At 37.8% G+C, this 57671-nt stretch carries 48 protein-coding genes and 1 tRNA gene (1 of these 49 running past the window's edge); 11 read left to right on the top strand and 38 right to left on the bottom strand.

Annotated features, from left to right (window positions below; genetic code table 11):
• Positions 1-801 precede the first annotated feature (801 nt).
• The 22 genes from EV194_RS12325 to EV194_RS12430 form a co-directional block, all read right to left on the bottom strand.
• Positions 802-2001 (bottom strand): RloB family protein, encoded by a 1200-nt coding sequence (locus EV194_RS12325; protein WP_132434349.1) that lies wholly within the window; start codon positions 1999-2001, stop codon positions 802-804.
• Complete coding sequence (locus EV194_RS12330) at positions 1961-3301, bottom strand: AAA family ATPase (protein WP_132434350.1); 1341 nt, start codon at positions 3299-3301, stop codon at positions 1961-1963. Before EV194_RS12330 ends, EV194_RS12325 begins: the two co-directional genes overlap by 41 nt.
• Before the next feature lie 173 nt (positions 3302-3474).
• Positions 3475-6987 carry an ATP-dependent DNA helicase gene (locus EV194_RS12335; protein WP_132434351.1) on the bottom strand — a complete coding sequence of 1171 codons (3513 nt, stop codon included), beginning with the start codon at positions 6985-6987 and terminating at the stop codon, positions 3475-3477.
• A 10-nt stretch (positions 6988-6997) separates the two neighbouring features.
• Complete coding sequence (locus EV194_RS12340; protein ID WP_132434352.1) at positions 6998-9190, bottom strand: Piwi domain-containing protein; 2193 nt, start codon at positions 9188-9190, stop codon at positions 6998-7000.
• Positions 9191-9200: 10 nt separating this feature from the next.
• Positions 9201-12263, bottom strand: coding sequence for a type I restriction endonuclease subunit R (locus EV194_RS12345; RefSeq protein WP_132434353.1), 3063 nt, complete (start codon positions 12261-12263; stop codon positions 9201-9203).
• A 3-nt stretch (positions 12264-12266) separates the two neighbouring features.
• Positions 12267-13496: a restriction endonuclease subunit S gene (locus EV194_RS12350; protein ID WP_132434354.1), complete on the bottom strand. Its 1230-nt coding sequence runs from the start codon at positions 13494-13496 to the stop codon at positions 12267-12269.
• A complete protein-coding gene (locus EV194_RS12355) occupies positions 13489-15054 on the bottom strand; it encodes a type I restriction-modification system subunit M (protein ID WP_132434355.1) in 1566 nt (521 codons plus the stop codon). Before EV194_RS12355 ends, EV194_RS12350 begins: the two co-directional genes overlap by 8 nt.
• Before the next feature lie 38 nt (positions 15055-15092).
• Positions 15093-17672 (bottom strand): S8 family peptidase, encoded by a 2580-nt coding sequence (locus EV194_RS12360; protein WP_132434356.1) that lies wholly within the window; start codon positions 17670-17672, stop codon positions 15093-15095.
• Between the two features lie 4 nt (positions 17673-17676).
• Complete coding sequence (locus EV194_RS12365) at positions 17677-18681, bottom strand: AAA family ATPase (RefSeq protein ID WP_132434357.1); 1005 nt, start codon at positions 18679-18681, stop codon at positions 17677-17679.
• A gap of 5 nt (positions 18682-18686) precedes the next feature.
• Positions 18687-18890 carry a helix-turn-helix transcriptional regulator gene (locus EV194_RS12370; RefSeq protein WP_132434358.1) on the bottom strand — a complete coding sequence of 68 codons (204 nt, stop codon included), beginning with the start codon at positions 18888-18890 and terminating at the stop codon, positions 18687-18689.
• A gap of 90 nt (positions 18891-18980) precedes the next feature.
• Positions 18981-20765 (bottom strand): DUF3987 domain-containing protein, encoded by a 1785-nt coding sequence (locus EV194_RS12375; protein ID WP_132434359.1) that lies wholly within the window; start codon positions 20763-20765, stop codon positions 18981-18983.
• A complete protein-coding gene (locus tag EV194_RS12380; RefSeq protein WP_132434360.1) occupies positions 20746-21732 on the bottom strand; it encodes a BT4734/BF3469 family protein in 987 nt (328 codons plus the stop codon). The genes EV194_RS12375 and EV194_RS12380 overlap by 20 nt, the downstream gene beginning before the upstream one ends.
• Positions 21716-22090, bottom strand: a complete 375-nt coding sequence (locus EV194_RS12385; protein ID WP_132434361.1) for a helix-turn-helix domain-containing protein — start codon at positions 22088-22090, stop codon at positions 21716-21718. The genes EV194_RS12380 and EV194_RS12385 overlap by 17 nt, the downstream gene beginning before the upstream one ends.
• Positions 22087-22452, bottom strand: a complete 366-nt coding sequence (locus EV194_RS12390; RefSeq protein ID WP_207916036.1) for a helix-turn-helix domain-containing protein — start codon at positions 22450-22452, stop codon at positions 22087-22089. Before EV194_RS12390 ends, EV194_RS12385 begins: the two co-directional genes overlap by 4 nt.
• Positions 22453-22690: 238 nt before the next feature.
• Positions 22691-23686, bottom strand: a complete 996-nt coding sequence (locus tag EV194_RS12395) for a hypothetical protein (protein WP_132434362.1) — start codon at positions 23684-23686, stop codon at positions 22691-22693.
• Positions 23687-23693: 7 nt separating this feature from the next.
• The gene (locus EV194_RS12400) at positions 23694-24947 is read right to left on the bottom strand and encodes a site-specific integrase (protein ID WP_132434363.1); all 1254 of its coding nucleotides are present in this window, start codon (positions 24945-24947) and stop codon (positions 23694-23696) included.
• An 11-nt stretch (positions 24948-24958) separates the two neighbouring features.
• On the bottom strand, positions 24959-25516 hold the full coding sequence (locus EV194_RS12405; RefSeq protein WP_132434364.1) for a helix-turn-helix domain-containing protein: 558 nt from the start codon (positions 25514-25516) through the stop codon (positions 24959-24961).
• Positions 25517-25724: 208 nt separating this feature from the next.
• Positions 25725-27641 (bottom strand): molecular chaperone DnaK, encoded by a 1917-nt coding sequence (gene dnaK / locus EV194_RS12410; protein WP_132434365.1) that lies wholly within the window; start codon positions 27639-27641, stop codon positions 25725-25727.
• A gap of 189 nt (positions 27642-27830) precedes the next feature.
• Entirely contained in the window at positions 27831-28817 is a 987-nt protein-coding gene (locus EV194_RS12415; protein WP_132434366.1) for a dihydroorotate dehydrogenase-like protein, read from the bottom strand.
• A 311-nt stretch (positions 28818-29128) separates the two neighbouring features.
• Positions 29129-30367 carry a bifunctional 3,4-dihydroxy-2-butanone-4-phosphate synthase/GTP cyclohydrolase II gene (locus EV194_RS12420; RefSeq protein WP_132434367.1) on the bottom strand — a complete coding sequence of 413 codons (1239 nt, stop codon included), beginning with the start codon at positions 30365-30367 and terminating at the stop codon, positions 29129-29131.
• Between the two features lie 604 nt (positions 30368-30971).
• Positions 30972-32450: an LptF/LptG family permease gene (locus EV194_RS12425; RefSeq protein ID WP_132434368.1), complete on the bottom strand. Its 1479-nt coding sequence runs from the start codon at positions 32448-32450 to the stop codon at positions 30972-30974.
• A 104-nt stretch (positions 32451-32554) separates the two neighbouring features.
• Positions 32555-32944: an START-like domain-containing protein gene (locus EV194_RS12430; RefSeq protein WP_079558043.1), complete on the bottom strand. Its 390-nt coding sequence runs from the start codon at positions 32942-32944 to the stop codon at positions 32555-32557.
• 206 nt (positions 32945-33150) lie between these two features.
• Here EV194_RS12430 and EV194_RS12435 point away from each other — a divergent pair.
• Both EV194_RS12435 and EV194_RS12440 read left to right on the top strand, forming a co-directional pair.
• A tRNA-Met gene (locus EV194_RS12435) sits at positions 33151-33224 on the top strand.
• Positions 33225-33603: 379 nt separating this feature from the next.
• Positions 33604-33999: a hypothetical protein gene (locus EV194_RS12440; protein WP_132434369.1), complete on the top strand. Its 396-nt coding sequence runs from the start codon at positions 33604-33606 to the stop codon at positions 33997-33999.
• 63 nt (positions 34000-34062) lie between these two features.
• Here EV194_RS12440 and EV194_RS12445 read toward each other — a convergent pair whose 3' ends face one another.
• From EV194_RS12445 to EV194_RS12480, 8 genes are all read right to left on the bottom strand, one after another.
• Complete coding sequence (locus tag EV194_RS12445; protein WP_132434370.1) at positions 34063-34650, bottom strand: hypothetical protein; 588 nt, start codon at positions 34648-34650, stop codon at positions 34063-34065.
• A gap of 43 nt (positions 34651-34693) precedes the next feature.
• Positions 34694-34897, bottom strand: a complete 204-nt coding sequence (locus EV194_RS12450; protein WP_132434371.1) for a hypothetical protein — start codon at positions 34895-34897, stop codon at positions 34694-34696.
• Positions 34898-34902: 5 nt separating this feature from the next.
• Positions 34903-36306 (bottom strand): DUF6371 domain-containing protein, encoded by a 1404-nt coding sequence (locus EV194_RS12455; RefSeq protein ID WP_207916037.1) that lies wholly within the window; start codon positions 36304-36306, stop codon positions 34903-34905.
• Between the two features lie 101 nt (positions 36307-36407).
• Positions 36408-37820: a YfjI family protein gene (locus EV194_RS12460; RefSeq protein ID WP_132434372.1), complete on the bottom strand. Its 1413-nt coding sequence runs from the start codon at positions 37818-37820 to the stop codon at positions 36408-36410.
• Positions 37820-38218 carry a hypothetical protein gene (locus EV194_RS12465; protein ID WP_132434373.1) on the bottom strand — a complete coding sequence of 133 codons (399 nt, stop codon included), beginning with the start codon at positions 38216-38218 and terminating at the stop codon, positions 37820-37822. Before EV194_RS12465 ends, EV194_RS12460 begins: the two co-directional genes overlap by 1 nt.
• Positions 38208-38570, bottom strand: a complete 363-nt coding sequence (locus EV194_RS12470) for a helix-turn-helix transcriptional regulator (RefSeq protein ID WP_132434374.1) — start codon at positions 38568-38570, stop codon at positions 38208-38210. The genes EV194_RS12465 and EV194_RS12470 overlap by 11 nt, the downstream gene beginning before the upstream one ends.
• Before the next feature lie 102 nt (positions 38571-38672).
• Positions 38673-40715, bottom strand: coding sequence for a hypothetical protein (locus EV194_RS12475; protein ID WP_132434375.1), 2043 nt, complete (start codon positions 40713-40715; stop codon positions 38673-38675).
• 30 nt (positions 40716-40745) lie between these two features.
• On the bottom strand, positions 40746-41984 hold the full coding sequence (locus tag EV194_RS12480; protein WP_132434376.1) for a site-specific integrase: 1239 nt from the start codon (positions 41982-41984) through the stop codon (positions 40746-40748).
• 564 nt (positions 41985-42548) lie between these two features.
• Here EV194_RS12480 and EV194_RS12485 point away from each other — a divergent pair.
• The 7 genes from EV194_RS12485 (at position 42549) to cobA (ending at position 49820) form a co-directional block, all read left to right on the top strand.
• A complete protein-coding gene (locus EV194_RS12485) occupies positions 42549-42977 on the top strand; it encodes an RrF2 family transcriptional regulator (protein ID WP_132434377.1) in 429 nt (142 codons plus the stop codon).
• Positions 42978-42991: 14 nt separating this feature from the next.
• Positions 42992-43918, top strand: a complete 927-nt coding sequence (gene cysK, locus EV194_RS12490) for a cysteine synthase A (protein ID WP_132434378.1) — start codon at positions 42992-42994, stop codon at positions 43916-43918.
• A gap of 126 nt (positions 43919-44044) precedes the next feature.
• Positions 44045-45853: an assimilatory sulfite reductase (NADPH) flavoprotein subunit gene (locus EV194_RS12495; RefSeq protein WP_132434379.1), complete on the top strand. Its 1809-nt coding sequence runs from the start codon at positions 44045-44047 to the stop codon at positions 45851-45853.
• A 116-nt stretch (positions 45854-45969) separates the two neighbouring features.
• On the top strand, positions 45970-47673 hold the full coding sequence (locus tag EV194_RS12500) for an NADPH-dependent assimilatory sulfite reductase hemoprotein subunit (protein WP_132434380.1): 1704 nt from the start codon (positions 45970-45972) through the stop codon (positions 47671-47673).
• Between the two features lie 3 nt (positions 47674-47676).
• Positions 47677-47907, top strand: coding sequence for a DUF2061 domain-containing protein (locus tag EV194_RS12505; RefSeq protein WP_079558048.1), 231 nt, complete (start codon positions 47677-47679; stop codon positions 47905-47907).
• 30 nt (positions 47908-47937) lie between these two features.
• Positions 47938-48420 carry a precorrin-2 dehydrogenase/sirohydrochlorin ferrochelatase family protein gene (locus EV194_RS12510; RefSeq protein WP_132434381.1) on the top strand — a complete coding sequence of 161 codons (483 nt, stop codon included), beginning with the start codon at positions 47938-47940 and terminating at the stop codon, positions 48418-48420.
• Entirely contained in the window at positions 48417-49820 is a 1404-nt protein-coding gene (gene cobA, locus EV194_RS12515; protein WP_132434382.1) for a uroporphyrinogen-III C-methyltransferase, read from the top strand. The genes EV194_RS12510 and cobA overlap by 4 nt, the downstream gene beginning before the upstream one ends.
• Positions 49821-49894: 74 nt before the next feature.
• On the opposite strand, the gene EV194_RS12520 is transcribed toward cobA, so the two are convergent.
• The 7 genes from EV194_RS12520 to EV194_RS12550 all read right to left on the bottom strand — a co-directional run bounded on the left by EV194_RS12520 (position 49895) and on the right by EV194_RS12550 (position 55348).
• Positions 49895-50242: a HepT-like ribonuclease domain-containing protein gene (locus tag EV194_RS12520; RefSeq protein WP_207916038.1), complete on the bottom strand. Its 348-nt coding sequence runs from the start codon at positions 50240-50242 to the stop codon at positions 49895-49897.
• A complete protein-coding gene (locus EV194_RS12525) occupies positions 50239-50529 on the bottom strand; it encodes a nucleotidyltransferase family protein (RefSeq protein WP_132434383.1) in 291 nt (96 codons plus the stop codon). Before EV194_RS12525 ends, EV194_RS12520 begins: the two co-directional genes overlap by 4 nt.
• A 150-nt stretch (positions 50530-50679) precedes the next feature.
• Complete coding sequence (locus EV194_RS12530) at positions 50680-52002, bottom strand: cysteate synthase (RefSeq protein ID WP_132434384.1); 1323 nt, start codon at positions 52000-52002, stop codon at positions 50680-50682.
• Positions 52003-52089: 87 nt separating this feature from the next.
• Positions 52090-53289 carry a homoserine dehydrogenase gene (locus EV194_RS12535; RefSeq protein WP_132434385.1) on the bottom strand — a complete coding sequence of 400 codons (1200 nt, stop codon included), beginning with the start codon at positions 53287-53289 and terminating at the stop codon, positions 52090-52092.
• 128 nt (positions 53290-53417) lie between these two features.
• Positions 53418-54311 carry a DUF4382 domain-containing protein gene (locus EV194_RS12540; protein ID WP_132434386.1) on the bottom strand — a complete coding sequence of 298 codons (894 nt, stop codon included), beginning with the start codon at positions 54309-54311 and terminating at the stop codon, positions 53418-53420.
• Between the two features lie 25 nt (positions 54312-54336).
• Positions 54337-54768: a hypothetical protein gene (locus EV194_RS12545; protein WP_132434387.1), complete on the bottom strand. Its 432-nt coding sequence runs from the start codon at positions 54766-54768 to the stop codon at positions 54337-54339.
• A gap of 61 nt (positions 54769-54829) precedes the next feature.
• Positions 54830-55348: a hypothetical protein gene (locus EV194_RS12550; protein ID WP_132434388.1), complete on the bottom strand. Its 519-nt coding sequence runs from the start codon at positions 55346-55348 to the stop codon at positions 54830-54832.
• A gap of 196 nt (positions 55349-55544) precedes the next feature.
• On the opposite strand from EV194_RS12550, the gene EV194_RS12555 reads away from it, so the two are divergent.
• Together EV194_RS12555 and EV194_RS12560 are read left to right on the top strand one after the other, a co-directional pair.
• Positions 55545-56960: a GAF domain-containing sensor histidine kinase gene (locus EV194_RS12555; RefSeq protein WP_132434389.1), complete on the top strand. Its 1416-nt coding sequence runs from the start codon at positions 55545-55547 to the stop codon at positions 56958-56960.
• Between the two features lie 6 nt (positions 56961-56966).
• Positions 56967-57332 (top strand): response regulator, encoded by a 366-nt coding sequence (locus tag EV194_RS12560; RefSeq protein WP_132434390.1) that lies wholly within the window; start codon positions 56967-56969, stop codon positions 57330-57332.
• Here the strand turns inward: EV194_RS12560 and EV194_RS12565 are convergent.
• A protein-coding gene (locus EV194_RS12565; RefSeq protein ID WP_132434391.1) for a sensor histidine kinase crosses the window boundary here: on the bottom strand, positions 57329-57671 show its 3' portion. The gene runs 977 nt beyond the window's last position; the window shows 343 of its 1320 coding nt (coding positions 978-1320); the start codon falls outside the window, past its right edge — the gene reads right to left on this strand; the stop codon is at positions 57329-57331. The genes EV194_RS12560 and EV194_RS12565 overlap by 4 nt on opposite strands.

Here is a 57671-nt window from a genome sequence, read left to right on the forward strand (position 1 = left end):
TCGTAAAAAATTAATTCCTATTTTTGAAAAAAATGCAGACCTAAAAAGTGTCCGGATAAATCCGGAATGGGTGTCCGAATAAAACAGAATGTGCAGCAAGGAATGGAACAATATCGGGAGCAATTGAGGTGGCTTTTAAAAATTGACTTTATGACGTAGGAAGGATAGAGCAGGTCTATTGAAATTGAGGGTTGGATGCTGCCGGATTGTGGAATGACGAAGTTCGAAGCTAAGTGAAGTAGATTGAGACCGTTACTCTTGCGTGGGGTGACGAAGTGGTTGAATGCAGCGAGGGAGTGATGAGTAAGGAACGAACGAAGAACAACCGAACGTAATGAAACGACTGCAGGCACATGGGTAAATTGCAAAAAGCATGACAGCCCCGTAGCCGGTGGCGACCAGCAGGCGAGCCTAACACTGGCAGCGGATGGACTGAAAGCGGCTGAAACGAATGTAGCCGGAATGAAACGAAAGGTGTTGAGCTTGCGAAGCCCTGAAGTGAAATGCAGGCGAAATGAGTAAAGCGGCTTGAAGAACATTGAGAGCTGCCGTGACGATGACGATTGAGCGCAAGGATTGTGACAGCCTTGCGATAGCAACCCGAAGGGCGTTGTAGCTTTTGCCTTAACCTTATAATTGAACACATAAGGCAAATGCTATAACGGGCTGGCGTAATACTTGCCGAATGAGGAAGAGGAACACCTTATAACCTGTTCGGTATAACTGCGCGGGCAGGTTTATAATTAAAACATACCGCTTAAGTAAAAATAGGATATTGGGGAATTGGAGTAAATGGAGAACTTACTTCAATTGTGATTTAAGGATATTATATAATTCAGAAAGTTCCTTATGTGATAATGAAAACAATTTATTTATAATTGATGAAATTTTAGCATAATCATTGAAACTAAACATGAGATTATAATTTTCATGTTGAAATAGATACCATTCTGCAGGAAACGCAGATATATCTATAAATTCGGTTGTTTGGGGTGACATTAAGGATTGATTACCAAATGCTCTACGAGTATTATCAGAAGAAATTTTTATAATTGAATTTCTTTTTAGAAGCAATGACTTTGAATGATGCAAATTTGTTATAGCTAATCTTTTATTGGAATCGATAAGGATTCCTAAATCTTCAAATTTATATTCAAAATCAAGAGATAACCATTGCCATGACCTATGGTCGTTGCCCGTTAATCTTTTTACTATTCTATCAGTTGTTAAATAAGGATTACGGTCATATTCTTGAAGTTCTGATTCTTTCAAAGAACTAATATACCTTAACCATGCTGCAATTTCAAAGCCTATTTCTAATTTATCTTTAACTAAAAGGTATTTAGAAATTTTATCTTTTGAGTCTGTCCAATAGTTATTAATACGAGCATGACCGCCAATGCAATGTTCGCCATGACAATCATCTATATGCTTATTAGTTCCACAAAGAATTGACTTTTTGCGTTTCGATTTTTTTGGATTGTTTTTATCCCTGCATTCAGAAGTTTTAAAAGGTTTGTATAAACGTTCAAAATGCAGTAAAAGATAATACTCAAATGAAATACTTGTAAATGCAATATTAACTTTAGAACCATTGATTTCTATAGCTGCTGCTTCAAATGCCTCTTTACGCGCTGGGTGATTATCATGGTCGAAAACAGTCCAAACTTCATTATATGTCCCGTCTCTCAACTCTTGTTGCCCTTCTAAAACCCATTTCAAAGGAAGCGGTATCTTCTCTTGTTCAGGTTCCACCCCTACGGATGCTATTTTTACTTGTCTCTTTGGTCTAACAGCTTTATGCTCCGTAATTACTTCAACCTCCTCAACTCCTTCTTCTTCTGATTCATCAACTTTGGGTTCAGGACTAATCTTTATTTCAACATCACCAATATTATATACTCCATTAAGAATTTCATCTCTAATGGAATCAAAAAAACGAGGTTCTGTACTTTCACCCTCACAGATTATCAGAATTGTTTGCTTTATCGATTTGGCCATCTATAAAAAGTGATTCAAGTGATTTAATGTTGGGAATACCTCCGAATTTACCTGCTAAATACCATTTGTCAAAAGGAGTATCTTCTCTAACATCTGGAAAATCTTGCAAAGAGTATAAATCTGAAATACCGTATTCATCTTTATCAGTAAACCAAACCTGGTCTTTTCGAAATAGTGTTCTGTCCAACAATATTGGGTTATGGCTTGTAAATATTAATTGAGAATTATGCTTGTTTATCCTTTCGCTTTGAAATAGGCAAACAAGTAACTTTGAAAGGTAAGGATGTAGGTTTGTGTCAATTTCATCTATAAATAAAATTTCACCAGATTCAAGGGCTTGAATAATACGACCACCTAAAGCAAAAATAGTATTAGTACCTTTAGATTCTTCTTGAAAAGGCAGAGGTTCATCATTTCTAATTAACTTTGATTCTTCAAAAAGAGAATGGTGACCGGTCATAAAATGCTTATTATCCTTAATAAATTGAGCTTTTATGGTATTTGGAATATCTGTAGGAAAATTAAATTTATCCTCACTTAACTCTTTTATGTTTATACTATTTAAACCTGTATCGGCAAAGCCCAACAATTCATTCATTTTGGTTAAAAGATTAGAATCGTTAGCTATTTTTATTCTCATTTCGTTAAATAATTGAATTATTTGACGCGAGTTACCTGCATTGATAATATCGATTTTTGTTAGAAATATATAAACAGGTGTTATTATTTCATGTGGGATTTCCTCGCCAAACTTTGATAATATTGCCTGATTATGAAAGACTTCAATATCTTTGCCACTTTTAAGAGAAGCACCGAACTTACCAAAATGAGTCAATGAATTATTAGTATCAGGAATAACTCTTGTAAAAAGATTAGCTTCTTTTTTATTTGGGTAATAATTTAATATTTCTGTTAACACGCTTTTTCTATCAAATACAATTTGATATGTGTATTTAATATCATCTTTCCCCGCAAATTCTATTTTAAAATCAACCGGAGAATCCTTTGTTTCGGTAGCAAATTTAAAAGGGTCATAGATAGATATTGCCTCACCAGCTTTGGGTTTTAATTCACCAATAAACTTGGTTATTTCAAACATCGCTCTCAATAGGTTTGATTTACCAGAAGCATTAGCCCCAAATAACATAGCTGTTTTTAATAATCTTACCTCATCCTCACCTTTTGCCAATGGCTTAACAAAAACATTCTGCTCTTTTGATTTCGAGGATTCTGCAACCAAAGAAAATGTCTTTCCATTTTTAAAGGAACGATAGTTCTTAAGTTCGATATTGAGTATCATGATGTGTTTTTTGTAATATTCATGCAAATAAATGCATTTAATTTGGAATAATCATCATTTAAATCAAAAATAATGCAAATATCATCAGAAGTAAAAGTGATAATTTAGCATAGATAAAATGGAATATTTACCCTATTTCAGATAAATCCTCTATTTCCCCAATTAATTAAAAATTAGATTTCTTTACGTTTGATTTTCTGTATTAATTCTTTGGCTTGAATTGTTAAATCATTACCCTCCAATGTTGTTATAAGTTGATTAGGGAAAAATTTGTTATACCATTGTTCTTTTTTCTCCCAACGCTTTTTATAAACGCTTTGTTCCATTAAACCTAAATGTTCCCAATAGTATGTTTTACCTTTCCATTGGATAGTAAAATCAGGCAGATAAAATGTTCCATCAGATGCAAAAAGTGGTTCTTCATACTTTATAGATTCGATTCCACTTTCAAATAACATATTGGCGATAATAACTTCTGATTTAGACCTGACAAAGTAATTTATTAAGGTTGAATGTATTTTACCTTCTTCATACCAACCGCCAATATTTAGTAATTCCTCATTTAAAGGATTAAAATCAAATACTGAAGAGTTTATTAATCGTAGACGGGATTTCTCCGGTCTCATCATTGACATTAAATTAGTAAAATCACCTTCAATAAGAACTGTTAAATGCTTTTGAGCCCTTGTGATTCCGGTATATAATAATTCTGTTGAAAGTAAAGTCTGCTTAGATTTCGGAAGAATGAAATAAATTCTTGAAAACTCGCTACCCTGTGCTTTATGCACAGAAATTGCATAACCTAATTCAATATTGTTTTCGACTTGACTTTCGCTGGAAAACTCGATAAAATGATTTGGCTTCTGTTCAAATACAACCTGGAACTTTTTTAATTTATAGTTTCGTTTTTTGTAATGTTCCTTGTCAAAGGTGTGTATTCTAACTGTACCTAACTCCCCATTGAAAACATCTACACGAGATTTACACCCAGCTTGCATATCATAGGAATAATACGCATCGGATTTCGCCCTATTTCTAAATTGAATTATTTTATCAAACACAGTAATACCCGAAAGATTACCCTTGTGTTTTATATTGTTTTCATTGAAAAGGTTCTGTATAATAAGATTGATGTTATCTGTACCGTATAATTCACCTCGATATGGAGAAATAATCTGATGCTGCTTTAAATCATTTACCTTGTCAGCTTCATAATCAGACTTAATAACATTTGATAGTTTCTTTTCCAGGTCTTCATCATCCTGCCAAGTAATTACCCGCAAGTCAGGTAATACATCTTCTTCTGATTCCTGAATTAATTTTAATAAATCTTCTCGTTTATGCTTTTCATTTATTTCTGAATTTTCCTGAATATATAGTGAAGCCAAATCTAAAATACCAGTACCTTTTCCCAAGGCTTTATTCTCCATTTGCCTAATATTGATGTGGAGTTTGCCGTAATTCTCAGGGAAAGTCTTTATGATATAATTTATAATGTCAGAAAATACTTTACCCCTGCCTATTGGAGGTAATTGATTTGGGTCGCCGACGAATATAATTCGACGAACCACATCCCAATCTATTGCTCTAAGAAGGCCAGCCATTAAATGTAAATCAATCATTGAGGACTCATCAATAATATAAGTCGTATAATCATCACACTTTTCACCACCTGATTGCTTTAATGTCCAGTTATTAAAATTTAACCAATTATTACTTGTGAGAAAAGAATGTATTGTTGTAGCAACTTCACCAGTTTTATGTCTAATACGGTCAGCAGCCTTACCTGTAGGAGCAAGTAAACAGATTGATTCAGTTTGACCGGAGGTGAATTTTATTGCCTTAATAATCGCTCTTATAACTGTTGTTTTACCCGTACCTGCTGAACCGGCAATTACACTGCAAGTTTTAGTGAAGATTTGAGAGCATGTTTCAATTTGACCTGTAATTGCTTTTTCGTAATCAGTTAAGGCATTTTTAGCTAAATCACTGCTTGTTACAAATAGTTCATTTTTCCACTTCTCATCAGAAAATGGTTTAATTAGTTTCACATCTCCTCTGCCAATTATTTCCTTAATATTTTCCTCGATAAAACGCTCATCGTGGTACACAGCATTTAAAAACAAGTATGTATCATTGTCTTTGGTTTTAAATGTTATGGCTTCCGCTATATTATCTTTATCAAAATCAATAAAACCTTCGTTAAAAACTTCCTTTTTCCATTCCGGAAAGTGTTCTAATTTTTTATTTAAACGTTGTAAAACTGTGGCCTGATTAACAAAGGAATGAATTGTTTCGTGTTTAAGTTCGTTAACAATTAAGGCTCTTAATCTTCGCCAATCATTTTTTTGATAAAGCATATCCACACCTAAATCGGGAGAGGGCAAAACGGCATGGTCTATTTTAGTAAATGAGATTTCGTCTCCAATATCATCACCAATGTATTGTTCTGAAATTATGTATAGATTATCATTTATTTCTGATGTGCCAGAAACAATACCATTTGAAGCCCTATTATCATCAATTATTTTGGAAATTTGGTCTTTTGTAATCGCTATTCTTGATACTAATTTAGCTAGCTTGCGTATGTTATCATCTTTAAGTTTTGTATACCAATTTCTTTGGTAAACACGCAAAACTGGTTCTTGTACGCCACTATCTTTTAAAGAAGATAAATCTTTGTTTTCAAAGAAAGTAAAGATTTTATCGGCTGTTTCTTTTGATTTATTGTTGTTAGACTGCTTATAATAATAGGATATTAATTCGTTGCAATCTAAATAATCAAGAAGAGCCGCTATTCCGGGATATGCACCTCTATTTATCCATAATTCAGATAAAAGAGATTGCAACCATTTTTTTCTTACTGCCCAATTCTCAGACTCTTCCTTTATGTCAATCAAATACTGAGTAAGTTCAATAAGTCTCTCGATATAAATTAAGGCATCATCATCGTTGATGTGCTTGGCTGCATATTTAAAATTATTGCTCTGCTCTGGTATGTATAGTAGTTTATTGAGAACATCTTCATTGTCACTGTATTTGTCAAAAGGAATTTTAAAACCCTCATCAGGATAATGAGAAGTTATTGGCATCTGCCAAATAAAACCACCTGCATAACGTTGTCTGTTTTTTTCACTGACATTATCGTAATACATTATCTCACCAACTTTCTTTAAGCGAGCAACACCAACTAAAACATATACTTTATTGTCATCCTCGCTAAATGGATTGCTCTTATTTGCATAGTAAAAAACTAATGATTTATCATTTGTCAATCCTTCAAAGAATGTTTTGGCATTGGCAAGTTTTTTATTGTAGTCGTAGTCTTTATCCTTGTACATCTCTTCGTAAGGCCATGTACAGGCTGTGGCAGGAGGCATATCATAGAAATAAGGTACTGAATCATCATAGAAAAATTCAGGAGGTGTAGAAACGTTTTTTATTGTTTCAAGGCCAAAAGCATTGATGCTGTTGGAACATGGCACAATCTTATCTGTTATTTTTGCACATGAACAGCCTGCAATTTCTCTCTGTGATTCCCAGTTAATATCTCTATTTTCAGCTATGTGAGCACCAGGATACGATTGTTGTCCTACACAATAGGTGTTATTTTTAGGATTGGTACAAATATGACCGTTCCATCCGTCATTATGCCATGCCAATCTAAGGGATAAATGTTTTGCCATTGCTTATATGTTATAAAAACCACAAATTATCTTTTCCAATATTAGTTGGAATTGTGCCTGTTGTGAAATGGGGGGCGATTTGAGCCACCATTTCTGGGTATTTGATTGTAACAGGTAAATTCTGCTGTTTTACGGACTTCCAATATATACGGCTAAATTGATATACCTGGTCTATTAAACCGTTTATTGTGGATGTTGTCAATAATGAGCTATCGGAATGACATTTTATTTTCAGCTTTACCGGAAACGGATAACTTTCAATCCTTCGAGTATTATTGTCGGAATAGCGTGTATTGTTGCAAAGCAAATAGGTACTATTGCCTAAATTTATGTAACGACCGCTGTAAGGCATCTTTTCTTTAAAATCATCATCGAATACAACGATGTCTTCTGATTCTGTTTTATTGATTGTTACCACAAATACAGGAACATCTACGCCAATATTATAAAGCATGTTTTCAATGATTTCGACCTCATCTTCCCTCATATCTTTATAATAGTGAATTACGAGTCTTTCGAGATTTGCAATCGTATTGCGATAAGCAATGATTGCAGATTCTATGGAACCAACCAACTCTTTTAATTCGTCTTTGTGGAAATATTCAAATGAGTTAAAAGCTCCTGTATTATCGAATGAAAACGCAGAGCCTATATATTGAATGTTTGTGTCGGTATGTTTGAAAGCTCCTACACCAATAATGAGTTCGCGATATTCAGGAACAGCAATGCGCCAGGGAGTTCCTCCAAGTTTGGCGTTTACTGCAATGGCAATGTTTTGTAAAGTGTAGGCAAATGCATCTTTGTTTTTTTCAGCATCGGATTGTAGTACCGCTAACATTTTATCTGTTTCGATACATTGAGATGCAATATTCCTTTTTAACAATGCCTCTTTTACTTTGTAATACACATTGCGCTGCTCCTTGACTTTAGCGTATTTACCAATTGGCGTAAGGTAGATAGCTAAAAATTTTCCTGAACTAAAATCCTCGGCATCGAGTTTTCCCTCTATTTCTTTTAACGGATTTTCGGTATTCTCGAAAGCAAGGTTATAATTTTTGGGAGCTAATGATATTGGTACATTCGTGTACTTATATAATCCACCAAATGCTTTATATCCTTTACGCAAGTGAATTGTCAAATCGTTTGTGCTACTAATATGTTCCTGGGGAACAATAAAAAACATTTGAATATTGTTGTGACGAGGTTGTTTAAACGGCCCATTGTTTACACCCCTTTGTGGAATTATGTCAGTTTTGTTTTTACCGAAAATCAACTGTTTACTGTCCGGGCTAGTTTTACCCGGTTGAACTATTGTAAAATTATCTGAAACCGGGATAATAGCTTTAAATTCTTTTGGTGACAGGAATTGTTTCTTAAAGCCGAAAATTTTCTTCAAATACTTGGTGTAACGATTTTTCTTTTGGAAGGGATTTTCGTTTTCTTCTTCCTCATCATCATCGTAGCCCAAAAATGCCCCTATGCGGTTATTAATTATTGGATATACATTATTGTAATCAACCTGTTCGCCTTTTTCTATCCATTCTTTTAAACGTTCCATTTTAGTCACCTGCATTTTCTGGTGTTCGTTTTCATCGCCATAATAGGTAATGTAAACAACCCTAATCAATAAGTCTGATGGATTTACGGTTAAGGGGGAAGTATTTTCAAATGGATTATTGTTTTTATCATCATTTTCGGATAGAAAAGCTGCTACCGATTTTTTGTAAACTTTTGCCTGCCGGTCGTAAGAAAGAACTATTTCGGGTTTGTTGAGAAAGTGATTGTAATTTACTTTGATAGTAAACCTATCATAAACAACACAGTCTTTTATATTTTTAGCAGTTGCATCTTTTGACCTTAACCATACTTGATTGTCTTTTATGAATGTAGGTTCAACCAGAATTTTCCTTGAAGTGAAATAGTACTTTATTGCTCTGTTGTAATATCGCTTAATAAATGAGAAGTTTTCTTTGCTAAATTCAATTGATAAAGGTAGAAAACCCTCCAATTCCCAATCAAACGAAGTGTAGATTGTATCTGCATTGGTAATCTCCGGGAATATCTCTTTAATGTTACTCGGGAATAACTGGTGGCTCAACTTAGTAAGTGAAACGCCTTCTTTGTCTTCATTGGAGAAATAGAAGATTTTGGGTTCTTTAGAGAACTCAAAGGCTAAAGTGTTAATAAAGAGAGATTCTGACATAAGCAATAATTTAATTCTTTAATAATCTGCCTCCCGAAATATCCCAGAACTTGTTGAAAAATGCACTTAGCTTTTCAATTACAGTTTCACGTTTTTTAGTGCGGTCGCCAGTTGCTGTAAACCTTGAAACAGGAGGTAGAACTTTAGTGATTGCCGTACCTGTTGTTTGCACATAACCATCGCGGAAAGCGTTATTTATAAAATTGTATGTTTCTTCTTTATTCAGATTTTCTTCTTCAATAATTTTGTCAATTTCTTCAACCTTTTTAGCGTCAACAAATGAATGCCAATCGTCATCAATATTTGAAGAAGGATTTAACGAATCAATAAAGCGTTCGATAAGGTCTTTTTTGTTACGAAGTTCAATACTTGAATCGATTGCTTTTTTGATGCTTATTACAATTTCTTTGTCTTTTAAGTGGCCTTCATGATACTTTTTAATCAGGGCTAAAATGTAGTCAATATTGATTTCAACCTGCTTTATCAGTTCCATTTCAAAGACAATATCATCGTTTACATTTTCGCTATCGCCTTTGTTTTTACCTCGAAATTCGTTGTACAGGTTGATGTACATGCTGTGATAATCCTGCACATCTCTTTCCGAAAGTATTTCATTACCTGCAAATTCATCAAATGTGGCAAGGATATTCTTAACCTTCAGAATGGCACTGTATAGCTTGATAAAATCCTTTTGGTTTTGTTCGCCAATAATCTGTTCCCCAACAGGGAATTTATCCTGTAAATCACTTACCAAATAAATATATCCCGGAACATCCTTTTTGCCATCTTTGTAGCCATTGTAGTATTCACTGTAAGTTTTAAGCAATACAATGCCTCCGGCTTCTTTATCGCCAAACAGGGCAATACTTTCGTTGGTTGCTTTTTCGAGGTTTCGGAAGCAAATAATATTACCGAATGTTTTAACGGAGTTAAGAATACGGTTTGTGCGAGAATAGGCTTGTAAAAGCCCATGCAAGCGCAGGTTTTTATCAACCCAAAGGGTGTTTAAGGTTGTGGCATCGAACCCGGTAAGAAACATATTCACTACAATAAGTAAATCAATTTTGCGGTCTTTCACCCGTTGAGAAACATCTTTATAATAGTTTTGAAATTTATCACTCGAAGTATCATAATTGGTTTTAAATATCTTGTTGTAGTCTTGTATGGCGGCTTCCAGAAAGTCTCTTGAACTTTGGTCTAAACGGCTGGTATCTTCAAGGTTCTCGTCCTGGATGATTCCGTTATCTTCATCATCAGCCTCGTTTACGCCAAAGCTATAAATGGTAGCAATTTTCAGTTGTTTATCGCTGGGTAAGTCCGCCATTTGGCTCTGAAACTCGGTGTAATATTTTTTAGCCACATCAATAGAAGCTACGGCAAATATGGCATTAAACCCGGCTAAACGGCGGTCTTTTAACTGGTAAAAGCTATTCCGTTTTGTTTTTTGGTCGAAATGTTCCCGAATGTACTTTACAATATTACTTATGCGCACGGGAGCTGCCAATGCCCTTTCCCTGTCAATGTCCCATACTTTTGCATCGGCAATATTTTCCTGCTCTTTCATGGTACTGATATAATCAATACGGAACGGGAGCACATTTTTATCGGTAATGGCATCAACTATAGTATAAGTATGCAGTTTGGTTCCAAATGCCTGTTCGGTAGTCCGTAAGTTGGGTTTGCTGCTACTGCTTGAGTTTACAGCAAAAATTGGCGTTCCGGTAAATCCAAACAGATGATATTTTTTGAATGCTTTTGTAATGGCTGTGTGCATATCGCCAAACTGCGAGCGGTGGCATTCATCGAAAATAATTACGATACGTTGATTGTATGAAGAATGGTTTTTGTGTTTCTTGATTAATACCGATAGCTTTTGGATTGTTGTTATAATGATTTTTGAATTTGGAGTTTCGAGCTGCTTTTTAAGAATAGCCGTATTGGTATTGCTATTGGCTGCCCCTTTTTCAAACTTATCATATTCTTTCATGGTTTGATAGTCGAGGTCTTTTCTATCAACCACAAATAACACCTTGTTTATAAACGGTAATTTGCTTGCTAATTGAGCCGTTTTAAAAGATGTTAGCGTTTTCCCGCTTCCGGTTGTGTGCCAGATGTAACCGCCTCCATCAATAGTTCCGTAAGTTTTGTAATTATTGGAAACAGTAATTTTATTCAAAATACGCTCGGTAGCTACAATCTGGTAAGGGCGCATCGCCAATAAAAGTTTCTCGGAGGTAAAAACACAATATTTTGTAAGCAGATTGAGTAATGTGTGTTTGGCAAAGAAAGTACGGCCAAAGTCCATTAAATCGGTAATAGGCCGGTTGTTGGCATCGGCCCACCATGAAGTAAATTCAAAGCTGTTGCTTGTACGTTTTCCTTTTTTTACTGCGCCATCACCCAATTCCCTGATATGCGTAAAGCGTGTGGTATTGCTGTAATATTTGCTGTAAGTGCCATTAGAAATTACAAACAGTTGCACATATTCAAACAAGCCGCAACCAGCCCAAAACGATTCACGGTTGTAGCGGTTTATTTGGTTGAAAGCTTCTTTTATATCTACTCCCCGTTTTTTGAGTTCAATATGAACCAATGGCAAACCGTTTACCAATATAGTAATATCGTAACGATTGGAACGCTGACCTTTGTCGATTACATATTGATTAATAACCTGCAAGCGGTTGTTGTGAATGTTGGTTTTATCAATGAGATAGATATTTTTTACTGTGCCATCATCGCGGGTAAGCAGTTGGATATGGTCTTCCTGAACAATAGTTGTTTTTTCCTCGATGCCATTATTTTGGTTGGCTATTTTGCTTTTGAAGAATTGCTCCCATTCCGAATTGGAAAATTTGTAATCGTTCAATAACTCTAATTGACAACGCAAGTTGTCAATCAATTCATCTTCGGAAGTAATTATCAAATATTCGTAAGCCTGTATTTGAAGCTGCTCAATAAACTCCTTTTCAAGGTCTGCCTCATTCTGAAAAGTTGTGTCTTTACGGTATAGCGGTTGATATTCGGCAACTACTGTACTTTCAGGGTTTTCGGCAACAAGAGCGTATTTATCCATTGTTTAATTCTTGAAATTCAATAATTTTTCTCTGTAATATTCATACTGCTTTCTGCGTGCCTCAATCTCGGCAGGCAGCCCAATTGATATATCATTTACCAAAGCATCGAACTTGTCTAATATGCCTACAATGCGTTCCTGTTCTGCCATGGGTGGAATAGGAATTTTGGCTTTGCTCAAACCAGGTGCATTAATTGACGAAATTTTACCTGATGATATAAAACTTTTTATCTGAGAACGAAAAAGATTCGTTTGTAAATAATAGGACACATACTTTGGATTCATTTTATGAGAATATGCAAAACAAGCATCGTGAATAACGACATCTGAATCTCCCAACCAAGCAACACCATTTCCAATATCTTCAATGGTTTCACCTGCCGAAACAATTACAACATCACCAGGGTGTGCAACTCTAAGTTTTGCAGCCAAATCAGGTTTTAAATAAGATTTAGCCTCCTTTGCCCATATTTTGTAATGTGTGTACAATTCTCCATAATGAATGCATGGAACACCTTCAGATACTATATCGTCTTTCACAAATCGTTTACCCCTGACAAACTCACCAACTTCTCCAAGCATTTTCCATTCTACCTCTTTCTCTATAAAATACAAAAGTTGATTGCGGTAAAAATTGTATTGGGCGCGACGCGCCTCCAGCTCCGCCTCCAGCTCCGCCTCCAGCTCCGCCTCCAGCGTGGTAAATTTGTCGAGAATTGAGACTATTTCTTGTTGGATGGGAAGTGGGGGGACAGGGATTTCTGTCGCTCTGACAATATCTGCATTAAGGTTCTGAACTGTACCAGAAGATGCTTTTTGTTTCCAGTAATTTTGAATATTTTCTGAACGTAATAAATGATATAAAAAGTTTGGATTTAAAGAATTTTCAAAATCTTGCATAGAAATCCATCCATCATGTATACAACCATCTATTGCTAATATATATGGTCTACCAAAACTCATTGAGTTTGAAAGAATAAAATCACCTCTTTTTAAAAACCTTGATTTATTAGCACCTTCTATTGTAATTTTGTCTTTTGTTGCAGTAATATATTTGCTTTTAGGTTCTACATCTCCAATTTTTATCCAAGGAACACCGTCAGGCTCAGCAGTAATAAAGTTTGAAATAGGACGAGGTGAAGCACCTCTCGTAATTTTCATTACTGTTCCAAGCTTTTTAAACTCCACACCATTAGGGCAAAACTGTTGGATAAGTTCCTCAATTTTACTCATAGATACCTCCTTCCAAATCGGCAACTATTTCGTCAATGGCTGTACGTAGCTTGTTTTGGCGAATTACAATTTCGGCAATATGGGCGTTGAGTTTTTCAATATCTACTTCTACGGTGTTATTTTCCTGCTCAACATAACTGCTTACAGCAATGTTGTAATCGTTTTCGGCAATTTCACTATTTTGTACAAGCCTACAAAAATGGTCTTCACTTTTTCGGTCTATGAATGCTTTTAAAATACGTTTGCGGTTGGTGTCGGACAATTTGTTTTTGTTTCCACCACGTACAAATTCGGCCGAAGCATCGATAAACAGCGTAGCATTGTCTTTTTTGCTCTTTTTAATAACAATAATGCAGGTGGCTATGGTTGTGCCAAAAAATAAATCGGGCGGAAGCTGAATAACTGTATCAATGTAGTTGTTATCAATCAGGTATTTTCTAATTTTTTGTTCTGCACCCCCACGATACAACACTCCCGGAAACTCAACAATAGCAGCCGTACCCGAAGTGGAAAGCCACGAAAGCATGTGCATGGTAAAAGCCAAATCGGCTTTGCTTTTTGGTGCCAACACTCCGGCAGGTGAAAAACGAGGGTCGTTAATCAATAGCGGATTGGCATCGCCTTCCCATTTAATGGAATACGGGGGATTTGAAACAATGGCATCGAAAGGCTCATCGTCCCAATGTTTGGGTTCAGTGAGTGTATCACCATGTGCAATATCGAATTTCTCGTAATTAATGTCGTGCAAAAACATGTTGATACGGCAAAGGTTGTAGGTAGTAATGTTTACCTCCTGCCCGAAAAATCCCTGCCTTACATTTTCTTTGCCCAATACCTTGGCAAACTTCAATAACAAAGAACCTGAGCCACAAGCAGGGTCATAAACCTTGTTTACCTGCTTTTTTCCTACCACTGTCATTTCAGCAAGCAACTCAGAAACTTCCTGAGGGGTAAAAAACTCACCTCCCGATTTCCCGGCATTGCCAGCGTACATAGTCATTAAAAACTCGTAAGCATCGCCAAAAGTGTCAATTGTATTGTCCTGGTATTCTCCTAACTTTAACCCTCCAATTGATTCGAGGATTTTAACCAGTTTCTCGTTTCTTTTCTGAACCGTTCCTCCCAGTTTATTACTGTTCACATCAATATCATCGAACAAACCTCTTAGGTCGTCTTCGCTTTGGGTTCCTTTAGCCGAGTTTTCTATATTCTTAAAAACCTTGCTTAGTGTTTCGTTCAAATTTTCATCGCTTTTTGCCTTCTTCTGAACATTTACAAATAACTCAGAAGGCAATATATAGAAGCCCTTTTCTTTTACGGTGTCAGCCCTTCCAAATTCAGCATCTTTATCGGAAATTTTGGTATAATCAAAATTTGTGTTTCCGGTTCGTTTTTCTTCTATATTGATATATGAAGTGAGGTTCTCCGAAATAAACCTGTAAAATAACATGCCCAGCACATATGATTTAAAGTCCCAACCATCAACACTCCCCCGAAGGTCATTTGCTATTTGCCATATTGCGCGGTGCAGTTCGTCACGTTCTTGTTCTTTTGCCATTAATATTTTGTTTTAAGTACAATGTTGTTTTCAATTAATTAGCTTACAATAGGTTGACCAATAGTAACTGGAACTGAGATTCTATCTTTAATTTCTTGGTATATTGGCATATCAATTCCTTCTGCAACCTCCATTGAAACTAAAAGAGCATAAGGAATACTATCTGTAAAGCTGTTTGCATCTTTACTACAATTTACTTTTATGTTTAAAGAATCACCATCAATAAACGCATGTGCTTTTGAATCTTCAAAGACTTCATGTTGTAAAGTCCCTCTTCGTACAGCTTGCCAATCAGCTTCCATTCTGTTATTTGCAATTTGATTGTTTGCTTCAAACCATAGTCGAGAAGTTCTATATCTTTGAGTTGTTGGCGATGTTGGAGTAAACCATGCTAATGTAATTGTTATTCTCCGCTTTATAGTTTGAGATGCCAGTGAAGGTGGTAATGGTAAACTGTAAACATGAGCTTCTTCTTCATTCAACTCGCCAAATCCAATAACGGTTGCCCGCTGTTCTGTACACTCCTTAACTTTATCAATATCTGGAAACCCATATCCCAGTAATTTGCTTTTTATTTTTTGTAAAAGTTGATTATCATAACCATCTAATCGTTTGTCAAGTTCTGAGCTTATATCACCCCAACTGCATCCGTGCACTAGCATTGCCTTAATTAATATTGCTATCATCTGGGATGGAATATTAACATCGTTTTCATTTATTAACTCTTCCAATACCTGATAACAGTAGTAACCTGAACGAGTTATTAATGCCGTAGCATTACTCGTACCAACCTCATGAATTGTTTTATTTAGGGTGTTGTCTGGTGCAGCAACTTTAAGCCCCGGAGGGGATTTATAAGAAGATGGACGAAGGATAGAATTATCTCCAAAATCGTAATCAAACATTTGTCTCCCACCATAATAAACCAAATCAGGTTTAATAGCTCTCCGATAGCCACCTCCTAATGCAGTATATGTACTTGGCAAAACTGTTGCATAAGGATTCAATCGTCTATCATTTGGATTAAAAACAGCATTGTCAACATGTAAAGCGCCAACAGTTAAACCATTTAAACTTTCAGCAGGAGACATTATTCTGCAATTGCGAGCATTATTTAAAACCTCCCGAAGAAAAATTTTCTCTTTCTCAATCGATTCAAGTGCATTAAATTCGGTTTGTGATATGGTTAGTTGTATCTCATTATAATGATTACCTGTACTAATAATAAATAGAACACGATATTTATAGCTCAACCAATCTAATAGCTTACTCCACGGACTCATCGAATTGTAAAACAACCTATCTCTATCGCCAATGGAAAGATTAACTATTTTTACACTTGGAGCAACTGCATCTAAATCACCTTCTCCTTCAAAAATTCTTCGCACAGCACGATGAACAGTATCAATAAGAAGACAATCGTTGGGCACATATTCATTTCGATGAAAATCTCTTTCATTAGGCCTCATTATAGGTCGCACATACAAAGGGGAGGATAGTGGTTCCTCATTTCTATTTAAATCCCCTCTCACAATAAGAGAACACATGGCTGTTCCATGTTTCCTTTCTTGTACTTGATAATACGACTCAAAATTATCGGGGTCATCAATTATTAATCTATTGTTCAGAATTTCATGCCTTGCAAATGGATATCCATCGAAAATTGCGATTACAGGATTACCACTTGGGTAAATATTATTATCTATTTCTTCAAGAACCTCTAAATCTTCCGGGGAGAAATGACTATCCATTACTATCTGACCTGAAGGCTTGAAATACATTACATTATCGCATTTTATTAATTCTGTATTTCTATTCGATAATATATTCCTTATTTCAATTGCTGGTAGTTCCGCCAAAATTGCATGGTAACGAATTTCTGAAATATCACAAACTGATATCACCCTTCCGCCTGAACTCGCAATTAGATTGGATACAGATAAATAACTACTATTTCTTTGCGCAACATTTGAACGATACCATAATTCTATTTCAAATCGTATGGTTCTATTTGGGTCTATCTGTAGTTCTTCTCCCCATAAATTAAGAATATTTGATTCTTCAAATCTATCTTGAACACCCCAACGCCTTATATTTTTTAGTAGCTTAAAAACTTCCTTGAATTTCCCTTTTCCTCTGTATACCCCACTCCTACAATTGAAATCAGGAGTCCTTACCCATAAGTCCCAGAGAGATAGAAGTTCAGTCATTGCAGCTGTGTTTGTAAAGACCAAATACAACCTACCAGACATTAGTTTGTCATCTTCTTTCTTTCCAATTTTATTAATTAAGTAAAACTCATTATCGGGTACTATATCTTCTATTTCAATTTCTCCTAACCATTCAAATCCTTCTACCTTTGAAACTGCAGCTGCGAAATCTTCTACACTGCCAATAGTTTCAAAGACCAAAACTTGTTCAGGGTCAATCCCTACATTAGTTTGCTGCACAGCAATTCTTTGAGCATCTAAATTGTTAAACAATTGTTGAAATACTGGAGATAACCGTTGACCTTGTCTTATAGAGGATGGAGTACTAAAATTTCCTCTACCGCTACCTAATTTACTTCTATTGGCAATTTCTTTGCTTGGAAAGAATAATAATGGTCTTTGTGCCATATTTTTATTCTGTTAGATTATTAGATTCAAATTTCATCGTCCTACTATTCCAGTTTTTTAATTCATCCGAAACAATTTCTTTTATATTCTCTTCTGGTAACAATAGAATATGTCTTCTTAAGATTGATAATCCAAACTCTTCTATTTCCGAATAATTTGAACCCAATAATTTCTTTGCGATTGTTTCACTGGCAAATTCAAAATTGACATTATGTTTTTGTTGAAATTTCTCAAGCCATAATGAAATATTCGCCCGAGTTGGCATTGGAAGGTTCATTCTGATTTGAAAACGTCGCCAGGCAGCTCTATCTAGCAGTTCAGGATGATTTGTTGCCCCAATAATTGTAACATGACTAGGCAAATCATCTATTTGTAATAACAAAGAACTGACAACTCTTTTAATTTCGCCTGTTTCATGAGTATCACCTCTCTCTTTCCCTAGGGTTTCAAATTCATCAAAAAATAATACACATTTCCGAGTACTTACAAAATCAATTAGTTTCCTTAGCCTAGATGCTGTTTCTCCTAAATACGCTCCTATTATGCTATCATACTTAACAACAAATAAAGGAATCATTAAAGATTCGGCTATTGCTTCTGCTAAAGAAGTTTTTCCATTTCCAGGTGCACCTATCAATAGAATACGATTTCGAGGTTCTAATCCATACGACCTTAATAAATCTACTCTATATTGTTCCTGGACATATTGCTCGCATAACAATATTATATCTTTAGGCAAGATGAGACTATCCATTTTCCTTTGAGGATGAATTTCAGTAATCAAATTTTCTGCCCTAAAATCATTTTGCACTCGATTAATACCATTATTGGCTGGTTGTGTAAAATCAGAAGTATTTCTAATTAATTCTGCCTCCAACTTGTCCGCAAGAATTGAGTGATTTTTACTTCTTTCTTCGGCAATAACAGCTTCGGCAATTTTTCTAACCATTGGTTTGTTGCCAGAAAGAGCGTATTTTATAAGATTCAATAATAAATCTGCTCGTGCCATTCTAATTATTTTGTACGATTAAAAAGTTCTCTAATATCAATATCTAGAACTTGAGCAATTTGATATAATGTTTCAACTGAAGGTTGGTTTTCATTGGTACACCACCTTGAAACTGTTGCTTCATTTTTACCAAGTGTTTCAGCTAACCATTTATTCGTTCTGCTTTTTTCAGCCAATACGCTTTTTAACCTATTGATTTGAATGCCCATGGTGTATAAAATTGATATTTTATGCAAATATAGTGATGTAATTTGATATTTATTCCATTGTTTGTAATATGTTTAAAAAAATATAATTTTTTAAATCCTATCGTGTTTTTTGTACTTATCGTGGGCGTAATGGTTTATTAATCCATTGTCCGTAAAGCGTTTTATATGCTTCTCGGCTGTCTTGTCTGGAATGCCAAATTTCTGAGCCACAGCTAAATAATCTTTCCGGCAGAACTCCTGTGGGAGTTCGTCTAAAAACTGTTGTTTTTGATTTTTAGGGGTTGTCGTTACCGCTTCGGCAGGCAGTTGTTGAAACACATTGGCAGCGTGCTGCACAAGTATTTTAACCATTGATAGGGCTGTATTGAAATCACTATCTATGCAAACTAGCGGAGAATGTATATCCCCTGTATCCATAATACGGAGTGTAGTGAGTGTCATTGCAATACGGAATGTAATAAGACCAAGCCTCCTAACAGTGGCGAGATAATCAGCGCCATACAAACACAAATACTGGTTTTGGGTATGGGCAAAATAGGCATTAAATGCCTGTTGCTGACCGGAGGTTAAGCAAAAGCGTGTTGGTTCCGATTGATATTGCAAATGTTTGTACAAATCAAAAAACTGATGCCCTAAGTGATAAAAATAACTGTCGAGTGTTTGGTCAGATGAATTGGCAAATACATCGTTCCAAACCGGGCGAACATTCATAAAATAGAACATAAAACGACTGAACAAGCCATTTTCGGCGCTTGGTATTAGTGCGGAAACTTGTTTGGGTGTTCCTGATAAAAGAGCAGATATACGGGGATTGTTGATTTCTACAAACTCCCTGTCTTTTCGTCTATTATATGAAATTGGTTCATGATGGAACGCCTTTCTAAATCCATCGGAATAATTTCCATGCTCACTTTTAAAAGTCATAGCCAGCGTGTCGCCTTCGGTTTCAAAAATAAGCCCTGAACCATTGTTGTCGTTTAATATCTGGAATAATCCTGTTGCGCTATTGTTGGCCGGAATAACCAACATTTTTACTGGAGGTTCTTTGGGGCGTTCTACTTCTGATTTGTTCTTTGTTGAGGCATATTCTGTCAGCTTTCTTTGATACTCTTCAAATTCGAGCTTTGAAATTTCCCTTAAAGACTGGTGTATAGGGTCAACCAGTTTACGGCATAAAGTTAAACGACCTTTACCAGCCGATGCCTGTGCCGTGACGAAGAGAAATAAATTAGGATAAACTTCCCTCTCAGCATAAATGCCATAAATATTAGGCAGACATGACGAAATTGCAACCAATGAACCAAGTAAAAGAAGGTCTCTGTCTTCGTAGGAGTTGGATTTTGCAACTACCTTTTGCAGAAGCTCCGGGAGGTCGGAATAGACTTCATCGGGAAATGTTGGGAGGTTAATTTCTTTTAGTTCCTCAATTTCCTCTAAATCTTCTTTGATAGAAGTTACCAGATTTGTTTCAATTGATTGATTACTGGATAGATGAGGTGTAGCTACACTCACGCCGGCTGACTTGGCAAGGTGGTAAAGTGTTTTGATAGTAACGCCGTGGCCGTGCGAAGCAAGGCAGGCGTTGTATTGCTTATCAGTTTCAGACTGGTTATAACCAGGGTAGAAACTGCTTAAACGATGATAATAAGACCGACCTCTTTCGCCCAAAGCGTCAGCGAGGGCAAAGCCAAGGTCTCTCCAATCTGTATAGTTTGGGGCAATATCAATGGATGCAGCTTCAATCCGCAGTGTTACTATTTCAATCTCATTTGAAGTATCAATATTTGATTGAGGTATTGCAGGAATTGAAACGGTGTTTTTTTCTGTGACATTATTTGTTGCCCAATCTGCGGGTTTAAATTTCTTCTTGCTCATGCTTCTTCAATAATAAAGGATTAATAAAAACGTCTGGGTCGTATGGCAGAAAGCAAGCCCGGGAAATGTCTTTTCCAGACTTATCAACTTCGACCGAATAGGTTTGTAAAATGTAGTTGGCTACCGAGGTGAAGTATTCACCATGGGGAGATTCTTGCGTATCTATTTCAATAATCCATTTCAAACCATCACCGGAAGGACTTACAAACAAAAGCTGGGTATCGAAATACTCGTCGGCAAGCAAGGCTTGGCGAAGAGTATCTAAATCTTGAACATGGTCGAAATCGATGCATAAAAGCTCGGAATGTTTTACAAGTGATTTATCACTCCGGGAATTGAATACACCCGAAAAGGTGCAATAGTCGAAGTTTGCAGCCTTGTATTTGCGAGCTTTGGCACTATCCGGTATGCCTCTGAGTTCTTCTGTTTGATGTTTGTAATAATCTCCCTTAATTGCATTATAGACCTGAGCCAATGAAACTGTTTTGTGTGGAAATACATTCCGTATCGGAGCTTTAAAAAATGAAAAGGCAAAGCCTTTTTCATTTACGGTGTTTACGGGCTTTTTATTAAGTGCTGGCTTGCAAGTTTTATTTTGCATGTAGAAACTCCAATTCTCCCCGATACGCAGGTTCATTTCTTTGTTCAGTATTTGCAATAGATTATCTCCTGACTGCTTGTAATGCAGTTCGGCGAAGTCGAACGCATCACCGGCAGGGATAGCATTATCACTGTCAGTATGCCTTGCAAACTCTTTATCCATTGCATTCCCCAAGATATTTTCTTTATAAATGAAAATATTCAATGTCGATTTATCGGCATTGAATGGGTTTTTAGCAGGGGAACAAGTCCTCCCCGAAAGGGAGAGGACTATTTCATCTGGATAATACAATCTCAAGATATGTGCATAAATACCAATGCCATATTGAGTTTTTGATAATACCACTTCTTTACTTATTGCCTCCATAACACCTGATTTTTACCATTGTATAATGGTTGTTAAGGATTCGGGAAATGTCAGAGCGGCGATAGTAGATTTTATTGCCAATGCGGGAAAATGGCAGTATGCCATTTGAACGCAAAGTTTGCAATGTCCGGGGGCTGATATGCAGAATTTGCATAACATCCTGATTGTCGAGCCAATCCTCCAACCTGTCAGCTAAAGGACTATTTACATTTGCAGGGCATGAAGAACAGGGATTTTCTTCCTGGTTAACTTGCTGTTTGCTTGTTGTAAAATGATTTCGGAAAGCAACTGCAAAAGGTTCCTGACTGTTTAGAAAGTAATTTGTCAGGATTTCGCCAATGGTTTTAGGTTCGCTCATTTCAAACCTCCCTTCTTGTTGGCGACAAATGCAGCTGCATCTTCCTGTAATTCTGAAACTGATTTGTGCTTGTCACCAATCAACCAGGAATCAATTTCGCTTTTTAGAAATTGGAGCTTTTTGCCTTTTTTGTGGTAAGGAATGAGCTTTTGTCCAATCCAACCATAGACAGTTTGACGGGCGGGCTTGCCAGGTAAATAATTACACAAATCCTGTAAATTAAACCACTTGTCAGATTCGGGCAGTTCTGACCTTGATGCACTAAGTAAGGTTTCTAGTCTCTCCACCTTACTAATTAAATACGCCAATGCCTGCGGCATATCATTAAATGAAATCTCCGTTTGAAAATGATTTACTTGCATTTTTCAAATTTTTAATTGTAAAAATTTGAGGCTCCATCAATGCCCAAGAGCCTCTTCTTTGAGCATTGACTTACACAAATCTACATTCAATAAATGCTGTATATCAGATATTTGCACTCCGTACGGAGTGACTACGGAGTGCGGAGTGGCATCAATAAAAAGAAAAAGACCAACGCTTTAGCGTCAGTCTTATATATATTTTCTTATTATTTTTTATCGTGAAACGGAGTGCGGAGTTTTATTTCATAATATTTGCAGCTCTTTCTATCTCAGATAATTTCAACTTTGGTTTTTTCTGGTCTCGCAAATTCGATTCATTAAATTGGCTGCCATCATCATCAACAAAGCATGTACAAACAATTTTCCATAAACTGTTACCCGGATAGGTAATGACTTTAAGCTCATTGTGTAGCAACTTAATAAAATATGATAAAGTACTTTTACCTCCTGTCCATCTGATAGGATTAACAACAAACTCACCTGAAAACACATGCCTGAAATCGGTTATACTTGTTCCTTTTGCTATAAAGCCATTCTTTTTTAAGGAATCCATCAAGTCTGGAATATTGCTGCTTTTTGTCTGAATATATTTATAGTTGAATGATAGAATTTCAGACTTTGTTTTATTGTCTTTTTGTTCTGCAGGAAGAACATTGATTACCTGAACTTCTTTTAAATAAGTATTTTCCGGTGCAGGTTTGTTTAGTATCCTACTATATATATCAGCGATATTCATTTTGTTGTCAGCATGAATAAACTCTGAAAAATAGCTTTGAACTTCTAAAAAACATTTAACCAATGAAACAAGGGTGTAATTGGTAATAAATGTAGATTCCTTGTGTTCCCTGTCGGTATTAAAATCGGCGTGTTTTGAAGTGATTAAGCTCAAATCATACCCTCTGCGAACAATCAAATCATTCGTGCTAACAAGTAAAGAATTTAGCTCGCCGTTAGCCTTTTTTAGCTTGAAAAGTATAATATTCTCACTGTCATTGAATGCACCTTCAATTAATTGATTTAGATATATCGTAATATCATTATTAACCAATCTTTGATAATATCGGATTTTGTTAGAAAAAGCAGGTATGGAAAAATCAAGGATGTAGTTTGCTAAAAATTGTTCCTGAACTATTGGATTGCTTCTTAATGCAGGGGCGTAAAAATCATCTGCTTTGATGTTTTTATCAAGCCAGGGGCGTAGGTCATTTAATATTATTGATTCAATTGTTTTCATGCCAGTATCATTCAGGTTTAATATTTAACTTGATTGCGTTTGTAGCTTTCTGTTTTTTCTCATCCACCACTTTTGCATAAATCTGAGTTGTTCTAACATTGGTGTGACCAAGCATTTTTGATACGGTGTATATATCTGTTCCTCCAGCCAATTGAAGGGTAGCGTATGTGTGGCGAAAGCAATGGAAAGTGATGTTGCGGGTAATTCCAGCGGATTTTATCCAGCGTTTTAATGGCCCCGAAATCCAAGAGGGGTCTGGTAAATCTTCAAAAATTAATTGCTCAGGCTTGCCGGGTTCTCCACATAGTTGATAGGCTTGTTCTGATATTGGCATATATTCAACACCTTTTGTTTTCTGTTGGGTAAAGTTGAGGCGAATTTGTTCGCCGACAACTTGTATTTCCTTCCATTTCAATTTTTGAATATCGCAATGGCGAATGCCTGTTAAGGCAGAGAATAAAGCGGCACGCTTTAATATCGGGCGGTCGCATGGCGTTTCTGCCAATATGTTTAATTCATCAACTGATAGGTGTTCTCTCCGGCTCTCTTTATCCTGTATGCCTTTTATTTTTGCTGAAATATCTACGGTTAAATAACCATCAACAAAGGCTTGCTTTAAACCGGCTTTAAAAATGCTGAAATAAGTTGCTGCAGTATTGTGTGAAACTGTTCCTGTTTTATTGCCACCCTGGGGAGCTGAAAGTATAAAGCGACGGATTTCTTCTGTTTTACCCATGCTGATTTGAGAAAACGGAAGCGGTTGGTTATTTGCGAATAGTTTTAGTAATTCTCCAACACGATTCCAATTAACAATAATGGATTGCGAGCTATTCCGGTGACGGTCTTTTGAAACCTTTGAAAAATATTCTATAAAATCTATCTGCTGGCGTTGGTTCTGAACTGCAAGTTCAGCCTCTTTCTCGGTATATAAATCTGCGTTATCATATTCTTTTTGTCGAATACTACGAACACCATCAGCAAAAATACAGGCTTCCTGGTCAATGATACCTTTGCATTGAATTATACCATTCACGTCTCTTTTGGGTTTGTATGTTTTTTTACCATCGGCAGAAGTTCGGGCGGTTCTTGATTTATCCCAAGCAGGTGTTGTTATGGTTCTGTTAAGTGCTTCTATTAATCGTTGAGGTTTGTCTGTTCCATTAAACACCGGATAGCTTTCAAGTATTAAATACCATTCGTTGCGATATTCAGATTTGCGGAGCTTGACAGTACATTTGGTTTTTGCGAGTTTCTTTTTCATTGTTCTGCGATTTATCTGTGAGCAAATATCCGGTCTATTTCAACTTTAGGAACATAAACGAATTTTCCTATCTGCTTTCTGGGTATGCCATTTTTGCGAATGGTTTTGTTAACGGTGGAGGCTGATATTCCAAATTTTTCGGTTATCTCTCCAATGGTGTAGCATTCATTCTGATTGTAATCGAGCTTCTTGTTTACTGCTTCGGGTTGGATATTAGAAACGCTTTCCACCTTTGGGAACATTGCTTCAATATGTACCCTGCTTATGCGTGTTAAACGCTCACCCAGATTTACTGCAGGTATATTACCCTTTTTGATTTGGCGGTAAATAGTATCTCTTGAAATGCCAAATAAGGCCACAGCTTCAGCAATTGAAATATAAGGGCGGTCGGTTGGCATTTGCTCAACCAGATTTTTGCGCTGTGCTTCTTTCTTTGTTTGTGATTTCTTTTTACGGTAGGCAGCCTGAGAACATTTATCGGAGCAATACCTGGAGGTTACTGTTTTAGCGTTGAACTGTGTGCCACAGATTTCGCAAGTCTTCGGAAGTATAAATTTGCTACCAGGCATATCAATCACTTTTATAGTTAATAGATAGTGATAAGTATGTATTTGTCGCACCTTATCATTAATTAAGTCGCGTAACAAATATGTAGCAAATATAAGAAAAATAACGATATAAATCAATAAATATCGAGAGAAAAGAAAATAAAAAAACCGCTGTAAACTAAGTGTTTACAGCGGTTTATATTTGGATAATAATCCTTGTTTTTGTGTTTTACTTTACTTCTTCAAAATCCACATCGGTAACACTGTCATCATCACCTTTAGAATCTCCACCCTGCTGTCCACCGGGTTGTCCGGCGTCTCCCTGAGGCTGTCCGCCTTCTTGCTGAGTGGCATTGTACATATCCTGTGATGCTGCCTGGAACACAGTGTTCAACTCGTTGGTAGCAGCATCAATGGCCTCAATATCCTGAGATTTATGAGCCTCTTTGAGTTTTTCCAAAGCACTTTCAATGGGTGCTTTTTTCTCGGCAGGTATTTTATCACCGAATTCTTTAAGTTGCTTCTCGGTTTGGAAAATCAAACTATCAGCCATATTCAGCTTCTCTATGCGCTCTTTTGCTTGCTTATCAGACTCGGCATTTGCCTCGGCTTCTTCCTTCATTCGTTTGATCTCATCTTCAGAAAGTCCTGATGATGCTTCAATACGAATGCTTTGCTCTTTTCCTGTACCTTTATCTTTAGCTTTTACATGTAAAATACCATTTGCATCGATATCAAAGGTTACCTCAATCTGAGGCACTCCCCTTGGAGCAGGCGGAATGCTGTCCAAATGGAATCTTCCGATGGTTTTATTATCCTTGGCCATTGGTCGCTCACCCTGTAAAACATGAATTTCCACAGAAGGCTGATTGTCGGCAGCTGTTGTGAAAGTCTCCGATTTTTTGGTCGGGATGGTTGTGTTTGCTTCTATCAACTTGGTCATTACGCCACCCATGGTTTCGATACCAAGAGAAAGTGGAGTAACATCAAGCAGCAATACATCTTTTACTTCTCCGGTTAAAACACCACCCTGAATGGCAGCTCCAACAGCAACCACCTCATCGGGGTTAACACCCTTTGATGGCTTTTTACCAAAGAAATCTTCAACCAATTTCTGAATGGCAGGAATACGAGTTGACCCACCGACCAGAATCACCTCATCAACATCAGAAGCAGTCATGCCCGCATCCTTTAGAGACTGACGACATGGCCCCAAAGCTCTTTGAATCAAGCCATCAGCCAATTGCTCAAATTGTGCACGGCTCAAAGTTTTAACAAGGTGTTTTGGAATACCATCTACCGGCATAATATATGGCAGGTTGATTTCGGTGCTGGTTCCGCTTGACAACTCAACTTTAGCTTTTTCAGCAGCATCCTTCAAACGCTGTAAAGCCATTGGATCTTTACGAAGATCTATATTCTCCTCTTTTTTAAATTCTTCTGCCAGCCAGTTGATAATAACGTCATCAAAGTCATCTCCACCAAGATGCGTATCACCGTTGGTAGATTTTACTTCGAATACGCCATCGCCAAGCTCAAGAATACTGATATCGAAAGTACCACCGCCAAGGTCGAATACAGCCACTTTCATATCTTTATTCTGTTTATCCAAGCCATATGCAAGCGAAGCTGCAGTAGGTTCATTGATGATACGACGAACTTTCAGTCCGGCAATTTCTCCGGCCTCTTTGGTCGCCTGACGCTGTGCATCGTTAAAATAAGCAGGTACGGTAATAACAGCCTCAGTCACTTCCTGTCCAAGATAATCTTCAGCAGTTTTCTTCATTTTTTGAAGAACCATAGCAGAAATTTCCTGTGGCGAATATTGACGATCGTCAATTTGCACACGGGGTGTATTGTTGTCGCCCTTAACTACTTTGTATGGAACACGGGTAACTTCATTGGGAATATCATTGTACATGCTTCCCATAAACCGTTTTATAGAATAGATGGTTTTTTCGGGATTCGTGATGGCTTGTCTTTTCGCCGGATCGCCTACTTTCCGTTCTCCATTGCCCACAAATGCCACGATTGAAGGAGTGGTTCTTTTTCCTTCACTATTAGGGATAACAACTGCCTCTTTGCCTTCCATTACAGAAACGCAAGAGTTGGTTGTTCCCAGATCGATTCCAATTATTTTTCCCATTTTAAATGATTGTTTATAATGTTTTAAATTTGTCACAATGTAAATTCGCTGTTGTTAAATCAAAGGATGTGCCATAACAAAAACAGCCACTGATTGCGCAAATATGACATTAAAAACAATCAAATGAAGTCTAATGCTGTCAGAATTGTGACAAATTGTCGCACAATGATACTGACAAACTAAGTAACGTTACTTTCCGGCAAAGTGACGCATGAACTGCACCCGGTGCAAACCGGCTGCATTTTCCACGTTGCTCTGATTAAGCTTTCCCCGAAATTGGGCAGGTGATTCAAACCCCTTCTCTGCCATCCAATCAGACAGTTGCTGATTGATCTCTTTCAGATAGGGAATGCCATTTTGATATAACGACGATGCAACCTGAACACCATTAGCACCTGCCAAAATCATTTTAGCAACTGCTGCTCCGTCATGAATGCCGGTGGTAGCCATCAGGTCACAACTAATTTTTCCGGATATCAAAGCAATCCACCTGAGTGGATTGATGTATTCATTGGGTTGGCTATATATGGGAGCCGGAATAATTTCAAGTGAATCCAAATCATAATCCGGCGAATAAAATCGATTAAACAAGGCTACTCCACTCGCTCCTGCCTGCGACAATTTGTTTATCATATTCGCCAATCCTGAATAATATGGACTGATTTTTACTGAAACCGGAATTGTCACCTCTTTAGTAACCGCTTCAACAATTTTCAAAGCAGCATCCTCGTAAAAGGCACCCTCCTGGTTTAAATCAGCCGGAAGGGAGAAAACATTTAACTCTACAGCATCAGCACCGGCTTCTTGGAAATATTGAGTAAAACGTGGCCAGTTATATGGAGTTATACAATTTACACTAGCAATTACCGGAATAGATAGTTCCTTTTTAGCCTCAAATATCAGTTTCAGATAATTCGTCAAAGTATCTTCAACATTAGTATTCTCATAGAATTCCATTGTTTCAGGATAGAGATAATTTTCTGAATGAAGTTTGTTCATATGTCTTTCCAGATCAACCACAATCTCCTCTTCAAATAAAGATTTAAGGACAACGGCACCTGCTCCATTAGCCTCCAACTCCTTTAGTTGCTCAATATTTCCGGTTAACCCACTGCTTGCAGCCACAATGGGTGAGGGCAACATCAACCCCATATAAAATGTAGATAAATCAACCATAACGCCAATTTCAAGTGTTTATAATATCTTTTTCAGTTGCTCCCGAAGCCTCGGGACGAGTTTCATTTATTGATTATGCTCCAAGTTACAAAGAACAAGACAAAAAGGATAATTCTAAAAAAACTTTTTTTTAAAACGGTCAGATTAATTTAGAAAATGGTACCTGAATAATCAATTTGGCTGCTGTTAGAATTAAAAAATGAACCATGGCTATTAAAAAGCAACGACTCAATCTGGTATTACCAGATTGAGTCGTTGCTTAAGTTTTATAGTAAAGACAACTCAGAGAGAGCTATCAATTTCTCAAAAAACTACTTTACATTATATTTGAAGTACTGTAAATTATGCCCCATACGCTTTTTCTTAGTATGCATATAAAATTCATTGAACTGATTTGGCTCAACTTCAATGGGGACGTTATCTACTATTTCGAGACCATATCCTTCTAATCCAATTCTTTTTATCGGGTTATTGGTCATCAACCGCATTTTGCAAACTCCAAGTTCTCTAAGGATCTGTGCACCAACGCCGTAATCTCTCTCATCAGCTTCAAACCCCAGCTCTATGTTGGCATCAACGGTATCAAGTCCTTCTTCCTGCAACTTATAAGCCTCAATTTTGCTCATGAGCCCAATTCCCCTGCCCTCCTGATTCATGTAAACAATCACACCACGCCCCTCTCTTTCAATGGTCTCCATGGCTTTTCTAAGTTGTTCGCCACATTCACAACGTTGAGATCCAAAAATATCGCCGGTAGCACAACTGCTATGAACCCGTACAAGAACAGGTTCATCTGCATTCCAACTGCCCTTAATCAGAGCCATGTGATCCAGCCCATTGGATTTTTGTCTGAAAGGAATAAATCTGAAATCACCGTAGATGGTTGGCAAATGTACTTCAACGCCTTTGGTAATCAAGCTTTCCTGTTTTAATCTGTAGGCGATCAAATCTTTAATGGATATGATTTTCAGACCAAATTTCTTACCGATTTCAATGAGTTCAGGCAACCGAGCCATGGTACCATCATCATTCATGATTTCCACCAATACACCGGCAGGATATAATCCGGCCAAACGAGCCAAATCCACAGAAGCTTCGGTGTGTCCCGCCCGACGCAATACGCCACGCTCCTTGGCCTTCAATGGAAAGATATGTCCGGGTCGACCCAAATCTTCCGGTTTTGTATCAGGGTTACACAAAGCCAGAAGCGTTTTCGCACGATCTGAAGCAGAAATCCCGGTTGTACACCCCTCACCAATAAGGTCGACAGAGACGGTAAAAGGAGTGGCATGAAGGGAAGTGTTTTGTCCCACCATTAAGTCCAGTTCCAGTTCCTCACATCTTTTCTCAGTAATAGGAGCACAAATTAATCCCCGGCCATGTTTGGCCATAAAGTTCACTTTTTCAGGAGTTATCAACTCCGCTGCCGCAATGAAATCACCCTCATTCTCACGATCTTCATCATCGACAACTATTACAAGATCTCCTTTTTTAATGGCTTCTATTGCCTCTTCAATACTATCCAGTTTTATATCACTCTGTTCAGACATATCAGGTATTTCGAATGTTATTTGATCACTATTTTGATTTCAAAAATCTTCTTTTTCTTGCAGGCAAAAATTAAATATTCAATTTAATAAAATTAACCGACTGATATACAATAGTTCGTTAATAATTCTCCATGAAAGATTTCAATGGTCTGAATTCTTTAGTTTTCGGATGACCGAAGCCTGTTCAAGCCCATAAAATATAAATTTCATCAAGGGAACTAATATGAGGGTATAACAATCGGATATAAAAATAAAGGCACAAAATTAATAAATTAAAGCAGTTTCGGACTATAGACCGACAAACAACTTGAGGATGCTTCTGTTCTATCTTAACTAGAGTCATATAAACAAGAACACTCATCTAACTAACAACATGACACTTAACCCACCTTTAACAATAAACAATTTGTTTTTTCACAGATTATATTAGTTGTTGAATTTGAAAGATTCATAAACTATAATCAGACACTGATGATATGAATTTGGCTGATCAGAAACAGGTCTATCCGCTCGATTTCCTCTATGCTAAAAATGTTAAACACCTCACTTACCAACACGTGCCAATATATTTAAATATTTTAGCCGGAAACCAGAGATTTTGAAATCACTCTCTTCTTCTCTTTTTCAGATATTTTTCAATCGTTTCTCTGAATTTTCTTAGATTTGAGTAGTAGACGTCGGCATTTAGCAATGCCGAATCGGTGGCCGATTTATATGTCAAAAATATACCAATCGGAAGCAGCACAAATGAAGAGAGCCACATACCCTGATGTACCATCCAGACTCCATCACGGGCAAACTTCGCCCCCATGGTGTCTATTACATAATACACAATAAAAAAGAAGATGGAGATGACCACCGGCATGCCAAGACCCCCTTTGCGAATAATCGCTCCCAATGGAGCTCCAATAAAAAAGAAAATCAAACATGCGAACGAAAGCGTAAACTTTCGGTGTATTTCCATTACATGACGTCTAATTCGCAAATCCTCCCTTTCTATAAATCGCATTTGATCATCGATGGATTGTTTGAGGTCTCGAACTGTTCGTAATGCATTCTGAATAACCATCTGCTTTTGAGATCCTTCAAGCGTTAAAAATAGAGAATCAACATTTACTAATACAGAAGCTGTATCTATCATATTCAGCCTATTGGCATGTGTTTGGTGAATGCGATTAAAATAAGAAAGGGAAGATCTATCTTCAATTAAATTCACAAACACGCCACGTTCTCCTCGAATAGAATCCAAATCGTGTGTTAGCTGTGCAATATTTTTCATTCTGTCACTTTGGCGAAACAAGCTTTCATCTGTACGTGAAAAATCAAATCCATGAACCTGCATAATTGCCACCTGTTTTCGGAACTCATCGGTTCTAAAAAGCCTGGAGTCACGTCTCTGCTGACGGCGATTACCCTCTGCCGTAACCCTTTCGTCGTAACGAATTCCGTCGTATAACGTCAGAACGAGATGACGCTTATCTGCTGACATTTGCAAAATCCCTGAATCAGCCAGTGTTACATTGCTATTTCTCGCATGCCTGTCCCGGTGATCATAAATCATCACATCTCTGAGCATATTGGTTTCACGATCCTTTTCGTTAACCTTAATACTGAAGTCATCAACACCTCTGTAAAAGACCCTCTCCTTAATATCCATTTCCAAGCGGGTTTCCCTGATACCATGAAGAATAGAAACCAATTTTAGATTAGCTACAGGCAAAACATTATTTGAAAAAGCATATGCAAAACCGGAAATGGCAATAATCAGGATGGAAATCGGTTTCATTATTTTTAAAAGAGAAACACCTGCCGCTTTTAGTGCTGTGAGCTCATAATTTTCTCCCAGATTTCCGAAAGTCATTAATGCTGCCAATAAAATAGCCAATGGCAAAGCCATTGGCACCACTTGTAGTGACGCATAAAATAAAAGTTCCCCAAGCACCGTCCACTCCAGCCCTTTTCCTACCAAATCATCCACGTATCGCCATAGAAACTGCATGACTAGGATGAACATGGCAATAAAAAAGGTCATTATAAGAGGTCCGATAAAACTCTTCAATATAAAAAGATGTAGCTTTTTCATTACAGATTTCTTTACAAACTCTGTTCCTAAAATAAAACACCCGGAACAGTGTGTCTGTTTCGGGTGCAAATTTAATGATTAGAAACTAAAAACAGGATTAAATCTTATGCAGAACCTAATCCATGTTTTAAAACATCAACTTGTTGGTTCCACAACTCCTTAGAATCCTCCACCTCTTCAGGCTCAACATGGTCAATAACAACCAAAGCCACATCTCCGGTCAGTTCATCTACATTAATCTGAAACTCAAACCATGAGCCATCCATTTCATCGTCAAGCCAAGTATAGCGAACCAATTTATTCTCTTTGCGAAGGGTTTGTTCAGCAGATTGGTGGCTCTCTCCCCAGATAAATATAAATTCTTTACCTTTAACCGAGACATCGTCTGCAAACCACTCGCTCAATCCGCTTGGGGTGCTTAACCTGTTAAAGAGAATAGCGGGTGATGTTTTGAGCATGTATTCCAGCTCGATTTTTTCTCTTTGTTCTGTCATTTTTTGAGTTCTAAAAGGATTATCGTTGGCAATATAATGGTTTTATTAATAAAAAAAAATCAATTATCACCTTTTTAATCAGAATTCTCAAACAAACTGTACAACAATAGATTAAACCTAATCTGATAGAATTTTACTATTTTTTGTAGGTTTTAGGTTGGAACAAATACAATAAAACATTACATTTGCAACCGCAAAAACGAGATGCCGAGGTAGCTCAGCTGGTTAGAGCGCATGATTCATAATCATGAGGTCGGCGGTTCAAGCCCGCCTCTCGGTACATTGAAAGTCAAAGGGTTGCATTTTATGCAACCCTTTTTTATTTGCCGTTGTAACACATTTGTAACACAAAAGCGGTTTTATACTATCCTTAAATAAGTTTTTATTTATTAGTATAATAAAAACATCAACTCAATCTTTCTCGTACAATAACATAGGAAAGTGTGCTTTTAGCTTTCTGTTATCTTTGTAATATTTTGTTTCTCAGTGGTGTTTACTTTAGCAAAACTGAATAATAGTGATTCATTGGAAGGTGCAAATAAAGAACAGTAGCGTACAAAAGAAAAGAAGCAAAGTTTAAATAGAATTTCATGTTTCTTTTTTTTATTAAATAAATCCAGTTAAATTTCAAGATGTTTTTAATCCTTAAATCATTTAACATGTTAAGATTTACTTTTTTGCTTTTTGTTTTAAGTTCTTTTACGGTAGGAGCTCAAATTAGCGATAATGCTTATGGCTCTATTACGCAAAGTGATTCAGAAATTAGCATCAACATTATTGATAAACCAGACCTTGAGCTAGTTGCTGCAAAGCAATTATATCTGGAGCAATGTTTATACAGTTATGCAAAACAAAAAGAAAGAGGAATAATGTTATCTATGGTAGGAGTTGCTATTAGTGGAGTTGGGATTTCTAGTTCGAATGACGTTCTGTCCTACGGGGGAGGTGCAATGTCTCTTATCGGTGTTTTTATCTCTCTGAATGCTAATAAATGGTTAAAAAGGACAACAATACAACCTAGTCAAGAAGGGGCTGTATTTAAATTTAGATTTTAAACAAAATATTAACAGTTTAATCTAATAGTTCTGAGAGAATTAAAAAAGAGCGTAACTAATGGCTCATCTTAACATTGCCCGTTCAATTTCATGGTATGGTATGCTTTCAGCTTTCTGTATTCGTTCCATAATTCGCAAATATCTTTTGGTTGGTTTTCCGGCATACGTTTTTTTGAAATGCTTTTTGTACAGTTCACTATAAAGCTCATCGCTTTTAAAGTAAGCCCCAAATGTTTTTTCTAATTCCCTGTACTTTTTGCTTTGGGTTTGTGTTTCGTACAAACAGCCTTTGAATGCTTCACGATGCAAAAAATAACCGCCTATTGAATACAATTTACGGCAACGCTTGTTTGTTTGTGGGCAAATGAAATACCATATTTCACCCCTATTCAGGTTTGAAGGGGTTGAGGTCAAATATACTTTATAATTTCGGGGTTCATCCCTGTATTTATAATCCAGTTCAATGTATGGGCGTTCGCTTAGGGTGTTTGCCCTTATTGAAATACTGCCTGATGGGTTTCCGTTCTTGCTCCAGTCTAATGTACCGCTTTTAATCTGTTTCGGGTCAAGGTAGCCCCAACCTTGCAACTTTGAAATATTTAGTTGTAACGCTTCATTGTATAGCGTTGGGAATGTTGGAAATTTTGGCATAGCTATTTCTTTTGAAACCTAAATAATTAAGGAACTTTACATATTACCATTGGATCGGTTCGCCTTCTGTGGGGTGTACTGTTTCAATCTTTGGGAATACATACGGCATAAGTTTACATACTATGTTTATACGTTCTTTTGGCTCTAATGCTTTAAGGGTTTCAGGTAAATTTTCAATTTCCTTTTGCATAATGGTTTTAAGGGTTTCACGCAAACCCATAGTAAGAACCTGGTCTTTTGTTTTCATATTACTCAATTTATAATTAATTTCTCAATATCAATTTTCGCTATACTCATTTGGTTGGTGTCAATTATTGAACTTTGGATAAATTCAGGCAAACACGACCTTTCATTATAAGACTTAACAGAAGGATAAACGGTAAAAGTTTTATCATAAAATGGTGTAGGAATAAATAGTTTCCCGGTATCTGAAACATAGACAATAATATTATGTATTTGTTTCTTTACAGGCTGTTCAATTCGTTCAGTTTTAAATACCTCAACTTTTGGCAAAGGTGCAACGTGTGAAAATAAAAGGTTTTGTTGGTGGGTAACTTTAGTAACTCCAGTAACTTTTTCGGGTTCGGGCTGTGGTGCTTGTTCCTGAATATTCTGTTTCCTGAATAGTCGCCAATCCTGTTTTATTAAATAGTCTGCAAGGTCGTAGCCTTCGCTTTTATCCCTTTCAGGTGCTAACTGCTCCAGTAAGTCCGAAAAGATAAAACGTGTACCGGGTAAACGGCTTTCATATTCTTTGGCTTTGGTTTCCCATTCTTTGAAGGTGTTACCGTCTTTAGATAAATCCGGGAATACATACACAAAACGCTCTTTTAATACTTTCAGCTTATCAAATGAAAAGCTGCTTTTATTGTAAACCGATAACCAAATAAGGCTTTCAGGTGTTTTTGGTAATCCAAAATACAATGTACCGTAAACGGCTGTTTTTGGGGCTTCAACCAATGCAACGGGATTGCTGTGGTATTTGCTTAATAGGTGTTCGCCAAATAAACAGGAAATTCGTTTATCCTGCTTCATGTATGCTTCCAACCATTCGGGCAACGGCTTATTGTTTCGGTCGTGGTGCTTTTCAATTATTGAATGTAAAAAATCCGTGCCAGTGGTGTGGTTCTGTTTATCAAATTGTTTTACCTGAACGGCTCTTACATTGCCCTTTATGTCAATAAAAGGAAAAGTATTTGCCCCTGCTCTGTAACCAATTGCAACCGTCCCCAATCGGTACGCCTGAATAACTTTTGTAACCTCATCAACTTCAAAGGGAAATTGCACCCTGTAAAATAGGTTCTGTATGAACGTGTTCTTTTCATAGCGTTCGGGCTGCAATGTTTGTTTGAATGTATCAAAGTCAAAAAATACGGGTTTAGTTTCGTGCTGTGGTGTTCCCTTTTTTCGCTGTGGCTTCCAGTTGTTCGGTAATTCTGAACGGTTGCCCCTTTCCTGTTCCCTTATTGCTTTTGCGTACCCGTCTGAATAAGGGTTTACAAAATAGTGTCCGTCTCCTTTGTCGCAACGTCCGTACTGTTCGGGTAAATAGTCGCCTGTTTCATTATCCACAAAGCGAACAAACCGTTTTTTACCACATTCAGGGCAAAGGTGCTTTTTACTGCCTTTTTCTAAACTGTATCGGTGCTTATCCATTTTCTGAAATTATTGTTTGTCACTTGGCACAAGTGGCATTTATGGCATAAGTAGTATTTGATTTTATGCCGTTTGTGTCAATTGTGCCAAATGCCATTTGATTAATACCGCTTTTCATATTCGCCCCTTGTATGGTTGTTAAACAATTCCTTGTTTGATATAAACCGCTTAAAAGTCCGTTCAGCCATTCCCATACTTTCAGCAACCTGAACGCCTTTGTTTGTTGTAAAGGTGTCGGGTAATGCTATGTAAAGGGTTTGTTTATCAGTGGGCAACTTATCCAACGGACTTGCATTTGACACAATAGAATGTACCTTAATAGCTGTTTTTTTGAAGTACTCAACCAACTTTAAAGCCCCTTGTACCGCTTCCATTCCAACAGCCTGTTTATTACTTTCATTACAGGCGTATTGTACCATTTGAAGTATTAAAGCCAACCGAACAGCGTACATTTCTATTTTGGCATTTATACCGCTTATGGCTTCGTTTTCGGGCTTATTGCTTTGGTCTGTCAATTCCCTTTGCCATTCAAATAAAAGTTGCTTTGCTTCGGGTGTAAACCTCAATATTTCGGGCTGTGGGTTGTTGGTTTCGTCCTGAATTATTGATACGTCCAAAAGGTTTGAAATAATGGTTTGCCAATTCTCAACTATTGACGGGCTTAATTCCGTTTCGCTCCAGTATTCTTTTTTCAAGTTGTCGGGTACAACAAACAGCAACCTATCTAAAAACCCGTTTTCGGTTCTATTGTCTGCCAACTCATTAAGTACGCCCGGTTGTATTGTACCTGCAACCGAAATAAAGGGCAACGGTATATTGTATTGGTCGCTTGTTTTACGGTTTACTTTTACGGTGTTTCCGCTCCATACACTTAACCAAAATTCCTGTTCGCTGCCTTTATTGTATCGGTTGAAATTCTTAAACCAACTTGCTAATTCGTCCACGTTAACGCCCAAACCTCTTTTATTGTAGCTGTGAACACTTACAAGGGCTTCGGGTGTAAAGTCGCTAATTAAATACTGTTCCCAAATTGGTTTTATTGGTTCGTTATACCCTTGCTGTTCCCTTTCCTTTTTTGTAAGGGCTGCAATAGTTTCATATTCCTGCATTTTCCTTTGGTATTCCTGATATTTCAGATTGTCCCGTTGCTCAATTGGTTTAATAGCCCATTTCAAAGGATGCGTTTTATTTGTGCCGGGTTTTCCTACAATCGCAAGGTATAAAACAGCGGTCTGTTCATACCCTCTCATTATTTCAGCTCTGTGAGTGTTCCCAATAGAAACAGAAACAGCGTACAACATTGAAGTTCCTATAAAGTCAATAGGGAATTTCAGGCTTTCATTTGTGGCTGTAATTATTTGCTGTATCGGTTCGGGAAATGCCTCAACCGGAAAAGGGTTTTGTTTCGCTTTCTGTTCAGCTTCTACGGTCTTTTTCAGCCCCTCAACGTGCTTTAAGATAGTAGCCGGGTTGTTGAGGTCGTCAAATACTGGTTTTATTTTTTTTGCTTCCATTACTCAAATAAGTTTAATTGGTTAGTATTTGATTTTAACAACCTTTTAAACTCATTGGGGTTGGTGCTTATTAAATGCGCCGGGTGCTTTGTGAATGGGCAAATAACCTCATCAATTGATTGAACTAAATTACCGTTCTTTTCAAGCGTACGTTTGTACCTGCAACCTGCTTCGATAGGTATATTTAAAGCTGTACAAAGAGTTTTCTTTGTTGTAGTAACGTGCTTTAGTGCAATTGCAAATAAATGTTCTTCTGAATACTGCTTCTTAAGTTCTAAAAGGCTAAATCCAGTACCTTTTTCAACTTGTTTAACAATGAATCGTAATATTAATTGCTTATCTTTGCCGTGTCCTTTATGCGAAAAGACTTTAGGGCTGTTCATTTGGTTACTTTCCATCGTCCAGCCCTTTCTTTTTGTTCGACAAATTCGCTTCTGTTTCCTGTTCTATTTCGGTGGTAGTTTTAATACGCCCGTCTTTTATCCAATTGATGATAATATCACGTTGGAAATACAGGCGTTTACCTCTCTTACATACGCCCGGCAATTCACCTTTGGAATGCTTAGAATAGATAGTTGCAACGGATAGGCTCAATAAGTCGGATGCTTGCTGAATAGTTAGAAGCTGTTCCGGCTGTTCGGTGATGGGGTGTTCCTGCTTCTGGAGTAATAAGCTTTTAAGTTCGCTAACTTCTTTAGTTAGCACTGTTACCGCTCTGGGCAACTGGTCGAATGTTAATACTTGTTCCATTACAAAAGATTTTAAATGTTTCTTTTGCAATGTTAGGTGTGGGATTTACGGGTAAAAAGGTGGTATTTACGGGCTTCTTTGTTTCTATATTATTAGTTGGATTTACCTTGTTAATGCTTTGTACAAATCCTGTTTCGCTTCCTTTTCAAAGTGGCTTAAAACCTTAATAAGTTTAAAATATTTATCATCGGTACTTAGTTTGTTTTCATTGCTCAACTCTTTATGTATTTCGCCTAATGCTTTTGCAACCTTTGTTTTACAAGTTCTTTTTAGCTGTATTGTCGTTTCGGGTAATGTATAGGGCGTGTATTCAAAAAAGTTAGTAAGTAACTCAGTAAACAAATTGTAATCATGTTCAGAAACAAAGGCATATTGCCAACCTTTTTTATCTATGCTAGCAAAGGTTTGAAAAATAAATTGCTTTGTTTTGCTTTCGGTTATATTAATCGGTTGCGGTGGTAAAGCTTCATTATTATAGGTGCTTTCATCAATCGTAAATATTTTCTCATAAATAGGGAAATCCCTTATTATTAACTCCCATGCACAATAAATAAGTGCCATGTATTCGCCATACTCAAAGGCTTTCGATTCATTGAAATACGGGGTTTGCTTTTTGTTGCTGCCGTATTTATAACTTATGGTTGGGGCGTGGTAATTATGCCGGATATTTTTCTCTATTTGAAAACGCATTGCATCCGGGTGGCAAACAATCCCTATTTTATATTGATTGAAAAACCCTTCACCATAATTAGTCCATGGATATTTTAATCGTGCCTCCTCAATATAATTAGAAACGGATTCAGGAACATAAACTACTACACCACTATCTTTGTCTGTTACCTTTATAAATTTGAAGTACTTATTATAGTAGCTTAATGCTATTCCATTTAATTCTATAACTTCAATATCTAAAGGTTTAATTTTTGGACAAATAGTTTTGGGAGACTTCTTTCTTAATTCTTTCTCCAAATAACCCTTTAAATAAATATGTTCAGCAAACAAAATAACGGTTGTATTTCCCATCGCCTGAACAGTCGTTAAAGCATGATCTTTATAGTAATCTGCTTTAATCCTTAAATACTCAATCTCTTTTGCGTATTCTGAATAAGAATAATCTTTATAAATATCAAACATGCTTTCATGTAACAGGCTTTCTGCTTTCTGTTCAAAGTCATTTAGTTTTTTTAATTCAGCCTTTATAAAGTTTTCAGAAAGTGGTGTTTTCAACTTTTCCGGAAAACGCTTCATTCTTATTTCAACATCAAAATAAGTGCGTGCATTATTCTTTAAAAACCAGTATGTAAATTCAGGGTTATTCAATCCCTCTAAAAAATGTTCGTTGTAAATATATTCAGGAATAAATAAAGGTGAAATAAGTCTGTAATTTGTGCCAAATAACTTTACTAATTGTTTCTCTTTGGCCTGTTCTTGTTCAATTGTAAATTCATATTCACCAAATTGTTTAGTCAATGGTTCGTTGAAATGTTTATCAATTATCCTTTTCCAGTAATCCAGCTTTTCAGTAATTGAAAGGTTTGTATCAATTTCAATATTCAGTGCATTTTTACCGCTTATAATTTCAGCTAATTCAGTATAGCTACTTATCTCAATTGTTTTGGTTTCAAAGGCTTCAAATTCGTTCTGTTCTGATTCTTTGAAAAAGTCGAAAAGGATTTTTAATACTTCGTCCAAATCGCTAAAGAAAAAAACTAATCCAAAAAACGCTTCGCCTTTGGTCGCTGTTCTGTATTCCAAATATTTGTTTTTGTGGTTGAATATTTCGGGCAAATCAGAGTTATGAAAATCCCTTTTTAGTTTCTCTATTTCCGGCAAAAAATTGTTTCTCCATTCACCTTTATAATACTGGTTTGTATCGTTAAAATCGCAAATGTTTAATTCATTCGATTTGGCTTGTATCGGGGTTAAAATGTACCCCTGAATTACTTTGAACTTGTTTTTAATTTGTTCCTGCACCTCATCATATTTCAATTTGTCTTTAAATGTCTTTTTTGAACTTACTTTTTGGCGTTCCTTATCCAGTAAATGAAGTTCGTTTATTACCTCATCATACTGTTTGAAATTCTCAATATTAGAATGTAGGTAATCAATAAATTGAAACAGGGCTTTTATTTTCGGTGTAATCATTTGTCCTTTATGCTTTAATAAAATAGAAACCTAATTTGCTTTTTTAAATCCAGCCGTTAAAACGTTTGTTTGTTCCTGAATGTGTTCCTTTTCAAAGCTATCTAAATAATTTTCGGTTACAAGTACAGAACTATGCCCCAGCAATTCACTAATTAACCCAACGTTTGCCCCTGATCGTTTTAATACGGTTGCAAAGCTATGCCGGGCAAAATATGTGGTTATAATTTTATCTATTTTTAATTCAATGGCAATCCGTTTCATGTATTTATTAATTGTCTTCGTTAATTGCTTAATAGTTGCCTTTTCGTCTTCGGCTGTCATTCCCGGCTTTAGGTGTGGGAAAATATAAGCATCTTTTGTTATTGATGGTTGCCCCCATTTTTTTATAATGCTCCATGTTTCAGGCTTTAAAGCAACTGCAATTAATTTGCCCTTTTTTCTGCTTCTTTTGGTCTTTTCTCTTTTATAGGATAAAATATTATCATCAATATTACTCCATTTCAACAAACAAAAATCCTTTACATTCATGCCATTACTCAAATAAAGAAAAAGCCAATAATCTTTTGCCATTTCTTTTGTGGAATATTCCGGGGCTTCATAGTTGTAAATACTTGAAATTTCATCTATTGATAAAGCCTTTTTAGTATTTGCACCTGTTGGAATCGTGTATTTATTTTCACCCTCCCCAAATGGATAAATGCTTTTATCAATGTTTTGCATGTTATAAATGGATCGCAAACTTCTTAAATAAATGCCTATGGTTGTAATGCTTTTACCATTTTCAAGCATCCAGTTTTCATACTTCGATAAAAACTTTGGTGTTACATCCGCAAATGATACATTCTTTTTGAATCTCTCTAAACTCTTTTTTGCCGTATCGTAGCTTTCGGCTGTGGATAGCCTCTTTTCAGTTTTAAGCTGCTCAATGTATCTATCAAAGGCAAAAGAAACGCTATTTGTAACATTTCGCTTTTCAAAATAAAACTGTTCAAATCCATCAAAAGTAAAAACAGTCAGGTTCTTTATTGCTTCATTGGCCTTATTAAGATAGAACAGTATTTTTTGATAGGTTTGTTTCTGTTCTTTTGTTTTTCGTTTACCGTTGCCCTCCGGTTGCATTATCTTTTCAAACTCATCAGGAAGCAGATCAATACCAGTTGAAAAATACCGCCTCTTTCGGTCGTAGGTTACTTTGATTTTAACAGAACATTGGTCGTTTTTCTTTGGCCTTAATTCGTCTAAGTAAACATTTGCTGTTGCTTCTATCATGGCTAAATCATTTTTGTAACACAATTGTAACACAAATATACTCAAACAACGCAAAACAAACAACTAAAAAGACAAAACTTTAAAGCCTTATAAATCACTATTTCAATAAGTTAAATGTATTTTAGTAATTTTATCTATTTGCTTATTTTGTAGCAAAATTATGATTCATAATCATGAGGTCGGCGGTTCAAGCCCGCCTCTCGGTACTAAAAAAGAGTTGTAAGATTAATCTTACAACTCTTTTTTTTTGCTAAAAACTCTCAGGCATCTCCATCCTGTTTCAATAAGCCATCCTTAAAACAACTTCTAACGCTTAAAATCATATCCAATAAAAATGATTTGCCTCCAACACTCAAAATCCAGAAACATGCATTTCCTATCTTTTTAATATGTATTAAATACGCCAACATACTCAAATAATCATAATCTTGACTTACTGACACTTAATTCACAAGCGTGATCTGCAATCTTGTTTTTCATATCTTTTCTATATGCTTTATCAAATGATTTATTACATCAGTACGCTTTTTACTTAATATATTTGCAATACAAAATCATACAAATATGATACGATTTTCAAATAAGATTAAATATGGACTTCAGTTTCTGCTTTTTTTAAATGTGGACGAAGAAGAATTTACAGACATCCAAAGAGCGGCCATCTCCTGCAATATTCCGCATAAGTTTTTGGAATCAATTGCCGTGAGCCTGAAAAAAGGAGGAACTGTTGTTGTAAAAAGAGGAGCCGGTGGCGGTTACCGTTTAAACAGAGCGCCTGAAGAAATAACGCTCGCTGAAGTGGTAAAAGCCATTGAAGGCATTGAATCCGGAAAAGACAATATCATTAAAGACATTGAAACAACCCGTGAGGTTGTTGAGGAGACATTGGATTCAGTGATGACCGATTTCTGGCAATCGCTTGAGAATATCACCTTAAAGCAGCTTCACCAGAAATATTACGACAGAACAGATAAAATAATGTATTATATTTAACAAAACTTTAAGCCATGACAAAAATAGCTAACAACATTACAGAATTGGTTGGAAAAACACCATTGGTAAAAATAAACAAACTGGTTAATGCAGATGCAGCAGAACTTGTTGCCAAGTGTGAATTTTTCAACCCTGCCGGTTCGGTAAAAGACAGAATCGCCTTAAGCATGATTGAAGATGCAGAACGCAAGGGAATTCTAACAAAGGACTCTATTATTGTGGAGCCTACCAGTGGAAACACTGGCGTGGGACTTGCTTTTGTGTCTGCAGTAAAAGGATACAAATTGATTCTGACCATGCCTGAAAGCATGAGCATTGAAAGACGTAAACTTTTGAAAAAGTTTGGCGCAGAACTGGTTCTGACACCTGCCGCCAACGGCATGAAAGGAGCCATTGCCAAAGCAACAGAAATTGCCGCTGAAAATCCAAATTCTTTTATTCCTCAGCAGTTTAAAAATCTGGCAAACCCTGAGATACACAGAAAAACAACTGCAGAAGAAATCTGGGCAGATACAGATGGAAAAGTTGACATATTAGTAGCAGGAATTGGAACAGGCGGAACAATTACAGGTGTAGGTGAGGTTTTAAAGGAACGCAATCCCAACGTTAAAATTGTGGCTGTTGAACCAGAGGCCAGTCCAATTTTATCCGGAGGTCAGCCTGGTCCGCATAAAATACAAGGAATTGGAGCCGGTTTCATTCCTGATGTGCTTAACACTTCAGTATATGATGAAGTTATAAAAGTAAGCAACGAAGATGCCATTGAGATGGCACACCGGGCAGCCAAAGAGGAAGGTCTGTTGTGCGGTTACTCTTGCGGAGCTGCCTTAACAGCTGCCATTGAAGTTGCCAATCGTCCTGAAAATAAAGGGAAGCGAATTGTTGTGATTCTTCCTGACACCGGAGAGCGCTACCTGAGTACGTTTAACATCGAGAGCTAACGAATTGAGCTGAAAAACTTAAATAATAAAACTGCCCCCAACGGGGCAGTTTTGCATCAGATTCGAAAAAAGTCCTCAACACAACGAATCTCAAAATCAAAACTTAAACAATCATATCCATTCAAAATGTCTGACAATCAATTATTCAAACCGGAAGAACGGAGTCGCTTACAACAAGTGCTTTCAGGACTTAACCGCGAACAGTTGCTTTGGCTGGGAGGTTACATCTCTGCTGCCATTGACTTTGCACCTTCAGCTTCCGGCAATTACACCGACCCCATTATTGAGCCTCAGGCAGTAGCTCAAACAGAAGAGCCTGCAGCCATTGGAGGACAAAAATCCCTGACCATCCTTTTTGGTTCACATTCCGGAAACTCACAAAGAGTTGCAACGCTGGCACATCAGGAAGCTGAAAGACAAGGGATAAAAAGTAAAGTAAAAAACATGGAGGACTACAACGCCAGATTCCTGAAAGATGAGGAACAGGTATTGGTTGTCATCTCCACACACGGCGAAGGAGAGCCTCCATTATCGGCGCAGGAGCTCTATGAAAAACTATCGGGCAAAAAAGCACCTGACTTTACGGACAAGCCATTCGCAGTCATTGCTTTGGGCGATAGCTCCTATAAACATTTTTGCAAAACCGGTTACGATTTCCACAGTTTTCTGGAGCAACAGGGAGGGAAGCCTTTACGACAGGTGGCCGCACTCGACACCGATTTCGATGATGAACTGGGTGAATTAATCCCGTCGGTGGTAAAACTATTTGCTTCCGCTCAAACATCAGCTTCATCGGCACCAAAGAAAGAGAACGTTGAAAAAATACAAGTTTCAAACTCCCCGGTTGAGGCACCTGTAATGGAAAAAGTTCAGTTGAATGGACGTGGTTCAGATAAAGAAACCTGGCACCTGGAAATATCAACAGATAAAAAAGGTCTGGTTTATCAGCCGGGCGATGCGCTTGAAGTGTATGCCAACAACAACCCGGAATTGGTTAAAGGAATCTTAAGAGTTACAGGGTTGAGCGCAAATGAACAGGTAACCGTCGGAGATCGAAAACTGAATCTGGAAGAAGCACTGACCAACTATTTTGAACTGACCATTGTTACTCCCCAGGTAGTAAAAAAGTACGCCACGCTGTTGGGCAATGACTCGCTGAATCAATTGCTTGACGACGCCGATAAACTGGATGAATTCCTAGAAGGAACAGACGTATTGGATTTGCTGCAAAAATACCCGGTTTCGGTAAATGCAGAACAACTCTTGTCGGTTCTCAGGAAATTACCACCCCGCGCCTACTCCATCTCGAGCAGTCCGGCCGAAGTTGGCGATGAAGTACACATCACGGTTGGCGCAGTGAGATACGAAAAAGAAAACCGTGAAAGAGGTGGCGTATGTTCAACATTTATTGCCGACCGCCTTGGAAACGACGATACAGTAAAAGTTAAAATAAGACCAAACAACAATTTCAGACTGCCGTCGGATGGCAATAAACCCATCATCATGGTAGGCGCAGGAACCGGTGTAGCTCCATACAGAGCATTTATCCAGCACCGTGCAGCTTTGGGCGACCAAGGGAGAAACTGGTTAATTTTCGGAGACAGGCATTTCACAACCGACTTTCTCTATCAGGTCGAATGGCTGAAATACAAAAAAAATGGTCTGCTCACCCGCCTTGATGTGGCATTCTCGCGCGACCAGGAGGAAAAAAGATACGTTCAGCACCGCATGAAACGTCACGGCAAAGAGCTCTATCGCTGGATTGCAGAAGGAGCACACTTTTACGTTTGCGGCGATATGAAGAAAATGGCCGGCGATGTAAAAAGCGCATTTCTCGACATCCTGCAAATTGAAGGAAACATGAGCCGCGAAGAGAGCGAAAACTTCTTAACCAAATTGAGAAAAGAAGGCAGGTATCAGGAGGATGTTTATTAGAGGTTAAAAGGTTGAAAGATGGGAAAGATGATGTTGTATAGATTTGACTGGAAACTCTCCGTGCTTGTTTTATATCCGGAAATAAAATATTAAGAAACCCATAATTAAGAGAATACATGGCAAAATTACCAGACCCCATCGAGTGGAAACCATCCCCGGTGGAACATATAAAAATAAAGAGTGATTTTCTCAGGGGAACCATCAAGGAAAGCCTTGCAGATGAAACCACAGGTTCCATCTCCAATGATGACACCCAGCTGATAAAATTCCACGGAAGCTACCAACAAACCGACCGCGACCTAGATGCTGAGCGCAAAAAGCAGAAACTGGAACCTCTGTACAGTTTTATGATTCGTGCAAGGGTGGCAGCAGGCATTACTACAGCAGACCAATGGCTGGTATTTGATCGGCTTGCAGATCAATATGGGAACGGAACCATGAAACTAACAACTCGCCAAACATTTCAGTGGCATGGGATTCTGAAAAGAAACCTGAAGAAAACCATGCAAGGCATCAACTCTACGTTGGTAGATACCATTGCTGCCTGTGGTGATGTAAACCGAAACGTGATGGGCACTTCCAACGAGGCTTTATCGCCACTGGTACCGGAAGTGGCTGCCTTCGCAAAAAAAATAAGCGACCATTTATTGCCAAAAACCACCGCCTACCACGAAATATGGCTTGACAAAAAATTGATTACGGAAGGTCAAACGGACGAAGAACCATTGTATGGCAAAACCTATCTTCCCCGTAAATTTAAAATAGCATTGGCCATTCCGCCATACAACGACACCGATATTTTTGCCAATGACATTGGCCTCATCGCAATAGGTGAAGGCAAAGAACTAAAGGGCTACAATGTTGCCATTGGCGGCGGTATGGGAATGACGTTCGGAAACGAAGAGACCTATCCCCGTCTGGCCGACATCATTGGCTATGTGCCAAAAGAGGACGCTCTGAAAGTGGTTGAGGAAATTGTAAAAGTTCAGCGTGATTACGGAAACCGTGAAAACAGAAAACTTTCACGCCTAAAATACACCGTTGACCGTTTGGGGACAGAAGTATTTAAACAGCTTGTGGAAGAACGCTCCGGCATCATATTACAGCCGGCTAAAGAGTACGAGTTTAAGCAGAACGGAGATGTTTTTGGATGGATGAAAGCCGAAAACAATAAATGGTATCTCGGTTTATTTGTGGAGCATGGTCGGGTAACGGATGTTGGTGACTATAAGCTCAAATCGGCTTTGCGCGATTTGGCAAGAATTAAGGTTTGTGATTTCCGGTTAACCGGAAATCAGGGCTTGGTTTTAGGTCGCATTGACGAGCCGGACAAAGCTGCCGTTGAGAAAATTCTGAATAAATACAATGTTTATCACTTGGATAAACTATCGGGACTAAGAAAACACGCCATCGCTTGTGTTGCGCTTAATACATGTACCCTGGCCTTTGCCGAAGCCGAACGCTATCTGCCAAAACTCAATACAAAAATTGAATCCATACTAAAAGAGGTGGATTTAACAAATGAGGACATACTCATTAGAATGACCGGATGTCCCAACGGTTGCGGCAGGCCATTCCTTGGAGAAATAGGTTTGGTAGGTCGTTCACTGGGGAAATACAATCTATATCTGGGAGCCGGCTTTTCCGGCGAGCGCCTGAACTCTCTTTACAAAGAGATGCTGGATGAAGAGGCCATTCTGGCCGAATTATCTGAAATCATACCAAAATACGCGGAAGAAAGAAATAAAGGAGAACGATTTGGTGATTTCGTGGTTCGGAAAGGCATCGTGAAATCGGGCCAAACCATTAAAACTATTTAAGCGATGTCAAAAGAAAACAGACAAAGAAGCATTATGAAAGCAGTATCGTACCGGGTAACCGGTACGATATTCACCTTTCTGGCTGCATACATCATAACAGGGAGATTGGTTCTGGCTGCCTCTATCAGCGGATTTGAGGCCGTTTCAAAAATATTTGCCTACTATTTTCACGAGCGATTGTGGGATAAAATCCAGTACGGAAAAAAACCGGCAAAACCGGAGTACGAAATTTAATCTGACTTATCTCGGAAAACAATCATTCTCATGAAATATCTTCCCATAAACATAAATCTTACCAATACGGAAATTCTTATTGTTGGAGGCGGAAATGTAGCGCTTCACAAAGTGGAAGGATTGGAACGCTTCACTCAAAACATCAGAGTGGTTTCGCCGGAACTGCATGCGGGTTTAAAGGAAAGAGAATGGATAAAATGGGAACAGAAAAATTATGATTGCGAAGATTTAAAAGATGCTTTTCTGGTGTTTGCTGCAACAAACCACAGACAGGTGAACGAGCAAGTACGGAACGATGCTCAAAAGCATCGTTGCCTTGTGAATGTAGTGGACAACCCGTCAATAGGAGATTTTATTTCACCGGCCATTTATAGTGAGGGAGATATGATTGTTGCAGTAAGTTCAGGTGGCAAAAATGTTCATGCTGCGGTAAAATGGAGAAACGATATAAGGGATTTGGCAGAAAGAGGTCTCATTAAGTGGATACCCGGTAATAAAGACAAGACATTATGACTGAACACAACATACATAAGGCACAAATTGCAAATGCAGGAAAAGTAACGCTGGCCGGCTTTGGGCCCGGAAACAGTGAATTACTAACGGTGAAAGCAATGAATGCTCTGAAAGCATGCGATGTGATATACTATGACGATTTGCTTGATGCATCTCTACTTGACCAATTTCCCGGCGAAAAGATTTATGTAGGAAAACGCAGTTCCAATCATGCTTTCAGTCAGGATAAAATCAATGAACAGTTGTATCAGTCTGCTTTGGAAGGGAAGCGAGTAGTTAGGCTAAAAGGAGGCGACCCGCTGATATTTGGTCGCGGCATTGAGGAGTACCACTATTTGGCCAAACGTGGAATTAATGTGGAACTGGTCCCCGGCATTTCAAGTGCCATGGCAGCCGCCGCTGATGCCTTGGTTCCCCTGACTGCGCGTGGAGTTTCTTCATCGGTCGTGTTTCTGTCGGGTCATGACATATCAAAACTGGTGGTTCCAAAAGCTGAAACTCTTGTGTTTTTCATGGGGGCATCGCGCCAAAACCAGTTGGCGAAACGTCTTTTAAAGGAGGGGTGGCATCCGCATACGCCGGTGGCTGTGGTTCAAAATGCATCGTACGCGCACAGCATCAACAAGCGTTACACGCTGGAGCAACTTGAATGCACAGACGATTTATTGGTTTCTCCTGTTATTATAATAGTTGGATGGACAGCCGCAGAAAACAATAGCCATTTACCAGATAAATGGCTATATACTGGCTCAAACATTACCGAATGCCGCCAAGAAGGGATGCTGATTCACTCTCCGCTTGTGAGTATTGAACCGGCTGATAAATATGATGATTCAGAAATTGCCATAAAGAACATTGAACAATTCAACCGCATTATTTTCACCAGCAGACATGCCGTGGAGCATTTTTTCGACCGATTAACAGACGCGAGAAAAGACATCAGAAGTCTGGCGAATGTAGAGATTGACGTCATTGGTCCGGTAACGGCAGAGGCCTTACTAAAACGGGGAATCATAGCTGAACCTCCCGGATTGAACAGCAGTTCGGAGGATTTGGTTGAGTTTTACAAACAAAATCAAATCAGAAGCCAGTCGGTTCTAATACCCGGCTCGGACAAAAGTTCGAAATATTTGCCTGATACATTAAGTAAACTTGGCAATAAAATCACCACCATTGTGCTCTTTTACAACCGTAAACCCAAAAACATCGTGATTCACAACCTGGAGGAATTCCATGGTATAGAATTTTCTTCAGTTCCGGCTGTAGAAAGATTCTTCGAGGTTTACAAAGCATTTCCCGGGCATATAGAATATGCGTTCAGAGGTCAGCAGTCCGAACAGCGGTTTTTCGAGTTGAGTGGGAAATTGAAAAAAGATTTAGTTACACTGCTTTCCGACTGAATTTATTAACAATGTGATAGTCATGTAATGTCTGAATGTGTTATGATTCCCTTACAAATAATAGTTGCAACTTTTCATCCATAAAGAATTTCTTCTATTTGTTTTTTGTTATCAGGAAGATAATTTGATGCAACATCCCATATAATTTCATAATCAATCCCGAAATACTCATGAGAAACCTTATTTCTCAATAAATACATCTCATCCCATGGAACATTGGGATGACTATCTTTTATGTTTTTCGGGATGTTTTTAGCTGCTTCTCCAATTACTTCGAAGTTACGAATTACGGCGTCTACAGTCTTGTAATCACGTTTAAATTGAATAAATGAAAGACCATGAATATATTCAGCAATTCTTTCCATTGCTATATTCATATCCTCAAGATACATTCTATACGCACGGTTTTCCCTTCTCATCATACAAAATTCACCTGGTTAAGGATATCGTCCCTAATCTGTTCCTTTAGTGCATTTTTTGTCACTAAATCAATCTTCTTATTAAAGATTTTTTCCAGATAAAGCTCCAACGAAAAGAATTTCCAACCGATGGGCTTTTCAAGTTCAATTAAGATGTCTATATCACTGTCTATTGTATTGGAATCATCAGAGTATGAACCAAATAACCCAATCTCCTTTACTGAATACTCCTCATAAAGAACAGGCTTTAATTCAGACAGTTTCGCTAAAATTTCAGTCTTTGTAAACATTATGCATCTCAGTAATTTGTTCAAGCAATACCCTTCAGGTTAATTTTGTCACTTTTTGAGTTACTTTTTTCGTGCTTTTCTCAAATATAATGAATTTATGAATACCGACTAAAAGATTTCTATAATGTAATGAAAGCGCCAATTACTCAACTACAATTGAGCTTTAGACTTTACAGCATTCTGAAACAAACCGCTAAGAACCTCTTCAATTTCAGCCATGGTCACCTGGATATCAAACACATGGTTTGGTTTTAGATAACTTACTTCATGTTCCGATTTAAAACGCTTTTCCCCGCCTCCGGTGATGTTGAGCATAACCACTGCATCTTTCTCAATGGCACCTTCATTCACCGATTTAATCAGCGAGGCTGTTGCCACAGCAGCAGCGGGGTGTACATCGTTGCCTTCCAGTTTTTCAAAAAGAGCAGCGGCTTCGTCAAGTTCTTCATTGGTTACAGAAATCACATCGCCTCCGGCATCCTTCATGCAATCGTACAATCCGCCTGCAATGGGATAAGCAGGCCATCGATTTGAAAGCACTTTTGCCTTTATTTCTTCCACCTGTTTACGTGCATCATCATCTTTTAATGGTAGCATGTCGCGTGAATCGGCTTTCCATGCATGATAAATGGCAAGAAATGGTGCATTTTGAGACACCATCAACTTCATTTTATTACGACCAAAGCGGCCGTCAACAATAAAGCGATCCACAGCCTCCCATGCAGCCACAGCTCCGGTTCCACTTCCAACAGCCTGAAAATATAAGTCGGGAATACGACCTATGTGTGTAACGGCCGAAAGAACAGTTGTTCCCATTCCATCGCGCCGCGCTACGTTGCGTGCGCCTCCTTCGGCATAAAAATCCGGAAGGCTGCAAATTTTATTAGAGAGGTGAATGGCATCAAAATAATCGCTGCCACTTCGGGTGCAAACCAAACGGACATTGTCATTGATGGGCTCATCAAACCAAAGAGCATCCAGATTGTCCTCGGGAACACACAAAAGCAGTGGCACATTATTATCGGAGCAAACACGTGCAAAAGCACGTGCCGTGTTTCCGGCTGAAGCCACCACCAAAACCCCTTTTTGGTTCTCCCCCATCCGACCACATACGGTGTAAGCTTCCGTCTCCTTAAAAGAACACGTCCGCATTGTAACTCCCTTTTCAGGCCAATAACCACTGAAAGTAACATACAAATTCTCCAATCCCAGGTGCTTTGCCATCCCTTCACTTTTGTATGTAGCAGGAGCCGAAGAACCTTGAAGGTATCGGCCAACCGGCAACCAGTCATCAAATCTAAAAATCCCCATAGAAGCATCCTTCACGATAAGCTGCACCTCTTCGTAAACCGTGCGTATTAACGTAGGTTCTTTTTCATTTGGAGCATCCAGCGTCCAACCCTGGTCGCTGAATTGTTGACCAGTTTTAATGGATTGTAATAAGTAGTGTGTGGGCTTAAAATCTGATGTCATAATAATGTATTCCTGGTTCTGTTTTCGATTGACAAAATTAGTGATTTATCGGCAGAAAACAGTTTTTAGTTTTATTCGTTTGAAAAATCAATAGTTTAGAGCTTTACCGGTAGCTGCAATAAAAAGCTGCTTATCCCGTAACTTTTCCCTGATGGCCATCAGGGAACTTAACTTAATGAATCCGATAACGTATGAATTTTTCGGACCACGATACTCTTCTGAGACAGATTGAAAATCGAAAAGACTTAACACCTCCTTATCCCTGTAACGAAGATAAATCTCAATGGCCGCATCTTTAAAATATGAGAATCCCTGAAAATAATTGGTCTTCTTATATTCATACCGATAATTATGCATCAATGCGGTTATGTCTGACAAAACGGCCGAACCGGTAGGGTGACCACCGGCACCCTTTCCAAACATAAACTGTTTGTCGTAAGCCAAACCTTTAATTACAACGCCATTGAATTCCTCCTCAACCGCATAAATATACTTGTCCCGCCCCACAAACCGAGGCAAAACAAACAGAGTGATTTTATTCTCACGCAGTCGTTCCACCTGACCTACCAACTTAATTTTAAAACCTTTTTCGCGGGCATATTTGATGTCAAAATCGGAAATATTGGAAATTCCGTAATTCAGCACCTCGTTAGGATTGATGATGACTCCGAAACTGTGCATGGTCAGGATGACCAATTTATAGAGAGAATCAAAACCTTCAACATCAAAAGTCGGGTCTGACTCGGCAAACCCCAATGTTTGCGCCTCTTTTAAGGCCACTTCGTATGGTTGTCCGTTATCAAAAACACGTGAAAGAATATAGTTTGATGAGCCATTTAAAATTCCGGTTACCGATAGAAGTAAATCATTATCGTAATACTCCTCCAGACTTCGGATAACAGGAATACTTCCGCAGGCAGATGCTTCATACAAAAGGGACACGTTGTGTTCCTTTTGCAGGGCTATCATTTCGGCCATGTGCTCAGCAATCATCTTTTTATTGGCCGAAACCACGTTTTTTCCTCTTTGAAGCGATTTTTTCACGATGTGATAAGCAGCCTCAGAATCGTCCACAAGCTCAACCACCGTGTTAATCTCCTCATCATTAATGATATCATCCGGGTTGTAGGTGAAATATGAATCAGGCAAATCTCTCTGTTTCTTGCTTCTGACACATATTTTTTTGATGGCTTTGTCGAGTGCAGGACTTTGTTTCATTACTTCGTACAATCCCTTACCTACGACACCAAATCCAAATACACCAATTTTAAGTTCCAGTCTGGCCATATTTATATTTGAGAATTGATTACAGAACAAATTTAATAATTATATGCTCAATCATTGATTATCCTTAAAAAAAGAAAGGCCGCGAAACGTTTTTCGCGACCTTTCTCACCTTAACCCTAACCCAAATATTATTCGAAATCTTCAAAATCAATATCTACTGTTGTTTTTTCTCTGCTTTCCACAATAACATCTTCAATGATTCCCGCTACTTCAGACTCATCTTCACCGTTTGTGATAACAACTACCAAATCGTAACTTCCCGGAGCCAAAAATGCAATGTGATAATGTCCATTTTCATCGACCAAATCACTGCTTACAGCATTTGGAAACCGAGGAGATTCTTCATCAGGAATCAATAATTCATCATCATTAAAGGCTCCTGATTGGTAGGCAAAAACAACAACGCTTTTATCATCCGCTTGATTAAAAACATCACCTTTTATGGCTCCGGCCTGATTATCTGCCACCAATCTGATGGTTGGTTTCAAGATATAACGTCCGGTTTTCCCGGCCACCACAACAGATTTACGAACATCAAAATCGGCAGTAATATCAACTGAACCATTTAAAGGCACGTGAAATGCACCCACTGCTTTATATCCTGTTTGTCCGCCGGAAGGAACAAACAACGGCTCAACAGAACCATCTCCAAACTCCAAATAACAACCCGGATTGGTAGGAAATCCATGATTATGATCCGGTAAATCAAGGATGAACCGTATTTGTGAATAGGTGCCGGATGAAAGTTCAAAACTTCCCAGTAAATCAGACTCACCACGGGTTAAATCCAACAAGTTATAGGTTTTGGGGCCTTCAAACTCTTCAAATGTGGCCCAATTGTTTCCACTTTTATGATATTGAATCTCGTTAATTGTAATATAAACCCCGGTAATATCCTCTGTATCAATGGGTGCATCTGTGATTGACAAATTAAGGGTTCCTGTACCTTTTTCTGTTTCGTTACATGCACCATAAAATAAAAGGGACAGGGCAATTACTGAAAAATAAAATAATCTTCTCATAACAATATCTTTATTTGGTTAAACCTCAAACATTAATCAAAGGGCGCATAATCAAACACTTTTGCACCTTCGACTGAAAAAATAATTTTGAAAAATCTATTTTGTTTTTAAATTTAATCAGGCCGTTTTGAGCAATCAATATTTCACCGGAAAAAATAAGTCCATGATTAAAACCGCCGGGTACAAAAAACAATTCAGGTTGGCCGTCCCCGCTATAGTGATAGCATCCCGGATTATATGGAGCTCTGTATTCATTCTCTGCACTATGGGTTACCAATCTGATTTTCTTATAAATACCCGGCTTAACCTTAACATGACAGAACCCCCCTCTTCCGGTTGAATCCAACTCAAAACCCAAACCATTTGTCAAACTATCTGACCCTTCATAAACCAAACAACCTTCTACCTCGTGATACAACTCTGCTCTAACGCATTCCACACTAATCCGTTCCAACATCTGACAAAATTTAATTCCACAAAATCAAAGAACTAACACAGAGTTAAAAAAACAGCATTGATTACCTTCCTCTTACCGGGCGTTCCTGTCTCTGCGTACGCTGTGTCTCTCTAAAGGCATCACCGTTGGTTTCGGGACGCGAAGCCGGACGATTTTCCACTCTTCCTCTCTCATCACGCGCAGATTGGCTGCGATTTCTTACGGCTTCGCTTCTCTCTGCGCCCCTGGCTCTGTTTTCACGAGCATTCTCTCTTGCGGCTTCTCTACGCTCGACTCCATCAGTACGACGCTGCTGAGCCTCTTCCATTGCTTCGCCACTGCGATTGCGGTCACGATTTTGCAAAGCCTCTTCACTTGTTGACATACCTTGTTCTACACCCTCCTGCTGTCTTTCACGAGCTTGTTGAAGGGCTTCCTGAGCCTGTTGATTTTGGATTTGCTCCTGAGTTTCTGTTCGTTCCTGATTCTGGAGGGCTGTTTCTACCCTTTCACGGGTTCGTTCCCGATTCTGCTCAGGCTCTTGTGCTACGGCAGCTGCACTTACCAGTGCTATGGCGGCCAAAAAAAGTTTTGTCTTCATCATTCCCGTTTTTATTATTTATAATTCAAATATGCACTTTGGATTATGAAAATTTGATGAAACCTACTCCATTTCAATTTAAAAGAGTTATAAATTGATTTCTAAGACGAGAATATTGCATACCTGCTTTGGATTTCAGCAAAAAAATAGATATTTTGTAAAATCAATTCATCGCCTATTCCTGAACAACAACATTATGAGTAATCCTGAAAATGAAACACATAATAGCTCCCCTCAAAGCTCACAAGAAATAAATGCCTTAATAAAAATAAGTCAGAGCATTATCAGCACCCTGGATTATCAGGAGATATTACAGATTATAAGCGATGGAATGGCCGAATTATTGGGCATTGAATCGGCTGCCATATACCTTCTTCAAAACGGAACTGATTTGTATCTGGGAGCTACAACTCCCGCTTTGGATAAAAACATGCCTGATTTTCTCAGACGAGCTAAGGTGGATGAACACCCTCACATTGTGAAACCTATTCAACAAAAATCACCCCATGTGGTTGAAGACACATCACTGGCTCAACTATCGGAAGCGGAAAGAGCAGTAATAGAAATACGAAATTTAAAAAGCCTGCTCTACTTCCCCTTTGTGCAAAAAGGAGATGTACTTGGAGTGCTGATTCTTGGAACCTGTAACCAAACGCTTAAATTTTCTGAACACCAGATTAGTCTGGGACAAACCGTGGCTAATCAGCTGGCAGTATCCATTCACAACGCACTATTGGTTGACGATTTAAAAAAGTACAAAAACCATCTGGAAGATCTCGTTCAGGAGAAAACAAACAGTCTTGACACAGCCATAGAAGAGCTTATGGCAGCCAACGAAGACCTCTTTGAAAAAAATGAGATCATCAACAACCAAAATGAAGAACTTAAAACAGCTCTTCAAAACCTTAAGGATGCACAATCACAACTGATACAGTCGGAAAAGATGGCATCGCTTGGGACGCTTACAGCCGGGGTGGCTCATGAAATCAACAACCCTTTAAATTTCCTAACAGGAGCTAGTTTAGGACTTGAGAACTATCTCGAAAAGGAGGCTCACAAAGATGATGAAGAGCTGAAACTTCTTGTTGAGAGCATACAAACAGGTGTTGAGCGCATCTCAAACATTGTAAGGGGACTGAACCAATTTAGCCGCTACAACCCCGATTTTAACGAAGAGTGCCAAATATCAACTATACTGGAAAATTGCCTGATTATGATGAACAACCAGATTAAAGATAAAATCACGGTGGAGAAGGATTTCTCAACAGGATTAAAAACCATGGGTAATGTTGGAAAAATTCACCAGCTGTTTATGAATCTTTTATTAAATTCAGTTCATGCCATTGACAACGAAGGGAAAATCACCATAAAAACTTTTCCCCGTGGGGAAAAGTTTGCTGTTATTGAGATAGAAGACAGCGGGTCAGGGATTGATGCAAACATCATCCACAAAATTACCGACCCGTTTTTTACAACAAAAGCTCCGGGCAAAGGTACCGGATTGGGTTTATCTATTAGTTACAACATCATAAAAGAACATAAAGGGCAATTAAAATTTGAATCAGAACCCGGAAAGGGCACCAAAGTACAAGTATTATTACCATTAAGATAAAATAGGATGAGCGAAAAAATAAAAGTTTTATATGTTGATGACGAACACTTGAATGTTCTCCTGTTCGAAATGAACTTCTCAAAGAAATTTGATGTGGTTACAGGCCAAGACGCTTTTGCCGGATTGGATTTATTGGATAAAAACCCGGATATAAAAGTTGTTATCAGCGACATGCGAATGCCTGAAATGAACGGACTTCAATTCATCGACAAGGCTAGAGAAAAATTTTCTGATAAGAAATATTTTATATTAACAGGGTTCGATATTACGCCTGAAATTCGTGAAGCTCTTGAAAAGAAAATCATATTGAAATATTTTATGAAACCTTTCAACATGAAGGAAATTGAAGGTGCAATTTATGAAGTGGTTTAAACCTTCACAGGCCATGTGAATGTAAACCGGGTTCCTTTTCCTTGCTCAGAGCTAACAACTAAGTCGATTTCATGAAAATCAGCGATGGATTTTGTAATGGCTAAACCAATTCCGGAACCACCTGTGGTTGCGGATTGCTTTTTGCGAAACCTTTCAAATAGAGACTTTTGAATTTCGGGGGAAATACCAGAGCCGTCGTCTATAATGTGAACCATAAAAAGTTTATCCCGTTTCTCCGACTTAATTTCTATACAGGTGGTATTTTCTGAATGCCTTATGGCATTGTTTACCACATTAAAAAACATAGAAAACATTAGCGAATGGTTGGCTACGTCGAAA

The organism is Natronoflexus pectinivorans, assembly GCF_004345615.1.
In the GTDB taxonomy this organism is placed as follows: Bacteria; Bacteroidota; Bacteroidia; order Bacteroidales; family Marinilabiliaceae; genus Natronoflexus; species Natronoflexus pectinivorans.

Coding starts and splice junctions, on each gene's coding strand:
- EV194_RS12520 (WP_207916038.1), bottom strand. CDS start 50,242: ATGATGAGAAGGGAAAACCGTGCGTATAGAATGTATCTTGAGGATATG.
- EV194_RS12465 (WP_132434373.1), bottom strand. CDS start 38,218: ATGGAAAGTAACCAAATGAACAGCCCTAAAGTCTTTTCGCATAAAGGA.
- EV194_RS12390 (WP_207916036.1), bottom strand. CDS start 22,452: ATGCAAGTAAATCATTTTCAAACGGAGATTTCATTTAATGATATGCCG.
- EV194_RS12560 (WP_132434390.1), top strand. CDS start 56,967: ATGAGCGAAAAAATAAAAGTTTTATATGTTGATGACGAACACTTGAAT.
- EV194_RS12505 (WP_079558048.1), top strand. CDS start 47,677: ATGTCAAAAGAAAACAGACAAAGAAGCATTATGAAAGCAGTATCGTAC.
- cysK (WP_132434378.1), top strand. CDS start 42,992: ATGACAAAAATAGCTAACAACATTACAGAATTGGTTGGAAAAACACCA.
- EV194_RS12445 (WP_132434370.1), bottom strand. CDS start 34,650: ATGCCAAAATTTCCAACATTCCCAACGCTATACAATGAAGCGTTACAA.
- EV194_RS12485 (WP_132434377.1), top strand. CDS start 42,549: ATGATACGATTTTCAAATAAGATTAAATATGGACTTCAGTTTCTGCTT.
- EV194_RS12480 (WP_132434376.1), bottom strand. CDS start 41,984: ATGATAGAAGCAACAGCAAATGTTTACTTAGACGAATTAAGGCCAAAG.
- EV194_RS12350 (WP_132434354.1), bottom strand. CDS start 13,496: ATGAGTAAAATTGAGGAACTTATCCAACAGTTTTGCCCTAATGGTGTG.
- EV194_RS12395 (WP_132434362.1), bottom strand. CDS start 23,686: ATGAAAACAATTGAATCAATAATATTAAATGACCTACGCCCCTGGCTT.
- EV194_RS12495 (WP_132434379.1), top strand. CDS start 44,045: ATGTCTGACAATCAATTATTCAAACCGGAAGAACGGAGTCGCTTACAA.
- EV194_RS12325 (WP_132434349.1), bottom strand. CDS start 2,001: ATGGCCAAATCGATAAAGCAAACAATTCTGATAATCTGTGAGGGTGAA.
- EV194_RS12385 (WP_132434361.1), bottom strand. CDS start 22,090: ATGAGCGAACCTAAAACCATTGGCGAAATCCTGACAAATTACTTTCTA.
- EV194_RS12425 (WP_132434368.1), bottom strand. CDS start 32,450: ATGAAAAAGCTACATCTTTTTATATTGAAGAGTTTTATCGGACCTCTT.
- EV194_RS12360 (WP_132434356.1), bottom strand. CDS start 17,672: ATGGCACAAAGACCATTATTATTCTTTCCAAGCAAAGAAATTGCCAAT.
- EV194_RS12455 (WP_207916037.1), bottom strand. CDS start 36,306: ATGGATAAGCACCGATACAGTTTAGAAAAAGGCAGTAAAAAGCACCTT.
- EV194_RS12415 (WP_132434366.1), bottom strand. CDS start 28,817: ATGGTTGATTTATCTACATTTTATATGGGGTTGATGTTGCCCTCACCC.
- EV194_RS12420 (WP_132434367.1), bottom strand. CDS start 30,367: ATGTCTGAACAGAGTGATATAAAACTGGATAGTATTGAAGAGGCAATA.
- EV194_RS12440 (WP_132434369.1), top strand. CDS start 33,604: ATGTTAAGATTTACTTTTTTGCTTTTTGTTTTAAGTTCTTTTACGGTA.
- EV194_RS12375 (WP_132434359.1), bottom strand. CDS start 20,765: ATGAGCAAGAAGAAATTTAAACCCGCAGATTGGGCAACAAATAATGTC.
- EV194_RS12330 (WP_132434350.1), bottom strand. CDS start 3,301: ATGATACTCAATATCGAACTTAAGAACTATCGTTCCTTTAAAAATGGA.
- EV194_RS12545 (WP_132434387.1), bottom strand. CDS start 54,768: ATGTTGGAACGGATTAGTGTGGAATGCGTTAGAGCAGAGTTGTATCAC.
- EV194_RS12450 (WP_132434371.1), bottom strand. CDS start 34,897: ATGAAAACAAAAGACCAGGTTCTTACTATGGGTTTGCGTGAAACCCTT.
- EV194_RS12380 (WP_132434360.1), bottom strand. CDS start 21,732: ATGGAGGCAATAAGTAAAGAAGTGGTATTATCAAAAACTCAATATGGC.
- EV194_RS12355 (WP_132434355.1), bottom strand. CDS start 15,054: ATGGCAAAAGAACAAGAACGTGACGAACTGCACCGCGCAATATGGCAA.
- EV194_RS12540 (WP_132434386.1), bottom strand. CDS start 54,311: ATGAGAAGATTATTTTATTTTTCAGTAATTGCCCTGTCCCTTTTATTT.
- EV194_RS12525 (WP_132434383.1), bottom strand. CDS start 50,529: ATGTTTACAAAGACTGAAATTTTAGCGAAACTGTCTGAATTAAAGCCT.
- EV194_RS12510 (WP_132434381.1), top strand. CDS start 47,938: ATGAAATATCTTCCCATAAACATAAATCTTACCAATACGGAAATTCTT.
- dnaK (WP_132434365.1), bottom strand. CDS start 27,641: ATGGGAAAAATAATTGGAATCGATCTGGGAACAACCAACTCTTGCGTT.
- EV194_RS12430 (WP_079558043.1), bottom strand. CDS start 32,944: ATGACAGAACAAAGAGAAAAAATCGAGCTGGAATACATGCTCAAAACA.
- EV194_RS12400 (WP_132434363.1), bottom strand. CDS start 24,947: ATGAAAAAGAAACTCGCAAAAACCAAATGTACTGTCAAGCTCCGCAAA.
- EV194_RS12365 (WP_132434357.1), bottom strand. CDS start 18,681: ATGGCACGAGCAGATTTATTATTGAATCTTATAAAATACGCTCTTTCT.
- cobA (WP_132434382.1), top strand. CDS start 48,417: ATGACTGAACACAACATACATAAGGCACAAATTGCAAATGCAGGAAAA.
- EV194_RS12470 (WP_132434374.1), bottom strand. CDS start 38,570: ATGGAACAAGTATTAACATTCGACCAGTTGCCCAGAGCGGTAACAGTG.
- EV194_RS12530 (WP_132434384.1), bottom strand. CDS start 52,002: ATGACATCAGATTTTAAGCCCACACACTACTTATTACAATCCATTAAA.
- EV194_RS12370 (WP_132434358.1), bottom strand. CDS start 18,890: ATGGGCATTCAAATCAATAGGTTAAAAAGCGTATTGGCTGAAAAAAGC.
- EV194_RS12405 (WP_132434364.1), bottom strand. CDS start 25,516: ATGCCTGGTAGCAAATTTATACTTCCGAAGACTTGCGAAATCTGTGGC.
- EV194_RS12345 (WP_132434353.1), bottom strand. CDS start 12,263: ATGGATAAATACGCTCTTGTTGCCGAAAACCCTGAAAGTACAGTAGTT.
- EV194_RS12475 (WP_132434375.1), bottom strand. CDS start 40,715: ATGATTACACCGAAAATAAAAGCCCTGTTTCAATTTATTGATTACCTA.
- EV194_RS12335 (WP_132434351.1), bottom strand. CDS start 6,987: ATGGCAAAACATTTATCCCTTAGATTGGCATGGCATAATGACGGATGG.
- EV194_RS12500 (WP_132434380.1), top strand. CDS start 45,970: ATGGCAAAATTACCAGACCCCATCGAGTGGAAACCATCCCCGGTGGAA.
- EV194_RS12460 (WP_132434372.1), bottom strand. CDS start 37,820: ATGGAAGCAAAAAAAATAAAACCAGTATTTGACGACCTCAACAACCCG.
- EV194_RS12550 (WP_132434388.1), bottom strand. CDS start 55,348: ATGAAGACAAAACTTTTTTTGGCCGCCATAGCACTGGTAAGTGCAGCT.
- EV194_RS12535 (WP_132434385.1), bottom strand. CDS start 53,289: ATGGCCAGACTGGAACTTAAAATTGGTGTATTTGGATTTGGTGTCGTA.
- EV194_RS12340 (WP_132434352.1), bottom strand. CDS start 9,190: ATGTCAGAATCTCTCTTTATTAACACTTTAGCCTTTGAGTTCTCTAAA.
- EV194_RS12555 (WP_132434389.1), top strand. CDS start 55,545: ATGAGTAATCCTGAAAATGAAACACATAATAGCTCCCCTCAAAGCTCA.